The organism is Variovorax sp. RO1 (genome assembly GCF_002849325.1).
In the GTDB taxonomy this organism is placed as follows: domain Bacteria; phylum Pseudomonadota; class Gammaproteobacteria; order Burkholderiales; family Burkholderiaceae_C; genus Variovorax.
In genome coordinates, this window is sequence record NZ_PKMT01000008.1 from 1 (window position 1) to 57671 (window position 57671).

The 57671-nt window shown below is 67.7% G+C and carries 49 protein-coding genes (1 of these 49 running past the window's edge); 19 read left to right on the forward strand and 30 right to left on the reverse strand.

Annotated elements, in window-relative coordinates; translation table 11 throughout:
• Positions 1-219: 219 nt before the first annotated feature.
• The 4 genes from glgX to CY658_RS28315 all read left to right on the forward strand — a co-directional run bounded on the left by glgX (position 220) and on the right by CY658_RS28315 (position 7724).
• Positions 220-2295, forward strand: a complete 2076-nt coding sequence (gene glgX, locus CY658_RS28300; protein WP_101493345.1) for a glycogen debranching protein GlgX — start codon at positions 220-222, stop codon at positions 2293-2295.
• A gap of 85 nt (positions 2296-2380) precedes the next feature.
• Positions 2381-3715: a glucose-1-phosphate adenylyltransferase gene (gene glgC, locus CY658_RS28305; RefSeq protein ID WP_101493346.1), complete on the forward strand. Its 1335-nt coding sequence runs from the start codon at positions 2381-2383 to the stop codon at positions 3713-3715.
• A 13-nt stretch (positions 3716-3728) separates the two neighbouring features.
• A complete protein-coding gene (gene glgA / locus CY658_RS28310; RefSeq protein WP_101493347.1) occupies positions 3729-5198 on the forward strand; it encodes a glycogen synthase GlgA in 1470 nt (489 codons plus the stop codon).
• A 42-nt stretch (positions 5199-5240) separates the two neighbouring features.
• Positions 5241-7724, forward strand: coding sequence for a glycogen/starch/alpha-glucan phosphorylase (locus tag CY658_RS28315; protein ID WP_101493348.1), 2484 nt, complete (start codon positions 5241-5243; stop codon positions 7722-7724).
• A gap of 141 nt (positions 7725-7865) precedes the next feature.
• On the opposite strand, the gene CY658_RS28325 is transcribed toward CY658_RS28315, so the two are convergent.
• The 4 genes from CY658_RS28325 to CY658_RS28340 all read right to left on the reverse strand — a co-directional run bounded on the left by CY658_RS28325 (position 7866) and on the right by CY658_RS28340 (position 10705).
• Complete coding sequence (locus CY658_RS28325; protein WP_101493350.1) at positions 7866-8330, reverse strand: ExbD/TolR family protein; 465 nt, start codon at positions 8328-8330, stop codon at positions 7866-7868.
• 17 nt (positions 8331-8347) lie between these two features.
• Positions 8348-9043, reverse strand: coding sequence for a MotA/TolQ/ExbB proton channel family protein (locus CY658_RS28330; RefSeq protein ID WP_101493351.1), 696 nt, complete (start codon positions 9041-9043; stop codon positions 8348-8350).
• A gap of 123 nt (positions 9044-9166) precedes the next feature.
• Entirely contained in the window at positions 9167-9967 is an 801-nt protein-coding gene (dapB, locus tag CY658_RS28335) for a 4-hydroxy-tetrahydrodipicolinate reductase (protein ID WP_099797352.1), read from the reverse strand.
• Positions 9968-10141: 174 nt separating this feature from the next.
• A complete protein-coding gene (locus CY658_RS28340) occupies positions 10142-10705 on the reverse strand; it encodes an outer membrane protein assembly factor BamE (protein WP_101493352.1) in 564 nt (187 codons plus the stop codon).
• 85 nt (positions 10706-10790) lie between these two features.
• Between CY658_RS28340 and fur the strand changes: the two genes are divergently transcribed.
• Entirely contained in the window at positions 10791-11210 is a 420-nt protein-coding gene (gene fur, locus CY658_RS28345) for a ferric iron uptake transcriptional regulator (RefSeq protein WP_056584276.1), read from the forward strand.
• A 68-nt stretch (positions 11211-11278) separates the two neighbouring features.
• Here the strand turns inward: fur and hprK are convergent, their stop codons facing one another.
• The 4 genes from hprK to CY658_RS28365 form a co-directional block, all read right to left on the reverse strand.
• Complete coding sequence (gene hprK, locus CY658_RS28350; RefSeq protein ID WP_062481041.1) at positions 11279-12238, reverse strand: HPr(Ser) kinase/phosphatase; 960 nt, start codon at positions 12236-12238, stop codon at positions 11279-11281.
• 99 nt (positions 12239-12337) lie between these two features.
• Positions 12338-12805 (reverse strand): PTS sugar transporter subunit IIA, encoded by a 468-nt coding sequence (locus CY658_RS28355; RefSeq protein WP_042581318.1) that lies wholly within the window; start codon positions 12803-12805, stop codon positions 12338-12340.
• Between the two features lie 192 nt (positions 12806-12997).
• Entirely contained in the window at positions 12998-13327 is a 330-nt protein-coding gene (hpf, locus tag CY658_RS28360) for a ribosome hibernation-promoting factor, HPF/YfiA family (protein WP_101493353.1), read from the reverse strand.
• A 319-nt stretch (positions 13328-13646) separates the two neighbouring features.
• Positions 13647-15764, reverse strand: a complete 2118-nt coding sequence (locus CY658_RS28365; protein WP_101493354.1) for an ATP-dependent helicase — start codon at positions 15762-15764, stop codon at positions 13647-13649.
• Between the two features lie 225 nt (positions 15765-15989).
• Between CY658_RS28365 and corA the strand changes: the two genes are divergently transcribed.
• On the forward strand, positions 15990-16976 hold the full coding sequence (gene corA / locus CY658_RS28370; protein WP_101493355.1) for a magnesium/cobalt transporter CorA: 987 nt from the start codon (positions 15990-15992) through the stop codon (positions 16974-16976).
• A gap of 56 nt (positions 16977-17032) precedes the next feature.
• Positions 17033-17785, forward strand: coding sequence for a YoaK family protein (locus CY658_RS28375; RefSeq protein WP_099794714.1), 753 nt, complete (start codon positions 17033-17035; stop codon positions 17783-17785).
• A 5-nt stretch (positions 17786-17790) separates the two neighbouring features.
• On the opposite strand, the gene CY658_RS28380 is transcribed toward CY658_RS28375, so the two are convergent.
• From CY658_RS28380 to CY658_RS28430, 11 genes are all read right to left on the reverse strand, one after another.
• Positions 17791-18561, reverse strand: a complete 771-nt coding sequence (locus CY658_RS28380; protein ID WP_101493565.1) for a 5'-methylthioadenosine/adenosylhomocysteine nucleosidase — start codon at positions 18559-18561, stop codon at positions 17791-17793.
• Positions 18562-18567: 6 nt separating this feature from the next.
• Entirely contained in the window at positions 18568-20199 is a 1632-nt protein-coding gene (locus CY658_RS28385) for an ABC transporter substrate-binding protein (protein WP_101493356.1), read from the reverse strand.
• A gap of 43 nt (positions 20200-20242) precedes the next feature.
• Positions 20243-21262: a peptide ABC transporter ATP-binding protein gene (locus tag CY658_RS28390; RefSeq protein WP_101493357.1), complete on the reverse strand. Its 1020-nt coding sequence runs from the start codon at positions 21260-21262 to the stop codon at positions 20243-20245.
• On the reverse strand, positions 21259-22284 hold the full coding sequence (locus CY658_RS28395) for an ABC transporter ATP-binding protein (RefSeq protein ID WP_101493358.1): 1026 nt from the start codon (positions 22282-22284) through the stop codon (positions 21259-21261). The genes CY658_RS28390 and CY658_RS28395 overlap by 4 nt, the downstream gene beginning before the upstream one ends.
• 17 nt (positions 22285-22301) lie before the next feature.
• Positions 22302-23210 (reverse strand): ABC transporter permease subunit, encoded by a 909-nt coding sequence (locus CY658_RS28400; protein ID WP_101493359.1) that lies wholly within the window; start codon positions 23208-23210, stop codon positions 22302-22304.
• A gap of 4 nt (positions 23211-23214) precedes the next feature.
• Entirely contained in the window at positions 23215-24219 is a 1005-nt protein-coding gene (locus CY658_RS28405; RefSeq protein ID WP_101493360.1) for an ABC transporter permease subunit, read from the reverse strand.
• A 54-nt stretch (positions 24220-24273) separates the two neighbouring features.
• On the reverse strand, positions 24274-25953 hold the full coding sequence (locus tag CY658_RS28410; RefSeq protein ID WP_101493361.1) for a long-chain-fatty-acid--CoA ligase: 1680 nt from the start codon (positions 25951-25953) through the stop codon (positions 24274-24276).
• Between the two features lie 101 nt (positions 25954-26054).
• A complete protein-coding gene (locus CY658_RS28415; protein ID WP_101493362.1) occupies positions 26055-27554 on the reverse strand; it encodes an NAD(P)(+) transhydrogenase (Re/Si-specific) subunit beta in 1500 nt (499 codons plus the stop codon).
• Positions 27551-27880 (reverse strand): NAD(P) transhydrogenase subunit alpha, encoded by a 330-nt coding sequence (locus CY658_RS28420; RefSeq protein WP_099794706.1) that lies wholly within the window; start codon positions 27878-27880, stop codon positions 27551-27553. Before CY658_RS28420 ends, CY658_RS28415 begins: the two co-directional genes overlap by 4 nt.
• 48 nt (positions 27881-27928) lie before the next feature.
• Entirely contained in the window at positions 27929-28291 is a 363-nt protein-coding gene (gene panD / locus CY658_RS28425) for an aspartate 1-decarboxylase (RefSeq protein WP_062481508.1), read from the reverse strand.
• Between the two features lie 19 nt (positions 28292-28310).
• Positions 28311-29453: a Re/Si-specific NAD(P)(+) transhydrogenase subunit alpha gene (locus CY658_RS28430; protein ID WP_101493363.1), complete on the reverse strand. Its 1143-nt coding sequence runs from the start codon at positions 29451-29453 to the stop codon at positions 28311-28313.
• A 403-nt stretch (positions 29454-29856) separates the two neighbouring features.
• On the opposite strand from CY658_RS28430, the gene CY658_RS28435 reads away from it, so the two are divergent.
• Together CY658_RS28435 and CY658_RS28440 are read left to right on the forward strand one after the other, a co-directional pair.
• Complete coding sequence (locus tag CY658_RS28435) at positions 29857-30570, forward strand: response regulator transcription factor (RefSeq protein WP_101493364.1); 714 nt, start codon at positions 29857-29859, stop codon at positions 30568-30570.
• A gap of 68 nt (positions 30571-30638) precedes the next feature.
• Positions 30639-31112, forward strand: coding sequence for an NUDIX hydrolase (locus CY658_RS28440; protein WP_101493365.1), 474 nt, complete (start codon positions 30639-30641; stop codon positions 31110-31112).
• Between the two features lie 16 nt (positions 31113-31128).
• Here the strand turns inward: CY658_RS28440 and mnmA are convergent, their stop codons facing one another.
• On the reverse strand, positions 31129-32229 hold the full coding sequence (mnmA, locus tag CY658_RS28445) for a tRNA 2-thiouridine(34) synthase MnmA (RefSeq protein ID WP_101493366.1): 1101 nt from the start codon (positions 32227-32229) through the stop codon (positions 31129-31131).
• Positions 32230-32373: 144 nt separating this feature from the next.
• Here mnmA and CY658_RS28450 point away from each other — a divergent pair, with 144 nt between their 5' ends.
• A complete protein-coding gene (locus tag CY658_RS28450; protein ID WP_101493367.1) occupies positions 32374-34092 on the forward strand; it encodes a long-chain-fatty-acid--CoA ligase in 1719 nt (572 codons plus the stop codon).
• Positions 34093-34095: 3 nt separating this feature from the next.
• On the opposite strand, the gene CY658_RS28455 is transcribed toward CY658_RS28450, so the two are convergent.
• The 7 genes from CY658_RS28455 to ssb form a co-directional block, all read right to left on the reverse strand.
• Complete coding sequence (locus tag CY658_RS28455; RefSeq protein WP_101493368.1) at positions 34096-35085, reverse strand: LLM class flavin-dependent oxidoreductase; 990 nt, start codon at positions 35083-35085, stop codon at positions 34096-34098.
• 44 nt (positions 35086-35129) lie between these two features.
• Positions 35130-36794 (reverse strand): FxLYD domain-containing protein, encoded by a 1665-nt coding sequence (locus tag CY658_RS28460; RefSeq protein ID WP_101493369.1) that lies wholly within the window; start codon positions 36792-36794, stop codon positions 35130-35132.
• Positions 36795-36815: 21 nt separating this feature from the next.
• The gene (locus CY658_RS28465; protein WP_101493370.1) at positions 36816-37421 is read right to left on the reverse strand and encodes a hypothetical protein; all 606 of its coding nucleotides are present in this window, start codon (positions 37419-37421) and stop codon (positions 36816-36818) included.
• Positions 37422-37437: 16 nt separating this feature from the next.
• Positions 37438-39213, reverse strand: coding sequence for a VanW family protein (locus CY658_RS28470; protein ID WP_257885010.1), 1776 nt, complete (start codon positions 39211-39213; stop codon positions 37438-37440).
• On the reverse strand, positions 39210-39815 hold the full coding sequence (locus CY658_RS28475) for a DUF6891 domain-containing protein (RefSeq protein WP_101493372.1): 606 nt from the start codon (positions 39813-39815) through the stop codon (positions 39210-39212). Before CY658_RS28475 ends, CY658_RS28470 begins: the two co-directional genes overlap by 4 nt.
• Before the next feature lie 297 nt (positions 39816-40112).
• Positions 40113-40493 carry a helicase SNF2 gene (locus CY658_RS28480; RefSeq protein WP_101493373.1) on the reverse strand — a complete coding sequence of 127 codons (381 nt, stop codon included), beginning with the start codon at positions 40491-40493 and terminating at the stop codon, positions 40113-40115.
• 371 nt (positions 40494-40864) lie between these two features.
• Positions 40865-41428, reverse strand: a complete 564-nt coding sequence (ssb, locus tag CY658_RS28485) for a single-stranded DNA-binding protein (RefSeq protein WP_101493374.1) — start codon at positions 41426-41428, stop codon at positions 40865-40867.
• A 199-nt stretch (positions 41429-41627) separates the two neighbouring features.
• Here ssb and uvrA point away from each other — a divergent pair, with 199 nt between their 5' ends.
• From uvrA to CY658_RS28500, 3 genes are all read left to right on the forward strand, one after another.
• Entirely contained in the window at positions 41628-44699 is a 3072-nt protein-coding gene (gene uvrA, locus CY658_RS28490) for an excinuclease ABC subunit UvrA (protein ID WP_374221141.1), read from the forward strand.
• 46 nt (positions 44700-44745) lie between these two features.
• Positions 44746-45633 (forward strand): DMT family transporter, encoded by an 888-nt coding sequence (locus CY658_RS28495; protein ID WP_101493376.1) that lies wholly within the window; start codon positions 44746-44748, stop codon positions 45631-45633.
• Positions 45634-45841: 208 nt separating this feature from the next.
• The gene (locus CY658_RS28500) at positions 45842-46972 is read left to right on the forward strand and encodes a lytic polysaccharide monooxygenase (protein WP_180839067.1); all 1131 of its coding nucleotides are present in this window, start codon (positions 45842-45844) and stop codon (positions 46970-46972) included.
• A gap of 23 nt (positions 46973-46995) precedes the next feature.
• On the opposite strand, the gene CY658_RS28505 is transcribed toward CY658_RS28500, so the two are convergent.
• The 3 genes from CY658_RS28505 to CY658_RS28515 are packed head-to-tail and all read right to left on the reverse strand — an operon-like array spanning position 46996 to position 51021.
• Positions 46996-47766: a GntR family transcriptional regulator gene (locus tag CY658_RS28505; RefSeq protein WP_180288626.1), complete on the reverse strand. Its 771-nt coding sequence runs from the start codon at positions 47764-47766 to the stop codon at positions 46996-46998.
• Position 47767: 1 nt separating this feature from the next.
• Positions 47768-49537, reverse strand: coding sequence for a glycerol-3-phosphate dehydrogenase/oxidase (locus tag CY658_RS28510; RefSeq protein ID WP_101493378.1), 1770 nt, complete (start codon positions 49535-49537; stop codon positions 47768-47770).
• Positions 49534-51021: an FGGY family carbohydrate kinase gene (locus CY658_RS28515; protein ID WP_101493379.1), complete on the reverse strand. Its 1488-nt coding sequence runs from the start codon at positions 51019-51021 to the stop codon at positions 49534-49536. The genes CY658_RS28510 and CY658_RS28515 overlap by 4 nt, the downstream gene beginning before the upstream one ends.
• A gap of 180 nt (positions 51022-51201) precedes the next feature.
• Between CY658_RS28515 and CY658_RS28520 the strand changes: the two genes are divergently transcribed.
• The 6 genes from CY658_RS28520 to CY658_RS28545 all read left to right on the forward strand — a co-directional run.
• Positions 51202-52248 (forward strand): substrate-binding domain-containing protein, encoded by a 1047-nt coding sequence (locus CY658_RS28520; RefSeq protein WP_099794689.1) that lies wholly within the window; start codon positions 51202-51204, stop codon positions 52246-52248.
• Positions 52245-53777, forward strand: a complete 1533-nt coding sequence (locus CY658_RS28525; RefSeq protein WP_101493380.1) for a sugar ABC transporter ATP-binding protein — start codon at positions 52245-52247, stop codon at positions 53775-53777. The genes CY658_RS28520 and CY658_RS28525 overlap by 4 nt, the downstream gene beginning before the upstream one ends.
• Positions 53774-54814, forward strand: a complete 1041-nt coding sequence (locus tag CY658_RS28530; protein ID WP_099794687.1) for an ABC transporter permease — start codon at positions 53774-53776, stop codon at positions 54812-54814. Before CY658_RS28525 ends, CY658_RS28530 begins: the two co-directional genes overlap by 4 nt.
• Positions 54815-54828: 14 nt before the next feature.
• Complete coding sequence (locus CY658_RS28535) at positions 54829-55809, forward strand: aldo/keto reductase (RefSeq protein WP_180839068.1); 981 nt, start codon at positions 54829-54831, stop codon at positions 55807-55809.
• A 53-nt stretch (positions 55810-55862) separates the two neighbouring features.
• On the forward strand, positions 55863-56714 hold the full coding sequence (locus tag CY658_RS28540) for a class I fructose-bisphosphate aldolase (RefSeq protein ID WP_101493382.1): 852 nt from the start codon (positions 55863-55865) through the stop codon (positions 56712-56714).
• Positions 56715-56926: 212 nt separating this feature from the next.
• On the forward strand, positions 56927-57671 hold the start of the coding sequence (locus CY658_RS28545; RefSeq protein ID WP_101493383.1) for an RICIN domain-containing protein. It continues 3977 nt past the right edge of the window; the window shows 745 of its 4722 coding nt (coding positions 1-745); the start codon lies at positions 56927-56929; its stop codon lies off the right edge, out of view.

Consider the following 57671-nt stretch of genomic DNA (forward strand, 5'->3'; position numbering starts at 1 on the left):
CGTTTCGCGGATCAGGGCTCGCAGCTGTTTGAGCGAAGCGAGTTCTGCGAGACCCCGCGAAACGCGAGCACCGCAGGTTGCCCGCAGCGAAGCGGAGGGTCGCAGACAGTGGGGTCGCCTTTTCTTTGCTTACTTTCTTTTGGCGAAGCAAAAGAAAGTGAGTCGCCCGCCGGGGCGAGTCCCGGCCTCGGAAAACAAACCCGCAGGGAAGCCAACAACATGCTGAGCCCAGGCAGCCCCCTCCCTTTGGGCGCAATCCCATCGCAGCAAGGCGTCAACTTCGCAATCGCAGCCCCATCAGCAAGCAAAGTAGAACTCTGCCTCTTCGACAGCACAGGCCAGAGCGAACAGCAGCGCCTAACGCTCCCAGAATGCACAGACGGCATCTGGCACGGCCTGCTCCCCAACGCAAGACCAGGCCTGATCTACGGCTACCGAGTCCACGGCCCCTGGGCCCCCGCAGAAGGACAGCGCTTCAACCCCGCCAAGCTCCTCCTCGACCCCTACGCCCGAGAAATCCTCGGCCACTACAACGGCAGCGACCTCTTCCTGGGCCACGCCCCCACAAACCCAACCCAACGCGACACCCGAGACAACGCCCCGATAGCACTCAAAGCCCGCGTCACAGCAACCAACAACACACCCCCAACAACAGGCCGCGCCCACATCCCCCCCAGCGACCGCGTCCTCTACGAGTTGCACATCCGCAGCCTCACCCACCAACACCCGGGCGTACCCGAACCCTTGCGCGGCACCTACGCAGGCCTAGCCGAACCCGCCGTCCTCGACCACTTGCAACGCCTGGGCATCACCACCCTCAGCCTCATGCCCGTGCAGCACCGCGCCGACGAACCGCGCCTGCTGGCAGGAGGCCTGACCAACCACTGGGGCTACAACACCATCGGCTGGTTCGCACCCGAGGCGCGCTTCTGGAGCGGCCGCCCCGGCACCACGCCCGCCAGCGAGTTCCGCGCTATGGCCGATGCGGTGCATGCGCGCGGCATGGAACTGGTGATCGACGTGGTCTACAACCACAGCGCCGAGAGCGACGAACTCGGCCCGACGCTCTCGCTGCGCGGCATCGACAACGCCCTGTACTACCACCTGCGCACCGACGACCGCGCCCTGTACGAGAACTGGGCCGGCACCGGCAACTGCCTCAACCTCGGCGAGCCGCGCGTGCTGCAACTCGTGATGGACAGCCTGCGCTTCTGGGCCTGCGAAATGGGCGTCGACGGCTTCCGCTTCGACCTCGCCCCCGTGCTGGGCCGCGACGCGCAGCGCGGCTTCGATGCGCGCGCGCCCTTCTTCGCGGCCATCGCGCAAGACCCGGTGCTGTCGCGCACGCTGCGCATCGCCGAGCCCTGGGACATCGGCCCCGGCGGCTACCGGCTCGGCGAGTTCCCGCCCGGCTGGCTCGAATGGAACGACCGCTTCCGCGACACGCAACGCGGCTTCTGGCTGCGCCAGGGGCGCGAGGGCGCCACCGGGCTGGGCGACTTCGCGCACCGCTTCACCGCCTCCAGCGCGAGCTTCGCGCACGATGGCCGCGCACCGACCGCGAGCGTCAACTTCATCACCGCGCACGACGGCTTCACGCTGCGCGACCTCGTGAGCTACGCGTCGCGCCACAACCTCGCCAACGGCGAAGACAACCGCGACGGCCATGCCCACAACCTGAGCACCAACTGCGGTGTCGAAGGCCCGAGCGACGACCCCGCCGTGCGCGCACTGCGCGCCCGCCTGCAGCGCACGCTGCTCGCCACGCTGCTGCTGTCCCAGGGCACCCCGATGCTGCTGGCCGGCGACGAACTCGGCCACAGCCAGAACGGCAACAACAACGCTTACTGCCAGGACAACGAGACCACCTGGCTCAACTGGATCGGGCTGTCCGACCCGGCCAGCGAACGCGCGCGCCTGACTGCGTTCGTCGCGCGCCTCACGGCCCTGCGGCGCGAAGCACCGGCGCTGCGCAGCGCGCACTGGTGGCCTGCCGAGCCGCCGGCCGGCGCCCCGCCGGGCCTGCGCTGGCTGCGCCCCGACGGCCAGCCGATGGCGCCGGCCGACTGGCGCGCAGGCACAGCCCTTGCGATCCTGTTCGGGCATGCCGAGGACGCCTGGCTGGTGCTGGTGAATGCGGGCCCGAACCCCGTCACCTTCACGCTGCCGAATGGCGGCTGGCGCTGCTGCCTTGCCACCGATGCCGAAGACCCCGATGACCTGCGCACCGCGCCCCGCCCGCTGGGTCGCGTGGCCGAGGTGCCGGTTTCGAGCCTCTGGCTTGCAAGAACGTAGGAGCCAAGCCCACGGCGCAGTGCCAGACTCGGTGCGGACACTCTGACGACGACGAATTCAACAAAGCGAACGAACGGAGACACAGATGGACAAGCTCAACACCCGGGCCGCACAGGCCCCGCAGGCGCCCCTGCAGGCCCATCAACTGGTCCGCCGCACCATCGCGCTGGTGCTGGCCGGCGGCCGGGGCTCGCGCCTCAAGCAGCTCACCGATCGCCGCGCCAAGCCGGCCGTGTACTTCGGCGGCAAGTTCCGCATCATCGATTTCGCACTGTCCAACTGCCTGAACTCCGGCATCCGGCGCATGGCGGTGGTCACGCAGTACAAGTCGCACTCGCTCATGCGCCACCTGCAGCGCGGCTGGAGTTTTTTGCGTGCCGAGCTCAACGAGATGGTCGACGTGCTGCCCGCGCAGCAGCGCATGGGCGACGAGCACTGGTACCGCGGCACGGCCGATGCGGTGTTCCAGAACCTGGACATCATCAGCACCCGCTCCACGCCGCACGACTACGTGGTGGTGCTGGCCGGCGACCACATCTACAAGATGGACTACTCCGTCATGCTCAAGGACCACGCCGAGCGCGGCCTGGGCTGCACGGTCGGCTGCATCGAGGTGCCGCGCATGGAGGCCACGGCCTTCGGCGTGATGGCGGTGGACGACGGCCGGCAGATCACCAGCTTTCTCGAGAAGCCGGCCGATCCGCCCGCCATGCCCGGCCACCCCGACATGGCGCTGGCCAGCATGGGCATCTACATCTTCGATTCGGCCTACCTGTACCGGCTGCTCGAGGAAGACAACGCCAACCCCGATTCGAGCCACGACTTCGGCAAGGACATCATCCCGCGCGCCGTGGCCGAGGGCCGCGCGCTGGCGCATCCGTTCAGCATGTCGTGCGTCACGCGCGCCTCGCGCGGGCCCGACGCCAAGGCCTACTGGCGCGACGTGGGCACGATTGATGCATTCTGGGCAGCCAACCTCGACCTGGCCTCGATCACCCCGGAGCTCGACATCTATGACACGGACTGGCCCATCTGGACCTACCAGCGGCAGCTGCCGCCGGCCAAGTTCGTGCTCGACCGCGAGGGCAAGCACGGCATGACGGTCAACACCATCGTCTCGGGCGGCTGCATCGTCTCGGGCTCGAAGATCAGCAGTGCGGTGCTGTTCTCGGGCGTGCGCATCCATTCCTTCTGCGAGATCAACGAAGCCGTGCTGCTGCCCGACGTGGAAGTGGGCCGCGGCTGCCGGCTGAACCGCGTGGTGATCGACCGCGGCTGCGTGATCCCCGACGAGACGGTGATCGGCGAAGACGCCGAGGCCGATGCCGCGCGCTTCGAGCGCACCGAAACGGGCGTGGTGCTGGTCACGCGCGAAATGCTGCACCGGCTGGCGCCCGACCCCGTGCCCGCCGCCGTTTAATAAGCGAAGCACGATGCGCATCCTGCAGGTCAGCGCCGAGCTGTTTCCCCTCCTCAAGACCGGCGGCCTGGCGGACATCGCCGGCGCCCTGCCCCTGGCGCTCATGGCCGCGGGGCAGGACGCGCGCGCGCTGCTGCCAGGCTTTCCCGCCATCATCGCCGGCGTGCGCGACCTGACGCCGGTGGCCGAGTTCACCGCGCCCTGGGGCGAGCGCTTCGGCCTGCGCGCCGGGCATGTGGCCATCGCAGGCGCAGCGCCGCTTCCCACGTACGTGATCGACGCGCCCGCGCTCTACGACCGGCCCGGCAATCCGTATGAAGACACCGCGCGCCAACCCTACAGCGACAACCACCGCCGCTTCGCGCTGCTGGGCTGGGCCGCAGCGCAGCTCGCGCAGGGGCTCGACCCCGCCTGGCGGCCCGACGTCGTGCACGCGCACGACTGGCACGCAGCGCTCGCGCCCGCCTACCTGTCTTTCGCGCGGCGCGCGGGCGGCCCGCGCACGGGCACCGTGTTCACCGTGCACAACCTCGCCTACCAGGGCCTGTTCGCGCCGAAGCACTTCGCCGAACTCGGCCTGCCGGCGTCGGCCTTCCACATGAACGGTCTCGAGTACCACGGTCAGGTCTCCTTCATGAAGGGCGGCCTGTGCTTCGCCGACCAGCTCACCACCGTGAGCCCGACCTACGCGCTCGAAATCCAGACGCCCGAACAGGGCTGCGGCCTCGACGGCCTGCTGCGCCAGCGCAGCAACGTGCTCAGCGGCATCCTCAACGCGGTGGACGACCAGGTCTGGAACCCGTCCACCGACGCCGCGCTGGTGCAGGGCTACCAGACACCCGAAGGCCGCCACATGGCCGGCAAGGCGCGCTGCAAGTCGGTGCTGCAGCGCCAGCTGGGGCTGGCCGAGCGCCCCGACGCGCCGCTGTTCATCGTGGTGAGCCGGCTCACCGAGCAGAAGGGCCTGCACCTCGTGCTCGGCGGCCTCGACATGCTGCTCGCCAAAGGCGGACAGCTCGCGCTGCTCGGCAGCGGCGAGGGCTGGCTCGAAGAAGCTTTTCGCCAGCGCGCCGCAACGGCGCCCGAATCGGTGAGCGTCACCATCGGCTACGACGAGACACTCGCGCACCAGCTCTTCGGCGCAGGCGACGTGACGCTCGTGCCTTCGCTGTTCGAGCCCTGCGGCCTCACGCAGATGTACGGCCTGAAGTACGGCAGCCTGCCGCTGGTGCGCCGCGTGGGCGGGCTGGCCGACACGGTGGTCAATTGCACGCTGGAAGACATGGCCAGCGGCGCGGCCACCGGCTTCGTGTTCGACCGCTTCGAAGACGCCGACTACGACCGCGCCCTGCGCCGCGCCTTCGCGCTGTACGAACGCGCCGCCGACTGGCGCCGCGTGCGCGGCAATGCCATGCGGCGCCCGGCCGACTGGGGCACCGCAGCCGCGCAGTACATCGATGTGTATCAACGGGCGTTGGCCTGAACGATCACCCCCACCCCACAACCCACCCCGAGAACGCCCCCCATGACGATCAAGGACTTCGCCTACGACCACCCCGACCGCGACGTTGCCGCCTTCAAGCGCGCGGTGGCCAACAAGCTGATCTACGCCGTCGGCAAGGACCCCGTGGCCGCCAGCCCCGACGACTGGCTGCACGCCACCGCGCTGGCCGTGCGCGACCAGCTCGTCGAGCGCTGGATGACGACCACGCGCGCCAACTACGCGCAGGACCTCAAGCGCGTGTACTACCTGTCGATGGAGTTCCTCATCGGGCGCACTTTTACCAACGCGCTGCTCGCCGTCGACCTGTACGGCATCGTGCGCGAGGCGCTGGCCGACTTCGGCGTCGACATGGCGGCGCTGGCCGAGCGCGAACCCGATGCGGCGCTCGGCAACGGCGGCCTGGGGCGGCTCGCCGCCTGCTTTCTCGATTCGATGGCCACGCTCGGCGTGCCCGGCATGGGCTACGGCATCCGCTACGAATACGGCATGTTCCGCCAGCAGATCGTCAACGGCCAGCAGGTCGAAACGCCCGACTACTGGCTCACGCGCGGCAACCCGTGGGAGTTCCAGCGGCCCGAGGTGAACTACCGCGTGCGCTTCGGCGGCCGCGTGCAAAAGCGCGAAGGCACCAATGCGCCCTACGGCGCGGCCGACTGGGTCGACACGCACGACGTGCGCGCCGTCGCCTACGACACGATCATTCCCGGCTACGGCACGCAGGCCACCAACACCTTGCGGCTGTGGTCGGCGCGCGCCACCGAAGAGATCGACCTCTCGGCCTTCAACCGCGGCAACTACATGCAGGCGGTGGAGAGCAAGAACCACTCCGAGAACGTGTCGCGCGTGCTCTACCCCGACGACTCCACGCCCTCGGGCCGCGAGCTGCGGCTGCATCAGGAGTATTTTTTCTGCAGCGCCAGCGTGCAGGATTTGTTGCGCCGCTACCTGCGCAATCACACGAGCTTCGACCAGCTGTCCGAAAAAGTCAGCATCCATCTGAACGACACGCACCCGGTGTTGGCCGTGCCCGAGCTCATGCGCCTGCTGCTCGACGAGCACGGCCTGGCGTGGGATGTGGCCTGGGGCCACACGCAGAAGGTGTTCAGCTACACCAACCACACGCTGATGCACGAGGCACTGGAGACCTGGCCGGTCGAGATGCTCGGGCGCATCCTGCCGCGTCACCTGCAGATCATTTACGACATCAACGCGAAGTTCCTGGCCACGGTGACGCAGAAGGTGGGCAACGACGTCGAGCTGATGCGCCGGCTGTCGCTGGTCGATGAAGCGGGCGAGCGGCGCGTGCGCATGGCCTATGTGGCGGTGCTGGCCAGCCACTCGATCAACGGCGTGTCGGGGCTGCACTCGGAGCTGATGAAGCAGTCGATCTTTTCCGACTTTGCCAAGATCTTTCCCGAGCGCTTCAACAACAAGACCAACGGCGTCACGCCGCGCCGCTGGCTCGCGCAGGCCAACCCGCCACTGGCCGCGCTGCTCGACCAGCGCATCGGCAAGGGCTGGCGGCGCGACCTGTCGCAGCTCGAAGCGTTGCGGCCGATGGTCGCGCAGCCCGCCTTCGTGCGCGCCTTTCGCCATGCCAAGCGCGAGAACAAGCTGCGGCTGGCCAACTGGGTCGGCGAGCACCTGAAGCTCGACCTGGACACCGACGCGATGTTCGACGTGCAGGTCAAGCGCATCCACGAGTACAAGCGGCAGCTGCTCAACGTGCTGCACGTGATCGCGCGCTACCACCGCATCCTCGATGCGCAGGCCAGCGGTGCGTCGGTCGACATCGTGCCGCGCGTGGTCGTGTTCGCGGGCAAGGCCGCTTCGGCCTACGCGATGGCCAAGCAGGTGATCCGCCTCATCAACGACGTGGCGGCCACCGTGAACGCCGACGCGCGCGTGGGCAAGCTGCTGAAGGTGGTGTTTTTGCCGAACTACAGCGTGAGCCTGGCCGAGATCATCATGCCGGCGGCCGACCTGTCGGAGCAGATTTCCACCGCGGGCACCGAGGCCTCGGGCACGGGCAACATGAAGTTCGCGCTCAACGGCGCGCTCACCATCGGCACGCTCGATGGCGCCAACGTCGAAATGCGCGAGAACGTCGGCCCCGAGAACATCTTCATCTTCGGCCACACCACGCCCGAGGTGGCCGACATCCGCGCCCGCGGCTACCAGCCGCGCGAGATCTACGAAGACAACGCCGAACTCAAACGCGTGCTCGACGCCATCCGCGACGGCGCGTTCTCACCGGGCGAGCCGGCGCGCTACCAGGGCATCTACGACGCGCTCGTGAACTGGGGCGACCACTACCTGCTGCTGGCCGACTACGCGAGCTACGTGGCCAAGCAGGCCGAGGTCGATGCGCTGTACCGCGACGCGGACGCGTGGACGCACATGGCGATCCTCAATGTGGCGGGGATGGGCGCGTTCTCGTCGGACCGGACGATCGCGGAGTACGCGCATGAGATCTGGCATACGAAGCCCGTGGTGCTGAGCTGAGCCTTTGGGTATTTCTCCCTCCCCTTCCGGGGGAGGGCGGGGTGGGGGCACAGCGGCGTTCGATGAACCACTGCCGTGAATCGGAGGCCGCTGTGCCCCCATCCCAACCTTCCCCCGGAAGGGGAAGGAGCAAAGCCGGAATCAGCGCGGTTTTGCTGCTTCGGCCTCGGTCACGAACCCGATCCGGTTCAACCCGGCCTTGTTCGCGATCCCCATCAGCGCCACCACCTTGCCATAGGGCACGGTCTGGTCGGCGCGCAATTGCACCTCGGTGTCCTTGCTGTCGGCGGCGGCCTTCTCGAGCTGGGCCGTCAGTTCTTCATCGGTCACGGGCTTGTCGTTGAAGAAAGTCTTGCCCGACGCATCGACCGACAGGCTCACAAACTTGGGCGTGTCGCTGGGCTGGCCCGCGTCGGTCTGCGGCAGGTCGAGCTTGATCGAGCTGGCCATCAGCGGCGCGGTGATGATGAAGATCACCAGCAGCACCAGCATCACGTCGACCAGCGGCGTGACGTTGATGTCGGACAGCGGGCGCTGCCCGCCCGCGCCCACGGCACGCCCGCCGCCTGCGGCGCTGCTGCCTAGCGATGTGCGTCCGAAGGCCATGGCGTGTGTGCTGCTCTCTAAACGGGCATCGGCCGCACAGGCGGCGGTGCGGCGGGCTTCGGCGCTTCGCCGAAGCTGCCGAGCAGGTCGTGCGCGAAGCCTTCGAGCTCGGCCTCGACGCGGCCCACGACACGGCCGAACACGTTGTAGGCCAGCACGGCCGGAATGGCGACGGCGAGGCCGAAGGCCGTCATGACGAGCGCCTCGCCGACCGGGCCGGCCACCTTGTCGATGGTGAAGCCGCCGGTCTGGCCCGCGATGCCCGCCAGCGCGCCGTAGATGCCCCAGACGGTGCCAAGCAGGCCGACGAAGGGCGCGGTGGCGCCGACAGTGGCCAGCAGGATCTGCCCGGCCTGCAGGCGCCGCAACGCGCCGTGCAGCGCACCGCGCAGCACGCGCGTGAGGCGTTGGTTGCGATCGACCGTGGCGCCCAGCGTGCCGCCGGGGACTTCGGTGGCGGCCTGGCGCAGCGCGGCCACGGCGGGGCGCACGAGTTCGGCGCGGTCGAAGGCCTGGAGCTTCTGCTCGGCCTCGACCAGGGTGGCCGATTGCCAGAACGCCGCGATGCTGCGCAGCACGTCGCGCGTGCCGCCGCGCAGCAACCAGGCTTTCCAGAGGATCACAACCCAGCTGGCGATTGACATCGCAAGCAGCAGCGCGGCCACCGAACGGCTGACGCCGTCACCGTGGGTCAGCAGCTCAAGAACGCTCACAAGGCCCCCCAGTCATGGTTTTTTCGCGAAACACCGCGGAACCGGCTTTGCCGGGCCGCTGGTGTTGCCCCCGGAAGGGGGTTGGCGTAGCGACACGAAGTGCGCGAAGACTGGGGGTGAGCTTCATCTCAGGCCCAGCACGTCGAACATGTCGAACAGGCCGTTGCGCTGGCCGCCCAGGAAGCGCACCGCACGCAGCGCGCCCTGCGCGTAGGTCACGCGGCTGGACGACTTGTGGGAGATTTCGATGCGCTCGCCGATGCCCGCGAACAGCACGGTGTGGTCGCCCACGATGTCGCCGCCGCGGATGGTGGCGAAGCCGATGGTCGACGGGTCGCGCTCGCCCGTGATGCCTTCGCGGCCGTACACGGCGCAGTCCTTGAGGTCACGGCCCAGCGCGTCGGCGATCACTTCGCCCATCTTGAGCGCGGTGCCCGAGGGGGCGTCGACCTTGAAGCGGTGGTGGGCCTCGACGATCTCGATGTCGTAGCCGGTGGCCATCGCGCGGGCGGCCATGTCGAGCAGCTTGAGCGTGACGTTGACGCCCACGCTCATGTTGGGCGCCATCATGATGGCGATGTCTTTGGCGATCTCGGCGATCTCGGCCTTCTGCGCGTCGCTGAAGCCGGTGGTGCCGATCACGGCCTGCACGCCCAGTTCGCGGCACACGGCGAGGTGCGCCATGGTGCCTTCGGGGCGGGTGAAGTCGATGAGCACCTGCGCGTCTTGCAGGCCGGTGCGCAGGTCGGCCACGATGGGCACGCCGCTGGTGAAGCCCAGGAAGGCTGCGGCATCGGCGCCGAGGGCGGCGCTGCCTGCGATGTCGAGCGCGCCGGCCAGGCGGCAGTCGGGCGCGTTGCGCACGGCTTCGATCAGCATGTGGCCCATGCGGCCCGAGGCGCCGGCAATCGCGACCCGACGCAGCGCGGGGGCGGATGAAGAAGAAACGGAAGTGGGGGTGGTGGTCGGTTCAGTCACGGCGATTCAGTCTTTGAAAAGTCCCTACGGGAGCCATGGACACCGACGCAAGCCAACCACCGGTCCGGCGGGCACCGCCCGCAGGTGGGGAGGCCGCCGCCGGAGCCCTGCCGCGCACGCTCAGCGCGCGGCTTCGAGCGGGGGGTAGGCGGCCGGCAGCGCGGGCACGGGGGCCGCCGGGGTGCCGGTGGTGTCGGCTTTCTTGTCGTCCTTGGCGGGCGCAAATTTCTTGAGCTCGTCTTCGGTGGCTTCGAGCTGCGGCACCTTGCCGGTCTTGCGGCGGGTGTCGAGCGTGGCGACGAACTCTTCTTCGCTGGGCATCTCGTCGCCCTGGAAGCGGTCCATGAGTTCACCGTTGAAGAACACGGTCAGGCGGCGCTCCTGCGGATCGACGCCCTGGCGGCGGATCGTGAAGACGTAGTCCCAGCGGTTGGCGTGGAAGACGTCGTTCAGCAGCGAGGTGCCGAGGATCTCGCGCACCTGTTGGCGCGACATGCCGGGCTTGAGTGCCGCGACCTGTTCCTTCGACACGAAATTGCCCTGCACCACTTCGACTTTATAGGGGGTGACGGCAGACAGCGCGCCACGCGTGCGTTCGCTGAAACCGCTGCAGGCACCGAGGGCGAGCGTCGCCGCAATGGCAGCAACCAGCAACCAGGGCCGGCGTTGGAGGATGGCAGGCATGGGAGAAGAGGGGGTAGCGATATGATCGAACATTGTAGCGGTCGAGCCTGAAGGCCCGGCCTCAGCCCAGGGCGCAGGAACCATCATGGCCAACATCGACGAACTCAAGAACACCGGCCTCAAGGCCACCTTGCCGCGACTGAAGATCCTCGAGATCTTCCAGACCGGCAGCCAGCGGCACATGACAGCGGAAGACGTCTTTCGCGTGCTGCTCAACGAACACTCCGACATCGGACTGGCCACCGTGTACCGCGTGCTCACGCAGTTCGAACAGGCCGGCATCCTGGAGCGCAGCCACTTCGAAAGCGGCAAGGCGGTCTACGAGCTGAACGAAGGCACGCACCACGACCACCTGATCTGCACCTCGTGCGGCAAGGTCGAGGAGTTCTACGACGCCGAGATCGAGCGCCGCCAGCAGATGATCGCCAAGGACAAGGGCTGGATCCTGCAGGACCACGCCATGTCGCTGTACGGCCTGTGCGGCGATTGCGTCAAGAAGCGCTGACGCTGAAGACCTGCTGAAGCAGAACACGGCCCTTCCAGCCCTTCAGCTGGAAGGGCTTTTTTCTTTGCTCAGTCCGGATCGCGCCCGCTCTCCATCGCCTTGTGGTGGCGCGCCACGAAGTCGGCATAGGTGTCGATGCCGCGCAGCTGCAGGATCGAATTGCGCACCGCCGCCTCCACCAGCACGGCGATGTTGCGCCCCGCCACCACCTGGATGATGACCTTGCGCACCGGGATGCCCAGCACATCCTGCGTGAGCGGCGCCGAGGGCATGCGCTCGTAGTCGCGCTCGAAGCTGTCGCGCCGCACGAGGTGCACGATGAGCTTCAGCCGCATCTTCCGGCGCACCGCCGTCTCGCCGAAGATCGCACGGATGTCCAGCAGGCCGATGCCGCGCACTTCCAGCAGGTTCAGCAGCAGGTCGGGGCAGCGGCCCTCGATGGTGTTCTGGTTGATGCGGTACAGGTCGACCGCGTCGTCAGCCACGAGGCCGTTGCCGCGCGAAATCAGCTCCAGGCCGAGCTCGCTTTTCCCCAGACCCGACTCGCCCGTGATCATCACGCCCATGCCCAGGATGTCCATGAACACGCCATGCATCGAGGTGCGTTCGGCGAAGTGCTTGGACAGGTAGGCGCGCAGCAGGTCGATCACGAAGGCCGACGATTCGCGCGTGGCAAAGAGCGGCAGCTGGGCGCGCTCGCAGATCGACAGCAGCTCGTCGGGCGCGGCCTGGCCGTCGGCCAGCACCAGCATCGGCGGCTCCAGCGTGACGATGCGCCCGATGCGGCGCACGCAGTCTTCCTTGCTGCCGCGCGTGAGGTAGGCCACCTCGCGCGCGCCCAGAATCTGCACGCGGTACGGGTGGATGTAGTTCAGGTAGCCGACCAGGTCGGCGGCCGACTGCGCGCGGCTGATGACATCGGGGTCGAACTGGCGCTCCGAGGCGCCGAGCCCCGCGAGCCATTCCCAGCGGAGCGATCCGCGGAACTCCTCGAACATGGCATCGGCGCTGATGACGGTCGGCTTCATGCGTGCGGCGGCCGGCGCGGGACGCCGGCATTCTGGTCAGTGGAGGGAGAGAAAAGCGTCGCCGCAGCTTATCAGCAGCGGCAGGCCCGGCGCGTGCGCTCAGGCGACCTGGGTCGATTGCCAGCCGGCAATGAGGCCGTGCAGTGCGGCGGCGTCGGTGCTGGACTTGATCTGCTCGCGCAGGCCGGCGTCGCTCAACAGCTCGGCAATTTCAGACAGGATTTCGAGGTGCTTCTGCGTGGCCGCTTCGGGCACCAGCAGGAAGATCAGCAGCGCCACGGGCTGCTCGTCGGGAGCGTCGAAGCCGATGGGGTTCGCCAGCTGGAACACCGCGGCCATCGGCGCCTTGAGGCCCTTGATGCGGCCATGCGGAATGGCGACTCCGTGGCCCAGACCGGTGGAGCCGAGGCGCTCGCGCGCAAACAGGCTGTCGGTGATGAGGGCACGTCCCAGGCCGTGAAGGCTTTCGAACAGAAGACCAGCTTCTTCGAAAGCACGTTTCTTGCTGGTGGCGTCAACGCTCACGAGCACTTGAGCGGGCGGCAGGATGGACGCGAGGCGATTCATGGTGGGGTCAGGGCGGGGGCGATTATGCACCTCCTCGGTAAAAACCCCCAGTCCCCCTAATTACTTTCGTCTACATGTGTTGCCAAGAGGCGTCGCCTCCTCTGGAGGCCTTTGCAAAGCCCCACCAATGTGGTCGGACAAACAAAAGGCCGCCCGAAGGCGGCCTGAGATGCGGGGCGCGGGGCCCGGCGTTTACATCACGCGCTTGGGTGCCACGTGATGGTGGTCTTGCAGGCGATCCTTGTGGCGGACCACCTGGCGGTCGAGCTTGTCGACCAGCTCATCGACCGCGGCGTAGAGATCAGCGTGGCTCGATTCCGCGAACATGTCACTGCCCTTGACGTGGATGTTGCATTCCGCCTTTTGGCGGCGTTCCTTTTCCTTCTGCTTTTCCACCGTGAGGATCACCTTGACATCGACCACCTGGTCGAAATGTCGCGTGATCCGGTCCAGCTTGCTCGTGACGTAGGTGCGCAAGGCAGGTGTGACGTCGAGGTGATGACCGCTGATCGTCAAATTCATGAATGACCTCCTGAGAATTGACGGTTGGGGAAATGACCGCGCTCCGGGATGAAGCGTGGCCGGCGAAACAGGTGTGGGGGAGAACGGGAGAAGAGGAAGAAAGAGGTGAGAAAGGGGGCGGTCGGATTCACTATGCCCAAGCTGTCACGGTATTGCAATACCGGGGCTTGCCCGAGTGACGGGCTGGTGTATTGCATGCCCCAATCCGCTATTGATTCCATAGCTACCCCCGTGCAGGGGCATGCGGTTGCGGCGCTTTGGAAGCAAGTGTTTCCACGCAGCGCGTGCAGTGCCCCTCTCGCGCGAAGGGCCGGCCCGTTCAGCGCCAGGCGGCGCGCATGCGGTTGCGCAGGTCGATCACTGCAGCCGGCGGCGGCACGGCAGGCGGCAGCACCGGGGGCGGCGGCCAGGTCTGCAGCTCGAAGCCTGCCAGGTCGGACTCGGTGATGAAACGGGTGCGGTTGGCGTACAGGTGCCGGTCGCCGCGCGCCGCCTGCTGCGTGATGTGAAAGCGCTGCGGCATCACCAGGTGCAGGTGGTCGCGGGCCCGCGTCATCGCCACGTAGAGCAGGCGCCGCTCTTCTTCCAGCTCGTGCGCGCCCTGCGCCACGTCGGCCGGCATGCAGCCGTCGACCACGTTGATCACATGCACCGAGTTCCACTCCTGGCCCTTGGCCGAATGGATGGTCGACAGGATCAGGTAGTCCTCGTCGAGCAACGGCGGGCCGGGCCGGTCGCTCGTGGCTTCGGGCGGATCGAGCGTGAGTTCGGTAAGGAAGCGTTCGCGCGAGCCATAGCCGCCCGCCAGCCGCGCCAGCTGCTCGACGTCGGCACGCCGCACGCCCGAGGTGTCTTCGTACAGCCGCTCCAAGTGCGGCTGGTACCACTGCATCGCGACTTCCACGTCGGCCGGCCACTTCAGCGACGGCTCGCGCAAGGCGGCATAGGCCTGGGCGAAGTCGGCCCACTGTTCGCGCGCGGCCGACGGCGGCACGAAGTCGCGCACGGCCGCGGCCGGGTCGGCCGCCTGGTCCATCGCGTCGAGCAGGCGCGTGCCGGTGGCCGGGCCCACGCCGGGAATGAGCTGCGTGACGCGAAAGCCCGCCATGCGTCCGCGCGGGTTCTGCGCGAAACGCAGCACCGCGAGCAGGTCCTTCACGTGCGAGGCCTCGAGAAACTTGAGCCCACCGAACTTCACGAACGGGATGTTGCGCCGCGCCAGCTCCAGTTCGAGCGCCGCGCTGTGCGACGAGGTCCGAAACAGCACCGCCTGCGACTTCAGCGCCAGCCCGCCCTCGCGGTGCGCCAGGATCTTGTCGGCCACCCAGCGCGCCTGCCCGGCCTCGTCGGGCACGAGCACCAGCACCGGCTTGCCGGCCGAGGGCTTGTCGGTCCACAGCGTCTTGGCGTGCCGCTCGGCGGCCTGCGCGATGACGCGGTTCGACGCGTCGAGGATCGGCTGCGTCGAGCGGTAGTTGCGCTCCAGCGTGACGATGCGCGCCTCTTGCGAGAACTGCGAGGGAAAGTCGAGGATGTTGCGCACCGTGGCGCCGCGGAACGAGTAGATCGACTGCGCGTCGTCGCCCACCACCGTCACGCCGCGCCCGTCGGGCTTCATCGCCCGCAAGATCGCGGCCTGCAGCAGGTTGGTGTCCTGGTACTCGTCGACCAGCACATGGTCGAAGCGCGCGCCGACATGCGCGGCCAGCGCGGGCTCGGCGACCATTTCGGCCCAGTAGAGCAGCAGGTCGTCGTAGTCGAGCACGTTCTGCTGCTGCTTGGCCTCGACGTACGCGCCGAACAGCGTCTTGAGCTGGGCCTCCCACTCGGCGCACCAGGGAAAGCTGTCTTTCAGCACCTCGGCCAGCGGCGCGCGCGTGTTCACGCAGCGCGAGTAGATCGACAGGCAGGTGCCCTTGCGCGGAAAGCGGTTGACCGTGGACGACAGCCCCAGCTCGTGCCGCACCAGCCCCATGAGGTCTTCGGCGTCGCCGCGGTCGTGGATGGTGAAGTTCTCGTCGAGCCCGATCTGCGCGGCGTACTCGCGCAGCAGCCGCGCGCCGATGCCGTGGAAGGTGCCGGCCCACGGCAGCGCCGGCGGGCGCTCTGACTTCAGGCCCAGCACACGCGCCAGCACCTGGCCGGCGCGGCGCTCCATTTCCTGCGCGGCGCGGCGCGAGAAGGTGAGCAGCAGCAGCCGCTGCGGATCGACCCCGCCCGCGATCAGGTGCGCCACCCGGTGCGCCAGCGTGCTGGTCTTGCCCGACCCTGCGCCGGCGATCACGAGCAGCGGCCGGTGGTCTTCGCCGACCGCCGTACCCACGCCGTGCTCGACCGCCGCGCGCTGGTCGTCGTTGAGCGCGGCAAGCGCCGCGGCCAGACGCTCGGCTTGCGTCTTCGGTGCGGTGGAAACAATGGGGGGCGCAGCGGTCTGCATGGGCACGACTTTACTGTATGTCCGTCCAGTCCGAGTGCCTTGCCGCCCAATGGCCAGTGACATAATCGCGCCTCGCTGCAACCGGAGACTCCCCATGGAAACCGCCCCGTCTCGGCAGCTTTCAACTCCCTTCCGACGCCGCGCATGATGTACTGACGCCGGGTCTGCGGGAATTGAAAGCGCCCCTCCCTCGCCCATCGTTCAGTCATTCCCGGGAGTGAGCCCATGCTCAATATCTTTACGCTCGCCAACGGCCGCCTCGTCCAGGAAGAGATCGAGTCGCTCGAAGAGCTCTCCAAGTTCCAGCCGATCTGGGTCGATCTCGAGTCGCCCACGCTCGAAGAAAAGCGCTGGATCAAGCAGTACTACGGCCTCTCCATTCCCGAAGACGCGATGGACGAGGACATCGAGGAATCGGCCCGCTTCTACGAAGAAGACAACGGCGAGCTGCACATCCGCTCCGACTTCTTGATCGACGACGACGAAGACCCGCGCACGGTGCGCGTCGCCTTCATCCTCAACCAGCACAACACCGACCTGCGCAGCCGCGGCGTGCTGTTCTCGATCCACGACGAAGACGTGCCCGTGTTCCGCCTGCTGCGCATGCGCGCACGCCGCGCGCCGGGGCTGATCGAAGACGCGAAAGAAGTGATGCTCAAGCTCTTCGACGCCGACGCCGAATACTCGGCCGACACGCTGGAGAACATCTACGACGAGCTCGAAGTGGCCGGCAAGAAAGTGCTCTCGGGCAACGTCACCGACGAGCTGGCCGGCGAAGTGCTCGGCCTCATCGCGCGGCAGGAAGACTTGAACGGCCGCATCCGCCGCAACGTGATGGACACACGCCGCGCCGTGAGCTTCATGATGCGCAGCAAGATGCTCAACGCCGAGCAGTTCGAAGAGGCGCGGCAGATCCTGCGCGACATCGAATCGCTCGACAACCACACGGCGTTTCTCTTCGACAAGATCAACTTCCTGATGGATGCGACCGTCGGTTTCATCAACATCAACCAGAACAAGACCATCAAGATCTTCTCGGTGGCCAGCGTCGCGCTGTTGCCGCCCACGCTGATCGCGAGCATCTACGGCATGAACTTCAAGTACATGCCCGAGCTCGACTGGCAGGGCGGCTACCCGTACGCCCTGGCGCTGATGGCAGCGAGCGCGCTGGGGCCGATGTGGTACTTCCGCCGGCGCGGCTGGCTCAAGTAGGTCCGCGTACCGGGTGCTAGAGTGACTGTCGGCTGGCAGTTGACCTGGAGAGCCCCGTGCGCAGACTTCGTTTCCTCACCAATCGCCACCGCGCGCCGTCGACGAACACCGCGCTCGGCCTGTTGCTGGCCTTCAATGCCGGCGCCGTCAATGCGGGCGGCTTCCTCGTGCTGCACATGTACACCTCGCACATGACCGGCTTCGCCTCGCAGTTGGCGGATGGCATGGTGCTGGGCAACCTCACGCTGCTGTTGAACGCGGTGGGCGCGATCCTCGCGTTCGTGAGCGGCGCGGCGGTCTGCGCGGTGCTGGTGAACTGGGCGCGACAACATCGGCTGCATGGCGTGTATGCGCTGCCGCTGCTGCTGGAGGCCGCGCTGATGTTCCCGTTCGGGCTCGCCGGCGCCATCACGCTGACCTGGGCCACGCCGTTCGCGGTGCCGCTCACAGTGCTGCTGCTGTCGTTCATCATGGGGCTGCAGAACGCCGTGGCGTCGAAGACCTCGGGCGGCAGCACGCGCACCACCCACATGACCGGCAACATCACCGACGTGGGGATCGAGCTGGGCAAGATGCTCTACTGGAACCGGCGCGCGCCGTCCACACCGCTGCCGGTGCGCCACGACCGCAGCCGGCTGCGCCGCTGCGGCGGGCTGGTCGGCATGTTCGTGCTCGGAGGCGCGGTCGGCGCGCTGGGCTTCAAGCACGTGGGCTTCATCTGCGTCGTGCCACTGGCCGCGCTGCTGCTGGCACTGTCGATCCCGCCGCTGCTGCGCGACCTGCCGTCGCTGCGCCGGCTCGCGCCCTAAGGGCTTCAGGCCGTGTCGCGCGGCAAGGAGGCGAGCCACGCGTCGACGAGGGCCAGGCTGTAGCGGCTCGCCACCTCGGCCACGAAGCGCGTGAAGTCGCCGTGCGCGGCATCGTCGGCGCGGTCTGAAATGGTCCGCAGCGCCGCAAAGGGCACGCCGTAGTCGTGGCAGGCCTGCGCCATCGCCGCACCTTCCATCTCGACCGCGAGCGCATCGGGCAACGAGCGCTGCAGGGCGCCGCTCTCTGCGGTGGTCGATACGAAGCGGTCACCGCTGATCAGCAGGCCGCGATGGACCTTCGGTGACTGCAAGCGAAATTCATCGACCGCCTTCTGCCCCACCAGACTCACCGGATCACGCAGCGCACTTTCAGCCACCGCCGCCAGTGCATCGCCGATAGCCGCATCGGCCGCGAAGCGTGAGCGCCCCATCAACGGCACCTCGTACTTCGGAAAGATCGGCGAGGCGTCCATGTCGTGCTGCAGCAGCTCGGTCGCCACGACCACGTCGCCGACGTTCACGCCCGGCGCCAGGCCGCCCGCCACGCCCGTGAACACGATGGCCCGCACGCCGAAGCGCTCGAGCAGCACCGTGGCCGTGACCGCCGCCGCGACCTTGCCGATGCGCGACAGCACCGCGACCACGGGCTGGCCCTGCAGGTGGCCAACCCAGAAGTCGCGGCCGGCCACGCGCACGCGCTGCTCGTCGGGCATGCGCGCGAGGAGCGCACTCAGCTCCTCGTGCATGGCCGCCACGATGGCGATGGGCGCAACCACCACGGCTTACTTGATGTCCACGCCGTAGAAGGTGTGGCGACCGAAGGGGCTGAGCTTGAAGTCGATCACTTCCTTGCGCACCGGCTTCAACTGCACCGCGTGCGCGATGGTGAACCACGGCGCCTGCTCCTTGAAGATGACCTGCGCCTTCTTGTAGAGCGCGTCGCGGTCGGCCTGCTTGACCGTGCTCTTGGCCTTCACCACGAGGTCTTCGTAGGGCTGGTAGCAGAACTTCGAGATGTTGCTGCCGCTGGCCGACTTGGCCGAGGCGCAGCCCAGCAGCGTGTACAGGAAGTTGTCCGGGTCGCCGTTGTCGCCGGTCCAGCCCAGCATGCCCATCTGGTGCTCGCCGGCCTGCAGGCGCTTGCGGTACTCGCCCCACTCGAAGCTCTTGATCTCGGCCTTGACGTTGATCTTGGCTAGGTCGGCTTGCATCAGCTCGGCAATGCGCTTGGCGTTCGGGTTGTACGGGCGCTGCACCGGCATGGCCCACAGGTCGGTGCTGAAACCGTCAGGGAAGCCGGCCGTCACCAGCAGCTTCTTCGCGGCTTCAGGGTCGTACGGATCGTCCTTGGTCGCGTCGTTGTAGGACCACATGGTCGGCGGAATCGGGTTCTTCGCGGCCACGCCGGTCGTGAGGTACACGCCGTCGATGATGGCCTTCTTGTTGATCGCCATGTTGATGGCCTTGCGCACGCGCACGTCGTCGAAGGGCTTCTTCGTCGTGTTGTACGAGAGGTAGCCGACGTTCAGGCCGGGCTGCTCCAGCACCTGCACATTCGGGTCCTTGCGGATCGCGTCGAGGTCGGCCGGGTTCGGGTACGGCATGACGTGGCACTCGCCCTTCTGCAGCTTGGCCCAGCGCACCGAGGCATCGGGCGTGATCGCGAACACGAGGTCGTCGATCTTGGCCTTGCCGCCCCAGTACTGCGGGAAGGCCTTGAAGCGGATGATCGCGTCCTTCTGGTACTGCACGAGGTAGAACGGGCCGGTGCCGACCGGGTCCTGATCGACCTTCTCAGGCGTGCCGGCTTTCAGCATCGCGATGGCGTATTCCTTCGACTGGATGCCCGCGTACTGCATCGCCAGGTTGGCCAGGAACGGCGCCTCGGCCTGGTTGAGCGTGATCTTCACCGTGTGGTCGTCGATGCGGTCCACCGACTTCAGCAGCTTGGGCATGCCCATGTCGTTGAAGTACGAGTGGTTCTGGCTCGTGACCTTGAAGAAGGGGTCGCTCTCCTTCCACTGGCGCTCGAGCATGAAGATGAAGTCGTCGGCGTTGAAGTCGCGCGTGGGCTTGAAGCTCTTGCTCGTGGTGTGCCACTTCACGCCCTTGCGCAGGTGGAAGGTGTACACGGTGCCGTCGGCCGAGATGTCCCATTTTTCAGCCAGGCCCGGCATGACCTTGGTGCCGCCGCGCTCGAACTCGACGATGGTGTTGTAGACCTGCGTGGTCACGTCGAACGACGTGCCGGTGGTGTTCATGCCCGGATAGAAATTTTCCGGGCTTCCTTCGGAGCAGTACACCAACGTCTTGGCTGACACGGCGCCGCAGGCCAGGGTAAGGGCCGTGAGCGCTGCCGGTGCCAGGAGCGCCAGCTTTTGTGAGCGGCGCGAAACGGAGGACTGGGTCGTCATGGGGACTCCTCGAGACAGGGTTGAAAAAACGCCACTCCACTCTTCAGGAAGCGGCGAGCACGGGACCATCGGCGCGCACGACAGGCGCGCCATCGAGAAACTGCTCGGCGAAGTGGCAGGCCACCAGCCGTTCGTCGAGCACGCGCAGCGCGGGGCGCTCCTCGCGGCAGCGCGGCTGCACGTGCGGGCAGCGCGTGCTGAAGACGCAACCCGTGGGCGGGTTCAGCGGCGACGGCAACTCGCCCTTGAGCACGATGCGCTGGCTGCTCAGGCCCGGCGTCGAGGCCAGCAGCGCCTGCGTGTACGGATGCAGCGGCCGCGCAAAGATGCGCGACTTGGGCCCGTGCTCCACCGCATGGCCGAGATACATCACGAGCACGTCGTGCGCGATGTGGCGCACCACGCCCAGGTCGTGCGAGATGAAGAGGTAGGCCAGCCCCAGCTCGGCCTGCAGGTCGGCCAGCAGGTTCAGCACCTGCGCCTGGATCGACACGTCGAGCGCCGACACCGGCTCGTCGGCCACCAGCAGGCGCGGCGACAGCATGAGCGCGCGCGCAATGGCGATGCGCTGGCGCTGGCCGCCCGAGAACATGTGCGGGTAGCGGTTGGCGTACTCGGGGCGCAGGCCGACGCGCGCGAGCATCTCGCGCGCCTTGTCGGCGCGCTCCGGCTTGCTCAGCGTGGTGTTGATGGCCAGCGGGTCTTCGAGCACCGCCGAAATTTTCTTGCGCGGGTTGAGCGAGCCGTACGGGTTCTGGAACACCAGCTGCACGGCCTGGCGCAGCTCGCGCTTGCGCTCATGCGGTGGGCTCACCGCATCGGCGCCGATCAGCGTCAGCTGCCCCGCAGTGGGCTTCTCGATCAGCGCGACCATGCGCGCGAGCGTCGACTTGCCGCAGCCCGATTCGCCCACCACCGCGAGCGTGCGGCCGCGTTCGAGGCGGAACGAGATGTCGCCCACGGCACGCAGCTGCGCCGGCGCACGGAACAGCCCGCGCCGCACGTCGTAGGTGCGCTGCAGGTTGCGCGCCTCGACCACAATCTCCGGCGGAGCGTCGCTCATGGCAGCACCTCCGCGATGGCAGCGCGCGGTGGGTCTTGCGCGATGGCTTCGGCGCGTCCCGGCTCGCCGAGCGGAAAGTGGCAGCGCACCTCGGCATCCTGCCATTCACGCAGCGCCGGGCGCACTTGGCAGGCGCGCTCGGTGACGTAGCCGCAGCGCGGCGCGAACAGACAGCCCGCGGGCCGGTCATGCACGCCGGGCACCACGCCGCTGATGGTCGCGAGGCGGCCCTCGGGCGCGGCGCGCTCGGGCAGCGCCGCAAGCAAGGCCTCGGTGTAGGGGTGCTGCGGCGACGCGAACAAGCGATCGACGCGCTGGTGCTCCATCACCTGCCCCGCGTACATCACGGCGATGCGCTGCGCCATCTCGCTGACCACACCCATGTTGTGCGTGATGAGCACGAGCGCCATGCCGCGCTCTTTCTGCAGGTCGCGCAGCAGGTCGAGGATCTGCGCCTGGATGGTCACGTCGAGCGCGGTGGTCGGCTCGTCTGCGATCAGCAGGCGCGGGTTGCAGGCAATGGCCATCGCGATCATCACGCGCTGGTTCATGCCGCCCGAAAGCTGGTGCGGGTAGCTGCCCAGGCGCGACGATGCGGCGGAAATGCCCACCTGTTCGAGCAGCTCGGTCGCGCGTTTTTTCGCCTCGCGCTTGCCGAGCTTCAGGTGCAGCCGCAGTGTTTCCATCAGCTGGAAGCCGATGGTGAAGCAGGGATTGAGGCTGGTGGTCGGCTCCTGGAAGATCATCGCGACCTCCTTGCCGACGAGCGTGCGGCGCGCCTTGTCGGAGATGCCGAGCAGCTCCTTGCCCGCGAAACGCATGTGGTCCGCGCGCACGCGGCCCGGGTAGCCGACGAGGCCCATGAGCGCCATCATCGTGACGCTCTTGCCCGAGCCCGATTCGCCGACGATGCCGAGCACCTCGCCCTCTTCGAGCGTGAGGCTCACGCCGTCGACGGCGTGCATCACGCCGCCTTGCGTGGGGAACTCGACGTGCAGGTCTTTGATATCGAGCAAAGGCATCGGTTCTTTCCTTTGCTTCAGCGCTTGAGCTTGGGGTCGAGCGCATCGCGCAGCCCATCGCCCAGCAGGTTGAACGCCAGCACGGCCGCAAGAATCGCAAGCCCCGGGAAGGTGACGACCCACCACGCGCGCAGCACGAACTCGCGCGCGTCGGCCAGCATGGTGCCCCACTCGGGCGACGGTGGCTGTGCGCCGAGGCCGATGAAGCCGAGCGCCGCCGCGTCGAGGATGGCGGTCGAGACGCCGAGCGAGGCCTGCACGATCAGCGGCGCCGAGCAGTTGGGCAGCACCTCGCGGAACATCAGGCGCAGCGTGCCGGCGCCGCTCACGCGCGCCGCGGTCACATAGTCGCGCGAGACCTCGGCGATGACGGTGGCGCGCGTGATGCGCACGTAGTGCGGCAACACGACGATGGCCACCGCGAGCATCGCGTTGACGAGCCCCGGCCCGAGGATCGCGACGATCACGATGGCCATCAGCAGGCTGGGCATCGTGAGGATGATGTCCATCATCCGCATGATCGTGATCTCCAGCACGCCGCGGAAGAAACCGGCGACGAGCCCGAGCACCACGCCCACCACCACCGACAGCGCCACCACCGCGACACCGATCGACAGCGACAGCCGCGCGCCGTGCATGAGCCGCGACAGGATGTCACGCCCGATGGCGTCGGTGCCGAGCAGATAGCTCCACGAACCGCCCTCCTGCCAGGCCGGCGGCTTGAGGAAGGCGGCGGCGTTGGTTTCGTTCGGCGCGTGCGGTGCGATCCACGGTGCGAACAGCGCGACGAGCAAGAGCACCACGATGGTGACGAGGCCGATGACCGCACCCCGGTTCGCCGAGAAGGCGGTCCAGAACTCGCGCCAGGGACCGGGAGGCGCCGCGACCTGCGGGCCGGGGGTGACTGCGTGGGTATTGCTCGTCATCGACTCAGTGCCTGATCCGCGGGTTGATGACGCCGTACGCGATGTCCACCAGCAGGTTGAGCAGCATCACGATGCCGCCCAGCAGCAGCATGCCGCCTTGCAGCACGGGGTAGTCGCGCCGGCCGATGGCCTCGATGAGCCACTTGCCGACACCGGGCCAGGAGAAGATGGTCTCGGTCAGGATCGCGCCGGTGAAGAGCACGCCGATCTGCAGGCCGATCACGGTCACGACCGGGATCAGTGCGTTGCGCAGCGCATGCAGGCCCACCACGCGAAAGCGCGACAGGCCCTTGGCGCGCGCGGTGCGGATGTAGTCCTCGCCCAGCACCTCGAGCATGGCCGAGCGCGTCATGCGCGCGATGACGGCCAGCGGCACGGTGCCCAGCACGATGGCCGGAAGAATGAGGTGGTGCAGCGCCGACCAGAAGGCGTCGGTTTCGCCGGCGCGCAGCGCGTCGATCAGCAAAAATCCGGTCTGCGGCTCGACGAAGTACTGCACCGAGATGCGGCCCGACACCGGCGTCCAGCCCAGCTGCACCGAGAAGAACAGGATCAGCAGCAGGCCCCACCAGAAGATCGGCATCGAGTAACCGGTGAGCGATGTCGCCATCACGCCGTGGTCGAAGATCGAATTGCGCCGCACCGCCGCAACGATGCCGGCCGGCAGCCCCAGCAGCAGCGCGAAAAGAATCGCACACACGCCGAGTTCGACGGTGGCCGGGAAGAGCGCGAGAAACTCGCTCATCACCGTGTCCTGCGTGATGAGCGACTTGCCCAGGTCGCCCTGCAGCACGCGGCCGATGTAGATGCCGTATTGCACGAGCAAGGGCTTGTCCAGGCCCATGGCGGTGCGCAGCTCGGCGTGGCGCGCGGGGTCGATCCCGCGCTCGCCGGCCATGGTCTCGATGGGGTCACCCGGCACCAGCCGGATGAGAAAGAAGGCCAGCAGCGTCATGCCGATGAAGGTCGGCACGAGCAAGCCTAAACGAACGTAAATGAATCTAAACATCGACTCGCGAATATGCAAGATCGATGCCCCGGCCCCACCCGGGCGGAACCCTTACTACTTCTTGCTATCCCGCAGCTCGCGCCGCAGGATCTTGCCCACCGGGGTCTTGGGCATGTCGGTGCGGAACTCGATCACGCGCGGCTGCTTGTAGCCCGTGAGGTTGGCGCGGCAGTACTCGCGCACCTGCGCTTCGGTGAGCGCCGGGTCCTTCTTGACGATGACGAGCTTCACGGCCTCGCCGGTCTTGTCGTCGGGCACGCCGACGGCGGCACATTCGAGCACGCCGGGCAGCATCGACACCACGTCTTCGATTTCGTTCGGGTACACGTTGAAGCCCGACACCAGAATCATGTCCTTCTTGCGGTCGACCACCTTGAAGTAGCCGCGCTCGTCGACCACGCCGATGTCGCCGCTCTTGAAGTAGCCGTCGGGCGTCATGACCTTGGCGGTTTCGTCGGGGCGCTGCCAGTAGCCGGCCATGACCTGCGGGCCCTTGATGGCGATCTCGCCGCGCTCGCCGGTCGGCACTTCGTTGCCGTCGTCGTCGAGCAGCTTGAGCCAGGTGCTCGGCAGCGGCAGGCCGATGGTGCCGGTGTAGGCCGTGCTGTTGGTCGGGTTGCAGGTGGTCGAGGGCGAGGTTTCCGAGAGGCCGTAGCCTTCGCAGATCGGGCAGCCGGTTTTTTCGAGCCAGAGCTTGGCCACCGCGGCCTGCACGGCCATGCCGCCGCCGACCGAGACCTTCAGGTTCTTCCAGTTGACGGTATTGAAGTCGGGGTGGTTCGCCAGCCCGTTGAACAGCGTGTTGACGGCCGGGAAGCTGTGGATCGTGTGCTTCGACAGTTCTTTCAGCACGCCGGGAATGTCGCGCGGGTTCGGGATGAGGATCAGCTTGCCGCCCGTGCGCATGTTCAGCATCATGCCGACCGTGAACGCGAAGATGTGATACAGCGGCAGCGCGCACACGCTGGTGGGCTGCTCGTTGGCCGGCACCTTGGCCATGACGGGCTCGTTCCAGGCTTCGGACTGCAGCACGTTGGCGATCACGTTGCGATGCAGCAGCACCGCGCCCTTCGACACGCCGGTGGTGCCGCCGGTGTACTGCAGCACGGCCACGTCGTCGGGGCCGATGGCCACGGGCTTGAGCTTGCCGCTCGCGCCCTTGTCGAGCGCGTCGTTGAAGCGCACCGCGCCCGGCAGGCTGAAGTGCGGCACCAGCTTCTTGACGTTGCGCACCACGTAGTTGACGAGCGCGCCCTTCAGGAAGCCGAGCCGGTCGCCCATGGAGGCCAGCACGATGTGCTTGATCGGCGTGGCCGCGATGCACTGCTGCAGCGTGGTGCCGAAGTTCTCCATGATGATGATCGCCTTGGCGCCCGAGTCCTTCAGTTGGTGCTCGAGTTCGCGCGGCGTGTACAGCGGGTTCACGTTCACCAGGATCAGGCCGGCGCGCAGGATGGCGGCCACCGCGATCGGGTACTGCGGGCAGTTGGGCATCATCGCGGCGACGCGGTCGCCCTTCACGAGGCCCAGGCCCTGCAGGTACACGGCGAAGGACTTGCTCTGCTTGTCGGTCTCCGCGTAGCTGACGTCCTTGCCCATGAAGCTGTAGGCCGTGCGGTCGGCGTACTTGGTGAAGCTCTCTTCCATGAGCGCCACCAGCGACGGGTAGTGCGACGCGTCGATGTCGGCGGGCACGCCTTGCGGGTAGCTGCTGAGCCAGGGGCGTTCGGTCATGGATGTGTCTCCTCGGAGTCGGATGAGTTTTTTAAAACGAAAACGGCGCACGTGAGGCGCCGCGACGATCTGGCCCGCATCGCGCGGCGCGGACCTTCGGCCTATTCGATGGCCTTGCCCATATCTTCCACTACTTTTTTCGCATCGCCAAAGACCATCATGGTCTTGTCCATGTAGAAGAGTTCGTTGTCCAGGCCCGCGTAGCCCGCCGCCATGGAGCGCTTGTTCACGATGACGGTCTTGGCCTTGTAGGCTTCCAGAATGGGCATGCCGTAGATCGGGCTGCCCTTGGTGAGCGCGGCCGGGTTCACCACGTCGTTGGCGCCCAGGATGATCGCCACGTCGGCCTGCGCGAACTCGCCATTGATGTCCTCCATCTCGAACACCTGGTCGTAGGGCACCTCGGCCTCGGCCAGCAGCACGTTCATGTGGCCCGGCATGCGGCCAGCCACGGGGTGGATGGCGTACTTCACCTTGATGCCCTTGTGCGTGAGCTTCTCGGCCAGTTCGTTCACGGCGTGCTGGGCACGGGCCACCGCCAGGCCGTAGCCCGGAACGATGATCACCGTCTCGGCGTTGGACAGCATGTAGGCCGCGTCATCCGCGCTGCCGCTCTTGACCGGGCGCTGTTCCTTGTCGCCGCTGGTGGCCGTGGTCGCCTCGCCGCCGAAGCCGCCCAGGATCACGTTGAAGAACGAGCGGTTCATGGCCTTGCACATGATGTAGCTCAGGATCGCACCCGACGAGCCCACCAGCGAACCGGCCACGATCAGCATCGCGTTGTTCAGGCTGAAGCCGATGCCGGCCGCCGCCCAGCCCGAGTAGCTGTTGAGCATCGACACCACCACCGGCATGTCGGCGCCGCCGATCGGGATGATGATGAGCACGCCCATCACGAAGGCCAGCGCCAGCATCGCGAAGAACGCCGGCCAGCTTTCGGTGGCCACGAACACCAGGCCCAGGCCGATGGTCGCCAGGCCCAGCACCAGGTTCAGCATGTGCTGGCCCTTGAACTGCACCGGCGCGCCCTGGAACAGGCGGAACTTGTACTTGCCCGACAGCTTGCCGAAGGCGATGACCGAGCCGCTGAAGGTGACCGCACCGATGGCCGCACCCAGGAACAGCTCGAGCCGGTTGCCGTAAGGAATGCCGTGGCGCACGAAGCCCTCGAAGAGGACCGCGCCGTCAGGTGTGCGCGCACCGATGACGGCCGCCACGGGCGCGGCGGTGATGCCGAAGGCCCAGGGCTCGGCCACCGCGGCCACGCCGATGAACACCGCGGCCAGGCCGATCATGCTGTGCATGAAGGCGACCAGCTCGGGCATCTTGGTCATCTCGACCTTGTTGGCCATGAAGGCGCCCAGGCCGCCACCGACCACGACGGCGGCCAGCACCCAGGCGATGCCGGTGGTGAAGTCGACGTTGAGGGCGCGCGCCTGTCCGTGGACCAGCGCGATGGTGGTCAGCACGGCGATCGCCATGCCGGTCATGCCGAAGACGTTGCCGCGGATCGAGGTGGTGGGATGCGAGAGGCCCTTCAGGGCCTGGATGAAGCAGACGCTGGCAACGAGGTACAGCAGCGTGACGAGGTTCATGCTCACTTGGCGGCTCCCTCAACAGCCTTGGGGGCGGCCTTCTTGTCTTTCTTCTTGAACATCTCGAGCATCCGGCGCGTGACCAGGAAGCCGCCGAAGACGTTCACCGCGGCCAGCGCCACGGCGAGCACGCCCATGGTCTTGCCCAGCGGGGTGGTGGTGAGCGCGGCGGCCAGCATGGCGCCCACGATCACGATGGCCGAGATGGCGTTGGTCACGGCCATGAGCGGCGTGTGCAACGCGGGCGTGACGGTCCAGACCACGTGGTAGCCGACATAGATGGCCAGCACGAAGATGGTCAGGTTGATGACGGTGTGCGAAACGATTTCCATGGTGTTTTCTTCTCCTCGTTCGGTCTCGGTCTCTTGTCCAGGGCTCTGTCAGAGCTTCTTGACTTCGTTGATGCGGTTGGCATCGCCAAGCAGCACCACCTTGGGCTTGTAGTCCGCGGCTTCGGCCTCGGTCATGGGGGCGTAGGTGCAGATGATGAGCAGGTCGCCCACATGCGCCTTGCGCGCCGCCGCGCCGTTGAGCGAGATGGCGCCCGATCCGCGCGCCGCCTTGATGATGTAGGTCGAGAAGCGTTCGCCGTTGTTGACGTTGTACAGCTCGATCTTTTCGTACTCGCGCATGTCGGCCGCGTCGAGCAGGTCTTCGTCGATGCCGCACGAGCCTTCGTAGTGCAGGTCGGCTTCGGTCACGGTGGCGCGATGCAGCTTCGCGCGAAGCATGGTGCGATTCATGGAGGGCAGCCTGCTCTTCTTACTTGCGCGTGACCTGGCCGTCTTGCGTGACGCGGCAGGCGGTGACGATGTCGTCCTCGAGGTCGATCTTGAGCGCGCCTTCCTTCGTGACGACGAGCTTGAGGAAGTCGAGCACGTTGCGCGCATAGAGCGCCGACGCGTCGGCTGCCACGAGCGCCGCGAGGTTGGTTTCGCCGACGATGGTCACGCCATGCTTGACCACGGTCTTGTCGGCTTCCGACAGCGGGCAGTTGCCGCCTACGCCACCATCGGGATTGACTGGCCCCTTGCCGGCCGCGATGTCGACGATCACCGAGCCCGGCTTCATCGACTTGACCATCTCTTCGGTGATGAGGGTGGGTGCGGCACGGCCGGGAATGAGCGCGGTGCTGATGACCACGTCGGCCAGCGCGACGCGCTTGGCGACCTCGATCTGCTGGCGCGCGAGCCAGCTCGGGGGCATCGGCTTGGCGTAGCCGCCGACACCGACCGCGGCTTCTTTTTCTTCGTCGGTGTCGTAGGACACCTCGATGAACTTGCCGCCCAGCGATTCGATCTGTTCCTTGACGCTCGGACGCACGTCCGACGCTTCAATGACGGCGCCCAGGCGCTTGGCCGTGGCAATCGCCTGCAGCCCGGCCACGCCGACGCCCAGGATGACGACGCGCGCGGCCTTCACGGTGCCGGCGGCGGTCATGAGCATGGGGAAGAAGCGCTGGTACTTGTCGGCCGCGATCATCACGGCCTTGTAGCCCGCGATGTTGGCCTGCGAGCTGAGCACGTCCATGCTCTGGGCACGGGTGGTGCGCGGCGCGGCTTCGAGGGCGAAGCCGGTGACGCCTGCGGCAGCCAGGCGTTGCAGGCCGACCGCGTCGAAAGGGTTGAGCATGCCGATGACGACGGCGCCGGCCTTCAGTTGCGCCGCTTCGGCGTCGCTGGGCGTGCGCACCTTGAGCACCATGTCGGCGGAGAACGCCCCGGCCTGATCTGTGATTTCCGCGCCGGCGGTCTGGTAAGCCGCGTCGGTGACGCTGGCTGCAACGCCGGCTCCCGACTGAACACGAACGATGTGCCCGGAAGCGACCAGTTTCTTCACCGTTTCAGGTGTCACGGCCACTCGGGTTTCGCCAGCCGCTGTCTCGGCAGGCACGCCTATCAACATAGAGATCTCCTCAGGGGGAAGGGGCAGCACGGATTGCGGGCAGAGCTTACAGCAAGATTACAAGCGTTCACTGTCGCCAAGATGCTGCATGCACATTGCCTGTCAATGCCCGCCCACATTGAATTCATAGCTATTCAATTGATAGCAAATTGAGGATCGATGCGATTCTGGGCGCCCACCACCCGCATGGGTTGAAACCCGTAGACCGCGCGATCCGGCGGAATTCCCAGAATGCAATCAATTGAGATCAATTGACTTCAATTAACGATTGGATCACATAGATCAAATCAATTTGAGTGAATTAGTGGCAATTGACACTCCAAACCCAAGACGCAGATAGATACACTTCGATTCATATTGCCGACACATACACAGATCGGCTCAGGGCGGAAAAGGGAATGGAATGCGAATTGCAGTACTCGACACTGAGCCGGACCAGCTTCAGTTGATCAACCAAACCATGGCGAGCCTCGGCCACGAGTGCCACACCTATCCTGGTGGCAAGGCGCTGCTCCATGCGATGCGCCGCGAGACCTTCGACATGCTGGTGCTCGACTGGCGCCTGCCCGACATGAAGGGCCCCGACGTCGTGCGGACGATCCGCCAGGACTACAAGAGCCGGATGCCCATCCTGTTCGTGACCGAGTGCCACGACGACACCGACCTGGTCGAGGGCCTCAACGTCGGCGCCGACGATTTCATGGCCAAGCCGCTGCGCGCGACCGAGCTGCAGGCCCGCATCAACGCGCTGCTGCGCCGCTCCTACCCCGCACGGCACGAGCCCGAGCTGGTGTTCGGCCCGTACCACTTCTTTCCGCCCTCGCGCACCATCCGGGTCCACGGCGCGCTGGTCGAGCTGAAAAACCGCGAATACGAACTCGCGCTCTTCCTGTTCCAGAACCTGGGGCGCCTGCTCTCGCGCGAGCACCTGCATGAAGCGGTCTGGGGTCTGGGCGTCGAAGCCCTGTCGCGCTCGCTCGACACCCATGTGTCGCGCCTGCGCACCAAGCTCGAACTGCGCCCGTCGAACGGTTTCCTGCTGCTGGCGGTCTACGGCCTCGGCTACCGGCTGGAAACCATCGAAGTGGACACGCAGGCCGTCACGCCCCTGCGCTGAAGCACCCCTGCTGGCCGCGGCGCCTGTCGTGCAACGATCGGCCGATAGCCGATAGACTCGCGCCCACGATGCCCACACGCTGGAAACCCAATGTCACCGTGGCCGCGGTGATCGAGCAAGACGGCCGCTTCCTGCTCGTCGAAGAGCAGACCGACGACGGCCTGAAGCTCAACAACCCCGCCGGCCACCTCGACCCCGGCGAGTCGCCCGAGGACGGCTGCATCCGCGAGACGCTCGAGGAAACAGCCCACGCCTTCACGCCGACCGCGCTGCTCGGCGTCTACATGGCGCGCTCGGCCGAGCAGCCCGACGTGACCTACATGCGCTTCGCCTTCACCGGCGAACTGGGCGCACGTGAGGAAGGCCGCGCGCTCGACGAAGGCATCGTGCGCACGCTCTGGATGACCGTGGACGAGATCCGCGCCAGCGTGGCGCGCCATCGCAGCCCGCTGCTGCTGCGCTGCATCGACGACTACCTCGCCGGCAAGCGCCACCCGCTGTCGCTGATCCACACCGAAGACGGCGTGCGGCAGCCGCGCTGATCAGCGGCCGCAAGGCTCAGACGATGACGCCGCCCCCGAGGCAGCGCTCGCCGTCATACAGCACGGCCGACTGCCCCGGCGTGACCGCCCATTGCGGCGCACCGAAGCGCAGGCTGAACGCACCGTTGGCGCCATCGCCCAACTCGCAGGCCGCATCGGCCTGCCGGTAGCGGGCCTTCGAACCGTAGCTGCCCGCAGCGGGCGCTTCACCCGCCACCCAGCTCGCGTCGTCCGCCTTCAGTTCGGTCGACAGCAGCCACGGATGGTCGTGCCCCTGCACCACCCACAGCGTGTTCTTCTCGACGTCCTTGCGCGCGACGAACCAGGGCGAATGGTCGCCCGCGCCGCGCTGTGCGCCCTTCTCCTTCACACCACCGATGCCCAGGCCTTGCCGCTGGCCCAGCGTGTAGAAGCTCAGGCCCTGGTGCTCGCCGAGCTTGCGGCCGCGGTCGTCCTTGATCGGGCCCGGCTCTTTCGAGATGTAGCGGTTCAGGAAGTCGCGGAACGGCCGCTCGCCGATGAAGCAGATGCCGGTCGAGTCTTTCTTCTTCGCGTTGGGCAGGCCGATTTCTTCCGCGATGCGGCGCACCTCGGTCTTGTGCAGCTCGCCGACCGGGAACAGCGTCTTCGACAGCTGCGCCTGGTTCAGGCGGTGCAGGAAGTAGCTCTGGTCCTTCGAGTTGTCGAGCCCCTTGAGCAGCTCGTGCCGGCCCGTGGCCTCGTTCAGGCGCACGCGGGCGTAGTGGCCGGTGGCGATCTTCTCGGCGCCCAGCCGCATGGCGTGGTCGAGAAAGGCCTTGAACTTGATCTCGGCGTTGCACAGCACGTCGGGGTTGGGCGTGCGGCCGGCCTTGTATTCGCGCAGGAACTCGGCGAAAACGCGGTCCTTGTAGTCGGCGGCAAAGTTGACGTGCTCGATCTCGATGCCCAGCACGTCGGCCACGCTGGCGGCGTCGATGAAGTCGATGTTCGACGAGCAGTACTCGCTGTCGTCGTCGTCTTCCCAGTTCTTCATGAAGATGCCGACCACCTCATGCCCCTGCTGCTTGAGCAGGTGCGCGGTGACAGCGGAGTCCACCCCGCCGCTCAGCCCGACCACGATCCGTTGTTTTGCCATAAGCCCGCCATTGTCCCAGCCCGGCGACAGGGGCATCCGGCGTGTGGGAAATCGGGAAAACCCGTGTCGCCGGCTTGTCAGCCGGCACTCCACGATGCGAAAGGCCGGCGCTACAGTGACCCGAAACACAGCGGAGACACACGCATGGCGACCCCTTCCCCCTCTGGCAACCCCACCCCCTGGACGCGCAACTACCCGCCCGGCATGCGCTGGGACGCCGAGCTGCCCGTCAAGCCGGTGCAGCAGATGCTCGACGAGGCGGTCGCGCGCTGGCCCGACCATTCGGCCGTCGAGTTCATGGGCCAGTCGCTCAGCTACCGCCAGCTCGGCGCGGCGGTCGACCGTGCCGCCAAGGGCCTGCAGGACCTGGGCGTGAAGCCGGGCGTGCACGTCGGCCTCTACTTGCCGAACACGCCGCACTACCCCATCGCCTTCTTCGCCGTGCTGAAAGCCGGCGGCACGGTGGTGAACTATTCGCCGCTCGACGCCGAACGCGTGCTGGCCCACAAGATCGAGGACAGCCGCACCGACATCCTCGTCACGCTCGACCTCGTGAACCTGTACCCGCTGATGGCGCGTCTGCTCGACAGCTCGCGCCTGAAGACGCTGGTGGTCGGCAGCCTCGGCGACTACGGTGCGGCGGGCGACAAGGTGCAGGCCCAGTTGCAGGCCGCGGGCCAGATCGCGCCCGTGCCGGTGGACGCGCGCCATGTGCGCTTCACCGACCTGCTCCAGAGCGAAGGCACGCATCAGGTCTACCCGCTCGGCGACCTCGCCGAAGAGATCGTCGTGCTGCAGTACACCGGCGGCACCACCGGCCTGCCCAAGGGCGCGATGCTCACGCACGCCAACCTGAGTTCGGCCTCGGCGCAGTACTACGAATCGACGCGCGGCGAGCCGCCGATCCTGGCCGAGGGCGGCGAGCGCTTCCTGGTCGTGCTGCCGCTGTTCCACATCTTCGCGCTCAGCGCCGCAATGCTGCTGGGCGTGCGCCTGGGCGCGGCGCTGGTGCTGCACACGCGCTTCGATGTCGACGCGGTGATGAACGAACTCGCGGCCAGCAAGATCAGCGTGTTCCCCGGCGTGCCGACCATGTACACCGCCATCCTTTCGCACCCCAAGGCCAAAGAGATGGACCTGCGCTCGCTGAAGTTCTGCGGCTCGGGCGGCGCGCCGTTGCCGGTGGAGGTGGAGCAGCGCTTCTTCGAACTCACCGGCTGCCACCTCAACGAAGGCTGGGGCATGACCGAGACCTCGCCCGTGGGCACCTTCACGCCCGCGCGCGGCGTGCGCAAGGCCGGCTCGTGCGGCATGCCGCTGCCGCGCGTGCAGATCAAGCTCGTGAGCCTGGACGATCCGACGAAAGACGTGACCGCGTTCGGCGAACCCGGCGAGCTGTGCGTGCAAGGGCCGAACGTCATGAAGGGTTACTGGAACAACCCGAAGGCCACCGCCGAATCGATGACGGCCGACGGCTACTTCCGCAGCGGCGACGTCGCGAAGATGGACGCCGACGGCTACCTGTACATCGTCGACCGCACCAAGGACATGCTGCTGTGCGGCGGCTACAACGTGTACCCGCGCGTGCTCGAAGAGGCGGTGTACGAACACCCGTCGGTGGCCGAGGTCTGCGTGATCGGCGTGCCTGACGAGTACCGCGGGCAATCGCCCAAGGCCTTCGTGAAACTGAAGGACGGCGCGGACGAGCTCACGCTCGACACGCTCAAGTCTTTCCTCAAGAGCCGCCTGGGCAAGCACGAGATGATCGGCGCGCTCGAGATTCGAGCCGAACTGCCCAAGACCGCCGTGGGCAAGCTCTCGAAGAAGGACCTCGTGGACGAGGAAGCCCGCAAGCGGGCCTAGTCCTTATTTCTTTTGACCAAACGCACCGGCCAGCAGCTCGTACGAGCGCAGCCGGGCGGCGTGGTCGAACACCTGCGAGGTGATCATGAGTTCGTCGGCGCCGGTGCGCGCCACGAACGCTTCCACGCCCTGCTTCACGGTCTCGACCGAGCCCACCGCGGAGCACGACAGCACCGAGTCGAGCAGCGCGTTCTCGGCCGGACCGACCTTCTGGCGGTAGTTCTCCACTGGCGGCGGCAGCCGGCCGGGACGGCCGCTGCGCAGATTCACGAAGGCCTGCTGCCACGAGGTGGCGCGGAACTCCGCTTCGGCGTCGGTGTCGGCCGCGAACACGTTGAAACCCAGCATCACGTACGGCTTCTGCAGCTGCGCCGAAGGCTTGAAGGTCTCGCGGTAGATCTGGATGGCCTGCATGATCTGCTGCGGCGCGAAATGCGAGGCAAAGGCATACGGCAGGCCCAGGTGCGCCGCAAGCTGCGCGCCGAAGGTGCTCGAACCCAGAATCCACACCGGCACCTCGAGCCCCGCGCCGGGCACGGCGCGCACGGCCTGCTGCGGGTTCTTCGACATGAAGTCCATGAGCTCCATCACGTCCTGCGGGAATTGGTCGGCATCCGACTCCAGGTTGCGCCGCAGGGCGCGCGCGGTGCGCTGGTCGGAGCCGGGCGCGCGGCCCAGGCCCAGGTCGACGCGCCCCGGGTACAGCGACTCCAGCGTGCCGAACTGCTCGGCGATCACCAGCGGCGAGTGGTTGGGCAGCATCACGCCGCCGGCGCCGATGCGAATGGTGGAGGTGCCCGCGCCCACATACGACAGCAGCACGGCCGTGGCCGCGCTCGCGATGCCCGGCATGCCGTGGTGCTCGGCCAGCCAGTAGCGCGTGTAGCCCAGCGCCTCGCCATGCTGCGCCAGCGACAGCGAGTTGCGGAACGACTGCGCGGCATCGCTGCCTTCGGTGATCGGGGAAAGGTCGAGGATCGAAAGCGGAATCATGGCGCGATCATGGCGCGAACCGCCCCATGCCGTCACGCACGGGGCTATTCGGTTTGGTATAGCGTCGCGACGCTCGCGAAATCGCGGCCGTGCTGCGTCACATGGACCTGGAACGGCACGCTCTCGCCCGGTGCAATGGCCGGCAGGTTCTCGACCACCTTGAAGCCGGTCAGCTGGTCGTTGCGGTCGCGCAGGCTGACCCACAGGCGCACCTTGGCCGCAATGGCCGTGCCGGGGTTCTTCACCGTGCCCGTGACCTCGACGCTCTTGTAAGTGAAGCGCTGGCTGAAATTGAGCAGCACGCTGCCGGTGCCGGCCTTGGTGCCCGTCACCTGGACTTCGAGCGGCTTGCGCGGACCGGGCAACGCGGCGCGGCGCATCGGCTTCCACTCCACGCGGGTCTGCGTGATGCGGTCCACGGCCCTCGGCTCGAACAGGATCGGAAAGCGCTCGCCCGGGTACAGGTAAGCCAGCTCGTCGAGGCGCGTGGTGCCGTCGGCCGTGCTGCCGCCGAAGCGCGCGATCACGGCGCCGGGCGTGATCGCCACGGCGTCGGTGCTGCGGTTCACCAGCTCGGTCATGAACAGCGGCCGCTGGATCGTGCTGCGCCCCGCCACCAGCGGCAGCAGTTCGAGTTGCCGCGGGTCGAAGCGCTCGCTGTCCTCGGCCAGCAGGTCTTCGGTGCTGAGCCGCAGGTCGGGGTGGAAGACCTCCGGCGCGCCGGTCGTGCGGATCACGCGGTCGGCGCTCAGCACCGTCGTGCGCGAGCCCGAGGGCGTGACCGTGCGGTAGCCGATGCGGTAGTCCCACGCCGCGATGGCGGCGCCGCGGCCGAAGCGGCTGAGGTCGACATCGATCGCTGCGCGCCCGCCCGGCTCCAGCGTGGAGCCCGGCGCGTGGCCGCGGCCCGTGCCGATCACCTGGCCCGCGTCGTCGTACAGCGTGACCAGCGCCTCGATGCTGCCCAGCGCCGGCGCAACCGCGGCGCCCGCATGCACGATGCGGCCGGCCAGGCGCACGCGCTCGCCCTGCTGCACCAGTCGCAGTCGCGAGAACGCCAGGCGCGGCCCTTCGGCGGCGCTGCGCGGTTCGGACAGCTTCTCGACCGTCACGTCCTGCCGCGTGACGTTCTTGCCCGACGGCAGGTCGACCAGCACGGGCGCGGACTCACCGGGCATCAGCACGTCGATCGGCAGCGATTCGCTGCGCTCGCTCAGCCGCGTGTCACCGTCGTGGAACACGAGCTTCAGGCTGGGCCGTTCGAGCGGTCGGCCGGTTTCGTTGCGCGCCAGCACCAACAGCTTCGGCCGCTCGCCGACCAGCACCTGGCGCGGCTCGGAAAGCTTCAGGCCATCGGTCGCGATGGTGCGATCGACGATCGCGCGCGCCACCGAAGGCGCCTCGCTGCGCTTGCCCGAACCGAACAGCAGCATCGCGACCTGCACGGCCAGCGCCACGCCGACAAAGCCGATCACGACGAAGCCGATCGTGCGCAGCGTCTGCTTCTGGCGCAGCGCCTGTTCGGCCGCGATCTGCTGGCCGGCGTGGTGCTTGACCTGCTGCAACACGCGTTCGAGGCGGTCGGACACGTCGTCTTCCACCAGCGACATCGAGCCGCAGTGCGAACAGGTGTATTCGTTCAGGCCGGTGCGGCGCAGCGTGCTGCTGCCGCACTCGCCGCATTTGAGGGTCTGCAGGTCGATGCTCATGGATGTCTTTTCTTTTGTCCCTTACCAGCCGAACACGTCGACGATGTCTTCGGCCGCCGCGGCGCTGCCCAGCAGTGGCACGAGGCGCTCGATCAGCCGCGCGCGATGCACCGGGTCGACCTCGCAGTCATCCTCGTCGGTGAAGATGGCGTCGCCCGCTTCGTCCCACACCTGGCCGATGGTGCCCAGGCAGGCGGCCATCTCGAAGATGTCGGCGAAGAGCGGTTCGTCTTCCTGCCAAGTGCCCGTGCCGTGCATCGCGAACTGGATCGCGCCGGTGCGCAGGTCGAAGATGAACGGATCGGCGCCCTGGTCAGCCACCACGAGCCAATGGTCGGGCCAGTCGGCAATGCGCTCGCCGGTGATGCCGTGCCAGCGGTAGCCCGCCTGCAGCTGCCACAGGCGCGAGAGCGCGGGAATGCTGAACGAATTGCCCGTGGTCGGCACCGTGAGGCCTGCGTAGCCCACGCGGTCGTTGACCCAGTCGCCGAGCGGGCCGACCTGTTCGTAGAAGGTGGCGATGGCGGCGGGCAACGCCAGCTCGCCGTGCCAGTGCTCGGCGGCGGATTGCGGCGCGAGTGCACCATGAGAAGCCAGGGCCGCGCGGGCCTGTTCGATCGATGCCACGTGTGTTGTTCTCCGTTCAGGCAAGGCAGGCGGTCTGCAATGCGGTGCGCAGTGCGTCGATGTCGCCGGGTGCGACCTCGTGCACGCCCGGCACACCGGCCAGGCCGCAGGCCCTCGATGCCACCACCGGCACGCCGGCCGCCACGGCGCGCAGCAGTGCGCGCGGTGCGTGCTCGACGTGCGCGGGCAGCACGACGACAGCGGCACCGGCCAGCCCGTCGCCTTGCCAGTTCATGTGTTGAATGTGTTCGATGCCCTGCCAGAGCCGCGCGTCGTCCGACGGCGACCCCAGCACGCGCAAGCGGCACGGCCAGCCTTGCAGTGCGGCGGCAAGTTCACGCGCGCCCTTGCGTGCCAGCGCACTTGCAGCGAACACGACGAGGGGTGGTTCCTGGCGCGCGCTGTGCGTAGTCTTCACCAGCGGCAGTGCCCAATCGAGCCGCTGCAGCGTGGCCTGCGGCGCGTGTGTCGCCATGGCCTGCGCCACTGCAGCATGCGGCGTGACGGTGCTCGCCGCGCGCGCGAGCGCCAGCGCCTCGTCACGCACCAGCGACGCATCGGCGCGAAAGTCGCGCAAGGTCGCATCGCCCGGCCAGCGCTGCGAGGCGGCATCGAGCCTCTGTTCGATGTCGGCCATCGGCAAGGCGCTGGCCAGCACGGTGAGGCGGCGCCCGTCGAGCGCGCCGAGGCGCTGCAGGTGCGGCAGCAGCGACTGCTCGACCACCAGGTGCGTGTGCGCCGGCGCCAGCCGTGCGGCAAAGGCCTGCGCGAGCCAGCGCTGGCCGTCGATCAGGCTGGCTTGGCGCCGGCCCGCCTGCCGCGCCCAGAGCCGCTGCCACACGGCACGGCGCAGGCTCGCGGTCCAAGCGGTGGTCACCTGCCCCTTCGTCGCGGGCTCGCGATGCCAGCCCGCAGCAGGCACGGGCTGCATGCGCTGTGCCTGCGGATGCGCCTCGCGCAAGTGGCGTGCGAACTCCGGCGCCCAGCCATCGACGAGCACCGCCGTCTGGCCTTCGGGACCGACGTCGATCGGCGGGCGATGGCGGAAGCACGCGGTCTGGTCACAGCTCAGGCAGCCGCGCGCCAACGGCAACGTGGTGGGCATGTCGTCGTTCGTGCGCCGCAGCGTGACGGGCTCAGTGGGCACCGCCAGCGGCGTGCGCGCGCGAATGCGCACCACGAGTTCGGTGTCGGTCAGCGTCACTTCGAGCCGCCACGCCTGCTTGGCGCGCAGCTTGAGATCGACGTAGTTCCAGAACACCGTCGCATCGACGGCGTCGCTGGCATCGCCGTTCGGCGTGTCGGCCTGCTCGATGCGCGCCGTATGGCCGTGGCGCTCGACCAGCTCGAAGCCCGCGCGCACGGCCACGGTGGCGAGCGCGTTCGACAGCTGGCACAGCCCACCGGCCAGCGTCGGCACCACGCAACCGCCACGCACCTCGCGCCCGACCACGAAGCCGCGCCCGGCACCCGGCCGCCCGAGCTGGCGCCAGAAGCTCAGCACTTCGCCGGCCGGCACCTCGATGGCGTCGAAGGCAACCCGCGCCACGCGCAGGTTCTGCACCTTGCCGGCGACCAATGGAAATTCGTCGGCACGGCCGTCGGTCCACAAGGGGGTTCGGTACTGCGCAAGCACCGGCGCATCGGCCAATGCGTGTGCGCCGCTTGGCCAGCGCCGGGCCGAAGGCCGCAGGGTTTCGCGCAGGGCGTGGGCCGTGGCGAGCAGCCGCGAGCGCAGCCAGAAGTCGATCGCATCGATGCGGCGCGGCGGCTGCCAGGCCTGCACGCTCACGCGGTGGGGCCTCGCTTGCGCCATTGGCCGAGGTCGGCTTCGATGCGCTCGTTGATGTTGCCGCTCCATTGCGCGCCGAAGCCGGCGTCGCGCAGCAGCGCGACGATGCGATGGCCGACCACGACGGTGTTGGCTTCGCGCTGCGCGATCTCGGGGATCATGCCGCCGCTGAACGCGAGGTACAGGCGGCCGTTGCGCACGGCGCCGTCGAGGTCCTGTGCGTGATAGAAGCAGCAGCCGCGGATGCCCGATTCGAGCCTTCCTGCCGCACGCCACTGCTCGCGCACGTCGTCGTGGCCGTCGGACAGCGTGTTTCCGGCGCGGTGCAGGGCGATGATGTTTTCGCTGCGCAGTTGGGCGAACACGGCGTCGAGCCGGTCGTACTCGGTCTGCGCGGGCCACTGCGCCTCGGCGGCGCGCTTGGCGGCGCAGGCGCGCGTGGTCTCGGCCTTGATCCAGGCGCGGTCTTCGGCGGTGAGCTCATCGGGATCGAGGTACTCGTCGGTGATCATCCAGCCGATGTCGGCATCGGCGTGAAAGCCGCTCCACACCAGGTCGTGGATGCGTCCGCGCGTGTCTTCGGGGTCGAGAGTGAGGGCCATGCGTAGTGGGTCGTCGCTGGGTCGGCGACGGATCATGCTTTCATTTTTCGCGGTCGGAACGACGCTCGATTCTCGCGTGTCCGCACGACGGCGATGCGTTAATGCAAAAGCATGCGCTCTGGCGGCCATCCCTCCCGCGCCCAAATCATGAAGGATGCGCAAGGCCAAGGCAATGTGACCTTCGGCCAAGATTTCACGGCCATGGCCCATGAAAAAAGCCGACCCTGCGTTGGCAGGGCCGGCTTTCATGAAGACCTGGAACGTTCGCCGATCCCATCGGCGAGGCGTTCGGACCGCTTACAGCGGCAGTGCGTCGCCGTGGGCGGCAGCGCGGGCTGCGGCACGCACCGCAGCGCGGTCGACGGTGCTGGCAACGATCGGGGCCACGCCCGACGAAGCGCCTTCGGCGTACGGGTCGGCGCTGTGTGCAGCGGCGACAGCGTCGGCACGCACAGCGGCGCGGCTGGTCGACGAGACGATCACCGGTGCGGGGCCTGCGTTGGCGCCGGTGGCGTACGGGTTGGCGCTGTGTGCGGCCACGACGGCTTGGGCGGCGACGTCGGCACGGCTGGCGGCCGAGGTCAGTTGATGCACGCCTTCATAGCTTTCGGCATGGGCGGCGCCAGCAACGGCCATCAGGGCAACAGCAACGGCGGAGAGGATCTTCGAGGCGGTCATTTGGATTTCTTCCTTCTTCAATTCAGTTCAAGTTCTTGCTTCGGATGTGGAACCGGTCTTGGGTGGGTCACCGCCCCTCTGTTCTTTTTCGGAGGGCGGCCACCTCGCTCGGGGCCCTGTTCACCCAGATCAGCTTTGAGGGCTGGTCCGTGAGATGAATTGTGCGCCGCGATCTAGGTAAAAACCCGTAGCAAAACGAACCACGGTGTTCACGGATTCGAAACAATTGAAGGGAAGCTGGACGCGCAGGGCCCTGTTCGCGAGGGGAAAACAAAAAACGCGCGTCCCCGGACCGGGAACGCGCGTTTCTGTGGAATCGCACGGATCGCAGCGCGTTCGCCCACGAAGGACGGCGGCTGCGGCTCGCTGGATCAGAACGGAATGTCGTCGTCCATGTCGTCGAAACCCGACGACGACTTGGCCGGTGCCTGGCGCGGCGCCGGTGCCGGAGCGCGCGGTGCTGCGGCTGCGGGGGCACGCGGGGCGTAACCGCCACCGCCGCCACCACCACCGCCGCCACCTTGCGAATAACCGCCGCCGCCACCGCCTTGCGAGTAGCCGCCGTCGTCCTCCGGACCGCCCGACGGGCCGCCCTGGCCCTGGCGGCTGCCCAGCATTTGCATCTGGTCAGCGCGGATTTCGGTGGTGTACTTTTCGATGCCGTCCTTGTCGGTCCACTTGCGCGTGCGCAGCGAGCCTTCGACATACACCTGCGAGCCCTTGCGCAGGTACTGGCCGGCGATTTCGGCCAGGCGGCCGTTGAACACGATGCGGTGCCATTCGGTGGCTTCGCGCATCTCACCGCTTTGCTTGTCTTTCCAGCGATCGGTGGTGGCCACGGTGACGTTTGCGACCTGATCGCCGCTCGGGAAGGTCCGCATTTCGGGGTCGCGCCCCAGGTTGCCGACGACGATGACTTTATTGACCGATGCCATATGCACTGCCCCTGATAAGTAGATGAAGGAGGAGGAAGAGAACCCTCGATTGTGCCCGATGGGCCCCACCCGGGCTTGCGCCGGCCAGCCCCCGCCCCGAGCCGCCCGCCCAGAACGCCGGAACCCGCCGGCTGGCCATGAAATCCCGGCCGGACTATCATGTCCGGTTGCCCTCGGACGATCGCCCCCTTTGAATTCAATATCCACTGAAGACACCGCGGAGCGTGCGCGCGACGCAGAACGCGAACGTGACGTCTACCTCGGCGCCCTGCTCGCCCAGCAGCGCATCAGCATCCGCGGTGCGCGCACCCACAACCTGAAGAACGTCGATCTCGACATTCCGCGCAACAAGCTGGTGGTGATCACCGGCCTGTCGGGCTCGGGCAAGTCGAGCCTGGCGTTCGACACGCTGTATGCCGAAGGGCAGCGGCGCTACGTGGAAAGCCTCTCGGCCTATGCGCGGCAGTTCCTGCAGCTCATGGACAAGCCCGATGTCGACGTGATCGAGGGCCTGTCGCCCGCCATCAGCATCGAGCAGAAGGCCACCAGCCACAACCCGCGCTCCACCGTGGGCACGGTGACCGAGATCCACGACTACCTGCGCCTGCTGTACGCCCGCGCCGGCACGCCTTTCTGTCCCGACCACCACCTGCCGCTGCAGGCGCAGACGGTCTCGCAGATGGTCGACGCCACGCTGGCCCTGCCCGACGAGCCCCGCCTGATGATCCTGGCGCCCGTGGCGCGCGAGAAAAAAGGCGAGTTCCTCGAGCTCTTCACCGAGATGCAGGCGGCCGGCTACGTGCGCTTTCGCGTCGACGGGCAAACCTACGAATACAACGACCTGCCCAAACTCAAGAAGACCGAGAAGCACGACATCGACGTCGTCATCGACCGCCTGCGCGCGCGCCCCGACATGCAGCAGCGCCTGGCCGAGAGCTTCGAGGCCGCGCTGCGCCTGGCCGAAGGCCGCGCCATTGCGCTGGAGCTGGGCGCCGAGGGTGCGGCCGACAAGGAGCACCTGTTCAACGCCAAGTTCGCCTGCCCGATCTGCCACTACTCGCTCTCGGAACTCGAGCCGCGCCTGTTCTCGTTCAACTCGCCCGTGGGCGCCTGCCCGAGCTGCGACGGCCTGGGCCACCGCGAGGTGTTCGACCCGGTGCGCGTGGTGGCGTTTCCGTCGCTGTCGATCGCCAGCGGCGCCATCAAGGGCTGGGACCGCCGCAACGGCTACTACTTCAGCATGGTCGAGAGCGTCGCCAAGCACTACAAGTTCGACGTCGACGCGCCCTTCGAATCGCTGCCGGCCTCGGTGCAGCAGGTGCTTCTGCATGGCTCGGCCGCTGAAGAGATCAAGTTCAACTACACCATGGAATCGGGCAACTTCGCGGGCAAGAAGCTCACGAAGAAGCACCCCTTCGAGGGGATCATCCCGAACATGACGCGGCGCTACCGCGAGACCGACTCGGTCATGGTGCGCGAAGACCTCGCACGCTTTCGCAACCAGCAGCCCTGCCCCGACTGCGGCGGCTCGCGGCTGCGGCGCGAGGCGCGCAACGTGTTCCTGGTGGACGACACCGGCCACGTGCCCGCCAACGGCGGCGAGCCGCCGCGCATGGCGATCTTCGAACTGAGCCACCTCACGCTGCGCGACGCCTACGCCTGGTTCAGCACGCTCAAGCTGCGCGGTGCCAAGGCCGACATCGCCGACAAGGTGGTGCGCGAGATCGGCCTGCGCCTCAAGTTCCTGAACGACGTGGGCCTGAACTACCTGAGCCTGGACCGCAGCGCCGAGACGCTCTCGGGCGGCGAGGCGCAGCGCATCCGCCTCGCGTCGCAGATCGGCTCGGGCCTCACGGGCGTGATGTACGTGCTCGACGAGCCCAGCATCGGTCTGCACCAGCGCGACAACGACCGGCTCATCGGCACACTCAAACATCTGCGCGACATCGGCAACAGCGTGATCGTGGTCGAGCACGACGAGGACATGATCCACGCCGCCGACCACGTCATCGACATGGGCCCCGGCGCCGGCGTGCACGGCGGGCGCGTGATGGCCCAGGGCACGTATGCCCAGGTGTCGGCCAACCCCGACTCGCTCACCGGCCAGTACCTCTCGGGCGTGAAGAAGATCGAGGTGCCCAAGCACCGCACCGCGTGGCTGCCGGCCGTGAAGAAGCCGGCCTTCAACGAAGGCAAGAAGCCCTCGCGCTTTCCGCAGAGCCCCGCGGCCGAACGCCGTGCCGCGCGCGAAGCGGCGCACCTGGCCTCGCAGACCGACCTGCAGGAAATCCGCGTCGTCGGCGCCACCGGCAACAACCTGAAGAACGTGAGCGTGGCCTTCCCCGTCGGCCTCTTGACCTGCGTGACCGGCGTGTCGGGCTCGGGCAAGTCGACGCTGGTGAACGACACGCTCTACACCGCCGTGGCACGCACGCTGTACCGCGCGCACGAAGAGCCGGCCGAACACGAATCGGTCGAAGGCATCGAGTACTTCGACAAGGTCATCAACGTCGACCAATCGCCCATCGGCCGCACGCCGCGCAGCAACCCGGCCACCTACACCGGCCTGTTCACGCCCATCCGCGAACTGATGGCCGAGACCAACACCGCGCGCGAGCGCGGCTACGGGCCGGGCCGCTTCAGCTTCAACGTGGCCGGTGGCCGCTGCGAGGCCTGCCAGGGCGACGGCGTGGTGAAGGTCGAGATGCACTTTTTGCCCGACGTGTACGTGCCCTGCGAGGTGTGCCACGGCCAACGCTACAACCGCGAGACGCTCGAGGTCCAGTACAAGGGCCGAAACATCGCGCAGATCCTCGAGATGACGGTCGAGACCGCGCACGAGTTTTTGAAGGCCGTGCCGACCATCGAGCGCAAGCTGCGCACGCTGCTCGACGTGGGCCTGAGCTACATCAAGCTCGGTCAGTCGGCCACCACGCTGTCGGGCGGCGAGGCGCAGCGCGTGAAGCTCGCGCTCGAGCTCAGCAAGCGCGACACCGGGCGCACGCTCTACATCCTCGACGAACCGACCACCGGCCTGCACTTTGCCGACATCGAGCTGCTGCTGAAGGTGCTGCACCAGTTGCGCGACGCGGGCAACACCATCGTCGTGATCGAGCACAACCTCGACGTCATCAAGACGGCGGACTGGCTCATCGACATGGGCCCCGAAGGCGGTGCCGGCGGCGGCACGGTGGTGGGCGAAGGCACGCCGGAAGACATCGCCGCGAACGAGGCGAGCCACACGGGGCGCTACCTCAAGCGCCTGCTGTAGCAGCACCGCCAGCACGAATGCGCGGGCCGCGCCACAATCGCGGCCCATGCCTTCCTTCACCCCGCGCCAGTTCGTTCTTCTCGTGCTCCTCACCCTCGCGTGGGGCTTCAACTGGCCGGTGATGAAACTCGGCGTGGCCGACTACCCGCCGCTGGCCTTCCGCGCGATTTCGATCTGGCTGGGCGTGCCCGTGCTGGCGATGGCGCTGGTCGTGATGAAGGTGCCGTTTCGCGTGCCGCGCAGCGCGTGGCCCGAGCTGGTGTGGCTGGGCGCGACCAACATGTTCGTCTGGCACGCCTGCATCATCCTCGCGGTGAAGGCACTGTCGGGCGGGCGTGCCGCGATCCTGGGCTACACGATGCCGGTGTTCTCCGCGGTCATCGGCGCGCTGCTGTTCTCGGCCGTGCTCACGCGCCGCGCATGGACCGGCGTGGGCGCCTGCGCCATCGGCGTCGGGTTGCTGCTGTGGCACGAACTCACCGACTTCGCGGGTCGCCCCGGCTACGTGGCGCTGGCGCTGGTGGCCGCCGCCACGTGGGCGCTGGGCACGCAGCTGCTGCGCCACACGCGCATCGGCCTGCCGACGCTCACGCTCTCGTTCTGGATGACGGCCATGACGGCCGTGGTGATGACGGTGCTGTCGCTCCTGTTCGAGCGCGACCAATGGCGCTCGCCGGGCGCCGTGACCTGGGGATCGATCGCCTACAACGCGGTGCTGATCTTCGGCTTCGCGCACGCGGCCTGGTTCTACCTGGCACGCGGCCTGCCGCCGGTGGCCTCGACCTTGAGCGTGATGTTCATCCCCGTGCTCGGCGTGTTCAGCGGCGCGGTGTGGCTCGGCGAGGTCGTGCACTGGCAGGACTGGGTGGCCGTGGCGCTGATGATGGTCGCCATCGCCTCGGTGCTGCTGCCTGCGCGCGCTGCCAAAAGCTGAGCGCGAAGCGCAGCGCGGGGTGCAAAAAATAGCCGCATAGTCGGCACGCCAAAAGCATTACAGACGCGGTCTGAAAATTGACCCTTTGCTGGGCAAAAGTCTCGTTCCGAGCGCTTTCGATTCCTAGAATTCGGCTGCTTTCTATTGCAACTGAATCTCATTAAGGATCGAAATGGCATTTGGAATTTCCTGGAAAACGACGTGCGGCATGGCCGCTGCTGCCAGCTTCTTCGCGCCGCTGGCCTATGGCCACGGCGCGCCGGAGTACCCCATCTCGCGCCAGTACAGCTGCTACCAGAACCGGGCCCAACCGGCGTGCCAGGCGGCCATCGCCTACGGCGGTGAACAGGCGATCTACGACTGGAACGGCGTGAACCAGGGAGCGGCCGGCGGCAATCACCAGGCCGTAGTGCCGAGTGGCCAGATGTGCGCGGGCGGCCAGAGCAAGTTCAAGGGCTTCGACCTGGCACGCCCCGATTGGCAGGCCACCACCTGGTCGCCGTCCAACGACGGCAGCTACGAGTTCCGTTATCACGCGACGGCGCCGCACCGCACGCTCGACTGGAAGTTCTATCTCACGCGCGAAGGCTGGAAGCCCGGCACCGGGCCGCTGCAATGGTCGGACGTCGAGCTGGTCAGCACGCTCGGCGCGAACCAGGTGGCCACGCCCTCGGCCAACCGCTACCAGATGAAGCTGCGCCTGCCGCATCGCACCGGACCGCACGTGCTCTACGCGGCCTGGCAGCGCGCGGACAGCCAGGAGGCTTTCTACAGTTGTTCCGACGTGAATTTCGGCGGCGGCGGCATCACGCCGCCCGTGGCACCGAGTCCGCTGCACCACATCGGCCAGGTGAACGCCAGCCAGAACCTGCCTGCCAACGCGACCGCGAAGCTGCGCGTGTTCGGTCGCGACGGCGCGGACCTGGAGGCACACACCCTCGCGATCACCGCCGCCAACGGCGCGCGTGACACCTGGCTCGGCCAACTCGCCAACCTCGTCAACGGCCGCTCGGCGTATGTGCGTGTGGGCAACCTGCAAGGCGGCAGCGTGACGGTGCCCACCCAGGCGACTGTGCTGCAGGTCTATGCGCTCACCGAAGCCTCGGGTGTGAGCCACGTGGTCGACATCGCGCTGCCACCGACCACGCCACCGGTCACACCCCCCGTCAATCCGCCCGGCGGTTCCGAATGGACCGAAGGTGCGAGCTACAAGGCCGGCCAGGTGATCTCGTACAAGGGCGTGAACTACGTGTGCCTGCAAAGCCATCAGGCCTGGAAGGGCGCGGGCTGGTACCCGGACGCGCCCTCGGTGATCAACGTGCTGTGGAAGCGCCAGTAATCACCGGCTTGTGACGACCGCGCTCAGGTCGTCGTCTGCACGTGCAGGCGGCTGGTCTTGCAGCGGTGCAGCGCGCGGTAGTGTTCCAGCGGCCGGCCGTTGGCGCCGTAGGCGATCGATTCGATGCGCAGCAGCGGCTCGGGCTGCGGCAGGTCGAGGAGGCGGCAGGTCTCGGCGTCGGGCAGCACGGCGTCGATCCAGCGTTCGGCGCGCACCAGCCGCACGCCGTACTGGCGGCGCAGCACGTCGTACAGCGAGCGGTCGTCCAGCCGCGTGCGGTGCAGGCCCGGCGCGAGGTCGGCCGGCACGGCCGTCTCGACCAGCAACCGCAGCTCGCCATCGACGCTGCGCAGGCGCTTGAGACCGACCACCTGCGCGTCTTCGGTGAGGCCCAACGCGGCGGCCTCTTGCGCGGTGGCGGCGCGCAGTTCCTGCACGAGGATCTGCGTGCGCACCGAGCGGCCCTTGCGTTCCATCTCGTCGGAAAAGCCCAGCACGGTGGAGACAAAATCTTCGTCGCGCTCGCGGGCCGACACGAAGGCGCCGCGGCCCTTGATCTTGTAGATGAGGTTGTTGCGCACCAGGTCGGCCAGCGCCTCGCGCACCACGATGCGCGAGATGCCGAACTGCTCGCCCAGCTCGGCCTCGGACGGCAGCTTGGCGCCGATGGGCAGCACCCCCTGCAAGATCTGCAGCCGGATGGCGTCGCGGAACTGCGCCCACAGCGGCGATTCGGAGTTGCGGTCGAGCGAGGTCGTCGACACGGTGTTGTCGGAGGCGGTGGTGAGGGTCACGTTAGGTCGGGCCGAGGACGGGGCTGGCCATCAATGATGCATCGAAAGCGGAAGGCGCCGGCTCGTTGGCCGCCACCGGTTGCAGGCGCACGCCGTGGCGCTCGCGCAGTGCGGCGGCGCAGGTGCGCAGTTCTTCATGCGCGCGGGCCGGGTCCCAGCCGAGGGCTTCGGCCGCCACGCCGGCGATCTCGGCGAGCGCGTCGTCGGTGATCAGCCCGCGGATGGCCAGCAGCGTGCGGCGGATCACGAGGTCGTCCAGGTGCACGACGCCGGTCTCCATGCACAGGTACGAGAGTTCGGCCGCCGAGTATTCGGGCGCGTGCTGCAGCGGCGTGTCGCCCGAGGCCGCGAGGCGCTGCGCCAGCGGCAGCGCCTTCGAACCGTAGCGGCGCAGCAGGCCCAGCGCGCGCGCGCGGCCCAGGCCCGAGCCCGCCGTCATCTTGTCGATGAAGCGCTCGGTGGCGGCCGCGTCGGCCGGCAGCTCGGCGCCGCCGCCGATGGGCAGCGACTCGGTCGAGGCGGTGCGCGAGCGGCCCAGGTGGCGCAGCACGTGGTCGGTGGCTTCTTCGGCCAGCGCGCGGAAGGTGGTCCACTTGCCGCCCACGAGGCCGACGATGGGCACGTCGCGCGTGGCGCTCGGCGGGTCGACCACCACCGAGTGGTCGCGCGAGATCTGGCCCGGCTTGTCGGCGTCGGAACGCGCCAGCGGGCGCACGCCGACGTAGGTGTAGATCACGTGGTTGCGGTCGAAGGCCATGTTCGGGAACACCTCGCGCAGCACGTCGATGAGGTAGTCGATCTCGGCCGGCTCGGTGACGATCTGGTCGGGGTCTTCCACCGGGATGTCGGTGGAGCCCACCAGCACGCGGTCGAGGAAGGGATAGACGATGCATACGCGCCCGTCCACCGCCTCGAAGTAGGCCATGCGGCCGTCGAGCGCATCGCGCAGCGCCGGGTGGTCGAGCACGAGGTGCGAGCCCTTGGTGCCCATCACGCGCGGGCCGGCGCCGCCGAGCACGGCCGCGCTGCGGTCGAGCCAGGCGCCGGTGGCGTTCACCACGGTGTCGGCCGTGACGCGCACCAGGGCACCGGTGATCTCGTCGCGCAGCGTGAGAATGTTGCCCGCGCAGCCCGTCACGCGGCAGTAGTTGGACGCCACCGAGCGCGGCTGGTCGCGGCAGGCGTCGCCGATGAGCTCGAGGATCAGCCATTCGGGATGGCTGATCCAGGCGTCGAAGAAGGTGGCGGTCCAGCGGATCGCGGCGCGGAACAGGCGGCGGTCGTTGGTGGGCACGCGGCTGATGCGGTGGCCCGGCATCACGCGCTGGCGGCGGCCCAGCAGGTCGTACAGGCGCAGGCCCGCGGCCACGGCCAGCAGGCCGCGTGTGCGCTGCGGCGGCGTGCGCCCGAAGAACTTGAGCGCACTGCTCAGCAGCCCGCCGAAGAAGCTCGACAGCGGCACCACGGTCTTCAGCGGCTGCACCAGGTGCGGCGCGTTGCGCAGCAGCAGGTTGCGCTCGCGCGTGGCCTCGGCCACCAGCGAGAAACTGCCGTTTTCGAGGTAGCGCAGGCCGCCGTGGATCATGCGCGAGGGCGCGCTGCTGGCGCCGGCGCCGAAGTCGCCCTTGTCGACGATGAGGCAATCGACGCGCTGCAGCGACAGGTCGCGGAACACGCCCACGCCGTTGATGCCCGCACCGACGATCACGGTCGAAAAATGGCGACCTTCGAGCGAGGCCGGACGGACGAAAGGCAGTTGCCAGGCGCTCATGACGCACCGCCCGAGAGGTGAGAAAAGACAGGAGACATGCGATCGATCAGTTCGTTGAATTCGGCGTTGAAATCGGCATGGGCCCGCGCGTCGCGCGCGTCGGGTTCGATGAGTTCGCAGGGCGCGCGCAGCGGGCTGGCGGGCCCCGCGTCGTCGAGGTCCTGCGACATCGCTGCATAGAGGGCGGCACCGCGCGCGCCGGTTTCGTCGTCGGCGCAGCGCTCGACCGGGTGGCCCAGCAGCGCCGCGAGCAGGCGCACCAGGCGCGCATCGCTGGCGCCGCCGCCCAGCACGCTGGAGGCCGACACCGGCAGGCCCTGCGACGCGAGGCGCGCGGTGTGGCGCGCATGCAGCGCGGCCACGGCATCGACCACGGCACGCGCCATGTCGGCGGGCGTGTGGTGGCTTTTGAGCCCGACGAAGCCGGCCGTGATGCCGCCCCCGCCGTTGATGAAAGGCAAGAAGCGCAGCCCGTTCGCACCGAGCGGCACACCCATGGCCAGGTCGACCACGGCGCGCGCATCGGGCAGCCCGAGCGCACCGGCCAGCCACGCGATGTTGGCCATCGACGAGGGGCTGTTCTCCATGTACAGGCGTTCGCGCGTGCGGCCGAAGTTGACGAGCGCGGCGACCTGGGGCTGCGGCTCGATCACCGGGCCGATGACCGCGTTGACGCACCACGTGCCCAGCACAGACACGGCGCGACCGCGGTCTTCGGCGCCGATGGCGGTCATCGAGGCGAGCAGGTCGATGGCGCCCATCGCGACCGGAATGCCGGCGGGCAGGCCGCACAGCGCCGCCTCGGCCGCGCGCAGCCGGCCCATGGTCTGGCCGCTGGGCACCAGCGGGCCGAAGGCGCGCGGCCCGAGGCCGTCGATGCCCGCGACCTCGAAGGCCAGGGGCGACCAGTCGCCGGTGGCCAGCGTGAGCAGGCCGGCGGTGCTGGCGTCGCTCGCGTCGGTGGCGATCTCGCCGGTCAGCAGGAAGCCGAGGTAGTCCTTGGCGAACAGCAGGCGGTGCAGCTCGCCGCGCTGCACGGCATCGGCGCCGAGCAGTTCGGCCGCGATCACGGTGGGCTGCCCGGGCCAGGGGCGGCAGCCCACGTCCGCGAACAGCCGGTCGCCGTGGCGCGCCGAGAGGGCGAGTGCGCGCGCATCGGCGCGCTGGTCGGTGGAGGCGACGGCGCGGCCGCCGACGAGTTCGTGTTGGGCATCGAGGGCATAGAGGCCTGCGCCGTGGCCGGTGCAGCCGATGGCGCACACGTCCGCGGCGCGCGCGCCGAGCTGGCGGGCCACGTCGCCGAGCACGTGGGTCAGCCCCGCGCGAATCGCCGCCTCGCCCACCTCGCAGCCGCCGCCGGGCAGCCGCGCATGCCGCAGGGGCAGGCGCGACACGGCCAGGCTGCGCCCGCTCCCCGCGTCCAGGGCCAGCGCCTTCAGGCTGCTCGAGCCCATGTCGATGCCGATCAGTATTTTGGTCTTCATGTCATAACAGCTTCGGCGGAAAAAAAGACTGTCACCAGTAGCGTTTCCCCTAGTTATCGGGAGAAACGGCCCGCCATTACATTCTAGCCTGTCATAACAACTGTCGTGACACCACGGTCCACAGGCTCGCCACCCAACGGCGGGCCGAAAGCTCTGCCAGTCAACGTGAGGAGACAAAGAATGAGGCGTAATTTCCTGAAGTCCGCGGCCGCTGCCGGTATCGGCCTGGCCGGTGCGAGCGCGTTCGCGCAACAGCAAGCCGCAGCCCCTGCGGCAGGTGCCGGCCTGCGCGGCAATGCCAGCGACGTCTACGTGATGAACGTGATGGTCTCGGGCGTCGAGTACTGGTTCCCGGTCTACGAAATGATGAAGCAGCTCGGCCGCACGCTGGGCGTTCGCACCCGCTACACCGGCACGCCGGAGTACGACGTGAACAAGCAGCTCGCATCGTTCGAACAGGAACTGGCGCGCAAGCCCGCCGGCATCCTGCTGCACCCGATGAACCCCGATCCGTTCATCGAACCCATCAACCGCGCCGCCGCGATGGGCATCCCGGTCGTGACCTTCGCGGCCGACTCGCCGAACTCCAAGCGCACCTCGTTCATCACGTCCGACAACGACCGCGAAGGCAACCAGGCTGCCGACGCGATCGCCGCTTCGCTCAACGGCAAGGGCGAGTACGCCGTGCTCGAGAACCCGGGCCAGGACAACCACGACCGCCGCATCTCCGCGTTCGTGAACCGCATGAAGGCCAAGCACCCGGGCATGAAGCTGGTCGGCCGCGCCGCCAGCAACCAGGACCCGAACAAGGCCTACCAGGCCGTGCTGAGCCTGGCGCAGGCCAACCCGAACCTGGGCGCGCTGTTCATGCCCGAAGCCAACTCGGCGCTCGGCGCTGCGCAGGCCAAGGTCGAGACCAAGAAGAACATCAAGGTGATGTGCTGCGACGTCAACGCCAAGATCCTGGACATGATCAAGTCGGGCGACGTGTTCGGTGCCATCAACCCGAACCAGGGCATGCAGGGCTACATGGGCATGATGATGCTGTTCCTGGCCAAGAACCCAGGCCTCATCGATCCGATGAACGACGCCAAGCGCAACGGCACCAACCCGATGGCCGTGCCCTTCCTGGACAACGGCCTGGCCGTGGTCAGCAAGGCCAATGCCGACGACTTCTACTGGGACAAGTACCTTGCCCGCCGTGGCACCAAGGGAATCGGCGAGTGAGCACCCCTGCCGCATTGCTTGAACTGCGCGGCATCGCGAAGCGCTTCGGCGCTTCGCGCGCCCTCTCGGGCGTGGACTTCTCGCTGCAGGCCGGCGAGATCCACGCCCTGTGCGGCGAGAACGGCGCGGGGAAGTCGACGCTGATGAACATCATCGACGGCATCCACCAGCCCGACGAAGGCACCATCGCGCTGCACGGCGACACCGTGGTCATCGACGGCCCCGCGCACGCGATGCGCCTGGGCATCGGCCTGGTGCACCAGGAAATCGCCCTGTGCGCCGACGCCACCGTGGCCGAGAACATCTTCATGCCGGAAATCAACGCCGGCCACCAGGCGTGGATGAACTTCTCCGCCTTGAACACGCGCGCCGCCAAGGTGCTGGCGCGCCTGGGCCAGGACATCGACCCGGCCGCGCTCGTGCGCGACCTGAGCATTTCGAACCAGCAGCTGGTGGAGATCGCCAAGGCGCTCACGCTCGACTGCAAGGTGCTCATCCTCGACGAGCCCACCGCCGCCCTCACCGACAACGAATCGGCCGCGCTCTTCCGTGTGCTGCACGACCTCAAGGCGCAGGGCATCGGCATCATCTACATCAGCCATCGCATGGCCGAGATCTTCACGCACTGCGACCGCGCCACCGTGCTGCGCGACGGACGCAACGTGCACAGCGGCCCGCTCGAAGGCATGACGCCCGACGAGCTCGTGCGCCGCATGGTCGGGCGCGACCTGGGCAACTACTACCCGCCCAAGCAATCCGCCGCTGCCGACGCGAACGCCGGCCCCGTGCTGGAAGTCGACGGCATCGCCGACGACGACCGCGTGCACGGCATCTCCTTCACGCTGAAGCGAGGCGAGATCCTCGGCATCGCCGGGCTCATGGGCGCCGGGCGCAGCGAGCTGGCCGAGACCGTGTGCGGCCTGCGCCCCGCGCGGCGCGGTGCGGTGCGGCTCAACGGCAAGACGTTGTCGATCCGCAAGTACAGCGACGCACTGCGCGAAGGCATCGCCTACCTCAGCGAAGACCGCAAGGAGGCCGGCGTGTTCCTCGACCTGCCGATTGCGCAGAACATCTCGTCGATGGCACTGCGCCGCGTCAGCTCGGCCTGGGGCCTGTTGCAGCGCGCGACCGAGCACCGGCTCGCGGTGCAGTTGGGCGCCAAGCTCAACCTGAAGTCGGACGGCGTGGCGATCGAGGTGTCGAGCCTGTCGGGCGGCAACCAGCAGAAGGTCGCGATCGCCAAGCTGCTGGCCACGCAACCCGCGGTGCTGCTGATGGACGAGCCCACGCGCGGCGTGGACGTGGGCGCGAAATCCGAGATTCACCACATCCTGCGCGACCTGGCCGACCAGGGCGTGGGCGTGGTGGTGATCTCTTCCGAACTGCCCGAGATCATCGGCCTGTGCGACCGCGCACTGGTGATCCGCGAAGGGCGATTGGCGGGCGAACTGGCCCATGACGAGATGACGGAGGAAGCCCTGCTGCGGCTGGCCTCCGGACTTTGCGAACCCGAAGAGGCAATGGCATGAACTTTCCGACCAGAATCGATGCAGGCGCTGCGGCCACGGCCACAGCCGGCTCCCTGCAACCCCGCCGAACAGGAGACCCCGTGAAGCAGAGCAACAAGCTCACGAGCATGCGCGAGGCCGGGCTGGTGCTGATCATCTTGGCGCTGTGCGTCGCGATGAGCTTCGCATCGCCCTACTTCCTCACCTGGGACAACGTGCGCGCGATGCTGCTGTCCTTCTCCATCGAAGGCATCGTGGTGGTGGGCATGACCATCCTGCTCATCGTCGGCGGCATCGACCTGTCGGTGGGCTCGGTGGTGTGCTTTGCGATGGTGGTGACCGGCAAGCTCTTTCTCATGGGCATGGACCCGTGGCTCGCAAGCCTGGTGGCCATTGGCGCCAGCGGCCTCATCGGCGCCATGATCGGCGGCTGCGTCACGCGCATCGGGCTGAACCACTTCATCGCCTCGCTGGCCTTCATGGTGATCGTGCGGGGCCTGTGCCTGGCGCTCACGCAGGGCACGCCGCAGTCGCTGTTCTCGCTGCCGGCCGAGTTCAAATTCATCGGCCAGGGCACGCTGTTCGGCGTGCCGGCCGTCATCTTGATCTTCCTGGCCATCGTGATCGTGAGCGACTTCGTGCTGCGCCGCTCGACCCTGCTGCGCCGCGTGTTCTACACCGGCAGCAACGAGAAGGCCGCGCTGTACGCCGGCATCCGCGTGGGCCGCGTGAAGTTCTGGGTCACGGTGCTGTGTTCCGCGTCGGCGGGCCTGGCCGGCGTGATCTACACCGCGCGCTTCGGCGCCGCCACGCCGACCTTCGGCATGGGCATGGAACTCAACGTGATTGCCGCGGCCGTGATCGGCGGCGCCAGCCTCAAGGGCGGCTCGGGCACCGTGCTCGGCGCCGTGCTCGGCCTGGCCCTGCTGTCGGTGGTGACCAGCTCGCTGATCCTGCTCGACGTATCGCCTTACTGGCAGGACGTGATCAAGGGCTTGATCCTGCTCGCGGCCGTGACCATCGACCACATCCTGAACACCCGAAAGACCAAGCGATGAGCAGCGCAACACAAATGAAGAAGACCACCCTGGGGCCCTCGGGCATCGAAAGCTCGGCCATCGGCCTGGGCACCTGGGCCATGGGCGGATGGATGTGGGGCGGCGGCGACAACGCAGCCGCCGTGATCGCCATCCAGGCCTCGCTCGATGCGGGCGTGAACCTGATCGACACCGCACCGGCCTACGGCCTGGGCCGCTCCGAGAGCATCGTCGGCACCGCGCTCAAGGGCCGTCGCCACGAGGCCGTGATCGCCACCAAGTGCGGCCTGGTGTGGCACACGCAGCAGGGCACGCACTTCTTCGAGGAAGACGGCCACCCGGTGTACCGCTACCTCGGGCGCGACTCGATCTTCCACGAATGCGAAGAGAGCCTGAAGCGCCTGCAGACCGACTACATCGACCTGTACATCACGCACTGGCAGGACCACACGACGCCCGTGGCCGAGACCATGGACGCGCTGCTGGCGCTCAAGAAGCAGGGAAAGATCCGCGCCATCGGCGTGAGCAACGCGACGCCCGAGATTCTGTCCGAGTACCTGAAGCACGGCCCCGTCGATGCGGCGCAAGAGCTCTACAGCCTCATCGATCGCGGGATCGAGACCACGCTGGCGCCGCTGTGCGCCGAGCACAACGTGGCGGTGCTGGGCTACTCGTCGCTGGCGCTGGGCCTCTTGGCCGGGCCCATCGACCCCGCGCGCGAGTTCAAGGGCGACGACCAGCGCGCCACCAACCCGCGCTTCAGCGAAGCCAACCGCGCCAAGCTCAAGGCCTTCTTCGACACGCTGGAGCCGCTGCGCACGCACCTGGGCTGCTCGTTCGGCCAGATGATGATCGCCTGGACCATCGCACGCGGCACCGTCTCGGTGGCGCTGTGCGGCGCGCGCGTGCGCCAGCAGGCGATTGAAAACGCCGGCGCCGGTGCGGTCGTGCTCGACGGCGAAGCGCTGCAGCTCATCGACGCTGCAGCCAAGCGCCACCTGGACGCGCTCGCCTGAGCGGCGTGTCTTTTTCCTCCCTTCCTTTTTCCTCACCACGGAGTTCTTCCTTCATGTCGAAAGACAAGACCGCGCGGCTCAACCGCCTGCTGCACAACGGCCGCTGCCTGGACATCGCCCTCGACCACGGCGTGTGCAACGAGCCCACATTTCTCGACGGCCTGGAGGACATGCCCGGCGTGATCGACAAGCTCGTGGCCGCCCGGCCCGATGCGATCCAGCTCAACTACGGGCAGTCCGACCTGCTGCAGAACCGCCCCGGCCGCGAGCGCCCCGCGCTGGTGATGCGCCTGGACATGGGCAACCCCTACAACGCCGTGCACCACCGCGTGATGTGGGCCGTGCTGCAGAACCAGGACGACCCGGTGCTGCCTGCCGTGCAGATGGACGCGGCCTGCGTGGTCGTCAACCTGTTCATGCTGCCCGACGAGCCCGACCTGTTCCGCCAGTGCGTGCAGAACATCGCCCGCGTGCGCGCCGACTGCGACCGCTACGGCATGCCGCTCATGATCGAGCCGCTGGTGATGCAGGCGCCCACCGCCACCAGCCGCTACATGGTGGACGGCGACGCCGAGAAGATCGTCACGCTCACGCGCCTGGCGCGCGAGATGGGCGCCGACATCGTCAAGGCCGACCCCACCACCGACGCCACCGACTTCCATCGCGTGGTGCAGGCCGCGCGCTGCCCCGTGCTCGTGCGCGGCGGCGGACGCGAAGACCTGCAGCAGGTGTTCGCGCGTTCGCGCGTGCTCATGGACCAGGGCGCGGTCGGCATGGTGTACGGCCGCAACGTCTACCAGCACGCCAACCCCTCGGCGGTGGTGAGCGCACTGATGGCCATGATCCACAACGATGCCAGCGCCGAAGCGGCCTGGGCCATCTACGAATCGGGCGGCGTGAAATAAGAGCGCCCCGGCGCTGACGCCTTCCACCCGGAAGGCGTCAGCGCCAACCAGCGGGAGAGCAAGACAGAAGAAGAAGCTGGACGGCGGACAACGCATGCGTTGCCCGCCGAGGGCGCGCCTGCGCGTGCGCTTTCCCTGCAAGCGACCGAGTGATTCGAGAGAACCAAGGACAAGAGGGTTCCCTGCGAACTTCAAACAACCTGGAGGCGACGATGAAGATCCGGTATTTCCTGATGGCGTTCCTGGTGCCGTGCGTCACATTGCTGACGCATGCGGCAATCACCGGGGTCAGTCCGATGACGACCCTCAACAACATGGCCACGGCGGCTGCCGCTGCGGTCGCCGACCCGCTCCCGCTGCAGGGGCCGGGCCTGGGCAACCTCACCTACACCTCGGCGGAACTGTTCAAGCCGGTGTCGATGATCACCAGCCCCAACCACCCGCTCGATCCGGCGCACAGCGACGCCTACGAGTCGCGCGAGGTGCCCGCCACGTTCCCGGGCCGCAAGGATTACGGCATGAACGCCGGCATCATGGTCAACGGCTACTTCCTCACCTCCTTCGCGCCGGACAGCGGCCTCGGCCCGGGCGGCTTCTTGCTGTACGACGTGTCGAACCCGCGCCAGATCCAGCTCGTGAAGAAGATCTACGAGCCCGATGACGCGTCAGGGGGTCGCACCAAGGAGTTCCGCGAAACGCACTCCTTCGGCACCGCGAAGATCGGCGGCAAGACGTATGTGGTGCTGCCCAGCATCAACGGCGTCGAGTTCTGGGACTTCACGGACATCAACGACATCAAGCAGGTGAAGAAGCTGGCGCTGCCCGGCGTCAACGCCGGCGACTACGAGAACGTGGCCTGGCAGCTCTGGTGGCAAGCACCCTACCTGTACGTGGCCTCGGCCGGCCGCGGCATGTTCATCGTCGACGCGACCGACCCCGCGAACGCGGTGATCGCCA

Excerpts from the sequence above, each read along its gene's own strand:
- CY658_RS28480 (WP_101493373.1), bottom strand. The coding sequence starts at position 40,493 with ATGACCGCCTCGAAGATCCTCTCCGCCGTTGCTGTTGCCCTGATGGCC.
- hprK (WP_062481041.1), bottom strand. The coding sequence starts at position 12,238 with ATGAAGCCGACCGTCATCAGCGCCGATGCCATGTTCGAGGAGTTCCGC.
- CY658_RS28460 (WP_101493369.1), bottom strand. The coding sequence starts at position 36,794 with ATGAGCATCGACCTGCAGACCCTCAAATGCGGCGAGTGCGGCAGCAGC.
- CY658_RS28535 (WP_180839068.1), top strand. The coding sequence starts at position 54,829 with ATGAAGAAGACCACCCTGGGGCCCTCGGGCATCGAAAGCTCGGCCATC.
- CY658_RS28440 (WP_101493365.1), top strand. The coding sequence starts at position 30,639 with ATGCCCACACGCTGGAAACCCAATGTCACCGTGGCCGCGGTGATCGAG.
- CY658_RS28430 (WP_101493363.1), bottom strand. The coding sequence starts at position 29,453 with ATGTTGATAGGCGTGCCTGCCGAGACAGCGGCTGGCGAAACCCGAGTG.
- CY658_RS28455 (WP_101493368.1), bottom strand. The coding sequence starts at position 35,085 with ATGATTCCGCTTTCGATCCTCGACCTTTCCCCGATCACCGAAGGCAGC.
- CY658_RS28340 (WP_101493352.1), bottom strand. The coding sequence starts at position 10,705 with ATGCCTGCCATCCTCCAACGCCGGCCCTGGTTGCTGGTTGCTGCCATT.
- CY658_RS28435 (WP_101493364.1), top strand. The coding sequence starts at position 29,857 with ATGCGAATTGCAGTACTCGACACTGAGCCGGACCAGCTTCAGTTGATC.
- glgC (WP_101493346.1), top strand. The coding sequence starts at position 2,381 with ATGGACAAGCTCAACACCCGGGCCGCACAGGCCCCGCAGGCGCCCCTG.
- glgA (WP_101493347.1), top strand. The coding sequence starts at position 3,729 with ATGCGCATCCTGCAGGTCAGCGCCGAGCTGTTTCCCCTCCTCAAGACC.
- CY658_RS28510 (WP_101493378.1), bottom strand. The coding sequence starts at position 49,537 with ATGAGCGCCTGGCAACTGCCTTTCGTCCGTCCGGCCTCGCTCGAAGGT.
- CY658_RS28515 (WP_101493379.1), bottom strand. The coding sequence starts at position 51,021 with ATGAAGACCAAAATACTGATCGGCATCGACATGGGCTCGAGCAGCCTG.
- CY658_RS28390 (WP_101493357.1), bottom strand. The coding sequence starts at position 21,262 with ATGAGCGACGCTCCGCCGGAGATTGTGGTCGAGGCGCGCAACCTGCAG.
- corA (WP_101493355.1), top strand. The coding sequence starts at position 15,990 with ATGCTCAATATCTTTACGCTCGCCAACGGCCGCCTCGTCCAGGAAGAG.
- CY658_RS28395 (WP_101493358.1), bottom strand. The coding sequence starts at position 22,284 with ATGCCTTTGCTCGATATCAAAGACCTGCACGTCGAGTTCCCCACGCAA.
- CY658_RS28500 (WP_180839067.1), top strand. The coding sequence starts at position 45,842 with ATGGCCGCTGCTGCCAGCTTCTTCGCGCCGCTGGCCTATGGCCACGGC.
- CY658_RS28385 (WP_101493356.1), bottom strand. The coding sequence starts at position 20,199 with ATGACGACCCAGTCCTCCGTTTCGCGCCGCTCACAAAAGCTGGCGCTC.
- mnmA (WP_101493366.1), bottom strand. The coding sequence starts at position 32,229 with ATGGCAAAACAACGGATCGTGGTCGGGCTGAGCGGCGGGGTGGACTCC.
- glgX (WP_101493345.1), top strand. The coding sequence starts at position 220 with ATGCTGAGCCCAGGCAGCCCCCTCCCTTTGGGCGCAATCCCATCGCAG.
- CY658_RS28540 (WP_101493382.1), top strand. The coding sequence starts at position 55,863 with ATGTCGAAAGACAAGACCGCGCGGCTCAACCGCCTGCTGCACAACGGC.
- fur (WP_056584276.1), top strand. The coding sequence starts at position 10,791 with ATGGCCAACATCGACGAACTCAAGAACACCGGCCTCAAGGCCACCTTG.
- CY658_RS28420 (WP_099794706.1), bottom strand. The coding sequence starts at position 27,880 with ATGGAAATCGTTTCGCACACCGTCATCAACCTGACCATCTTCGTGCTG.
- hpf (WP_101493353.1), bottom strand. The coding sequence starts at position 13,327 with ATGAATTTGACGATCAGCGGTCATCACCTCGACGTCACACCTGCCTTG.
- CY658_RS28405 (WP_101493360.1), bottom strand. The coding sequence starts at position 24,219 with ATGTTTAGATTCATTTACGTTCGTTTAGGCTTGCTCGTGCCGACCTTC.
- CY658_RS28410 (WP_101493361.1), bottom strand. The coding sequence starts at position 25,953 with ATGACCGAACGCCCCTGGCTCAGCAGCTACCCGCAAGGCGTGCCCGCC.
- CY658_RS28355 (WP_042581318.1), bottom strand. The coding sequence starts at position 12,805 with ATGAATCGCCTCGCGTCCATCCTGCCGCCCGCTCAAGTGCTCGTGAGC.
- CY658_RS28495 (WP_101493376.1), top strand. The coding sequence starts at position 44,746 with ATGCCTTCCTTCACCCCGCGCCAGTTCGTTCTTCTCGTGCTCCTCACC.
- CY658_RS28520 (WP_099794689.1), top strand. The coding sequence starts at position 51,202 with ATGAGGCGTAATTTCCTGAAGTCCGCGGCCGCTGCCGGTATCGGCCTG.
- panD (WP_062481508.1), bottom strand. The coding sequence starts at position 28,291 with ATGAATCGCACCATGCTTCGCGCGAAGCTGCATCGCGCCACCGTGACC.
- CY658_RS28400 (WP_101493359.1), bottom strand. The coding sequence starts at position 23,210 with ATGACGAGCAATACCCACGCAGTCACCCCCGGCCCGCAGGTCGCGGCG.
- CY658_RS28365 (WP_101493354.1), bottom strand. The coding sequence starts at position 15,764 with ATGCAGACCGCTGCGCCCCCCATTGTTTCCACCGCACCGAAGACGCAA.
- CY658_RS28325 (WP_101493350.1), bottom strand. The coding sequence starts at position 8,330 with ATGGCCTTCGGACGCACATCGCTAGGCAGCAGCGCCGCAGGCGGCGGG.
- CY658_RS28530 (WP_099794687.1), top strand. The coding sequence starts at position 53,774 with ATGAACTTTCCGACCAGAATCGATGCAGGCGCTGCGGCCACGGCCACA.
- CY658_RS28450 (WP_101493367.1), top strand. The coding sequence starts at position 32,374 with ATGGCGACCCCTTCCCCCTCTGGCAACCCCACCCCCTGGACGCGCAAC.
- CY658_RS28475 (WP_101493372.1), bottom strand. The coding sequence starts at position 39,815 with ATGGCCCTCACTCTCGACCCCGAAGACACGCGCGGACGCATCCACGAC.
- ssb (WP_101493374.1), bottom strand. The coding sequence starts at position 41,428 with ATGGCATCGGTCAATAAAGTCATCGTCGTCGGCAACCTGGGGCGCGAC.
- CY658_RS28315 (WP_101493348.1), top strand. The coding sequence starts at position 5,241 with ATGACGATCAAGGACTTCGCCTACGACCACCCCGACCGCGACGTTGCC.